This is a genomic window from Bartonella sp. AP1QHHD (assembly GCF_042196265.1).
GTDB lineage: Bacteria > Pseudomonadota > Alphaproteobacteria > Rhizobiales > Rhizobiaceae > Bartonella.
Genome location: NZ_JBHIPW010000054.1, coordinates 1 through 57,671, shown reverse-complemented (window position 1 = coordinate 57,671; position 57,671 = coordinate 1). Strand labels below are relative to the sequence as shown.

Genomic DNA, 57,671 nt, shown 5'->3' with positions numbered 1-57,671 from the left:
GAATAAAATGAATGTATTACACATAGAAAAAAGAATTATGGTACGCCCAAGGGGAATCGAACCCCTGTTTCCGCCGTGAAAGGGCGATGTCCTAACCGCTAGACGATGGGCGCAAACCATTGATGAGGCTTATAGAGAGGATCTTTTTACTTCGCAAGCCCTCTATGTCATTTTTTTTGAAAAAAGTGTGTTTTATTGAATAATTTTTGAGCAATTCCTGTTTGGATTATTTCTTTTCAGTTTGACTAGTAGGCAAAAATGATCAAAACATTATTTTAAGTGTGTTTATTTTTTGCATATTTTATCGTTTGTTATCTTTGCTTGTACATGAGAATATTATTTAACTTGCTAGAAAGAGCCTTTATACAGAAGATTTCTCATTTGAGCTTATCATAAAGCAAAAAACTGTATAATTTATGAAGTATAAAACAAATATTTATTACCAAATTAGCAAATAATACCAATCATACAAAAGTTTTTTTAGGCATAAACCATAGATTAATTTTAGTTTAAAAAATATAAATAGATTCTGTATGATGAAAATAAAAATATTAAAGCAATTTTTACAGAATATATTAAAAATATTTTTCTTATCTTTACTTTTACATGTTTATAAGGAATTTAAAATTAAAACCCCTTCATTTGTTCCCTCACATGTTGAGAAGGTTATTTATTTGAAAATGAATTAGCATGGGTAAAGGGTAGATTGAGGTTTTTGTCATTTCAATTCGCTAGTTTTTCAAAGGGGTGGCAGTAAGTTTAGGTAAAATATTTGAGTTTTGCAAATTTATTCTCCATATTTATAATATTTCAGAATTATGGTGTGCACATATTAAGTCTTGTTTTTTACTTTAATGTAAGGTTCTATTTTGATATATAAGTGCATTAAGATTTTTGCATTAAAGATTTATATTTCAAACTATGGAATGGTAGGAAGAAATGTGTTATTATTTACTGATCTACTTTGTTTTATCCATTCTCTTAATTTTTCATATGAAAGAATGTTTTTTGTTCCGTATTTGTTAATTTAGAAGAGATGTTTTTATTCTTTCTTACTAAGTCCTTAATATTCTTTAACTTGTTATTGATTATTTTTTAGAACTTTTCTTTATGGCAATTTGCATTTATCAGTTTTACAGATTTTCATTCTGAATTAGATATTTTATAAAGATTCTGAAATCTTTGAAGACAATAAATATTATATTTTTAGGAATGTTGATTGAACAAGCGGGAATAATTCTATTGGAGAACATGAAGTGAATAGAGCGGGGTATTTCTTTTGTTCTTATGGATGTAAGTATTCTTTGTGTTGATTGGCACATCATTTAAACGATTTTTCAGTGAAGATAGGGATCAGTGGTTAATAATGGCAGAAGCTTTAAAAGTTGGTGTTGCGGGACTTGGTACGGTTGGTACTTCAGTTGTTCGAGCTCTATGTGAAAAAGCGAATAGTTTAGCTTGTCAATGTGGGCGATTCATCAAAGTCGTTGCTGTTAGTGCGCGCGATAAAAGCCGTAATCGTGGAATTGATCTCAGTGATATAAAATGGTTTGATTCACCCGTGGAGTTGGCTGCTTCTGATGAGATTGATGTTTTTGTAGAGTTAATTGGTGGTGAATTGGATGTGGTGTACACCGCTGTTAAGAGAGCGCTTGAGGCGGGACATCATGTTGTAACAGCCAATAAAGCCCTTCTTGCTCGACATGGAGTAGAGCTGGCTATAATTGCAGAAAAAAAAGGAGTTTTTCTTCATTTTGAAGCAGCTGTTGCAGGGGGAATTCCTGTCATCAAAGCGATGAGAGAATCACTTGTCAGTAATCAGATATCGCGAATTTATGGTATTCTCAATGGAACCTGTAATTATATATTAACACGTATGTTTACGGAAGGTCTTTCATTTAAAGATTGTTTAGCAGATGCACAGAGACTTGGGTATGCTGAAGCAGATCCAAGTTTTGATATTGAGGGAAATGATACTGCTCATAAATTAGCTTTGTTGACAAGCTTGGCATTTGGAACAGCTGTTTCGTTAGATGATGTTTATGTTGAAGGAATTCATAATATTTCGCAAATTGATATTCGAGCAGCTGATGAATTAGGGTATCGGATTAAGCTTTTAGGAGTTGCATTAAAAACGGATTCTGGAATAGAGCAACGCGTTCATCCAACAATGGTACCAACATCTTCAATGATTGCACAGATAAATGGCGTAACCAATGCTCTTTCTATTCAAAGTGATTTATTAGGTGAATTACTGTTTTCTGGTCCTGGCGCCGGAGGAATGGCAACAGCATCAGCCGTTATTGGTGATTTGGCTGATATAGCAAAAGCGCGTTCTGGTTTTCAGTATGCACCTGTTTTAAGACGTCCAGCATTAGAACTTACTCCTCATAAAAAAGCACGTATTTCGCATCATGCAGGGGGTTATTTTATTCGTTTAAATGTTCATGATCGTACTGGTGTTTTTGCCGCGGTTGCAAGGCATATGGCTGATAATCACATCTCATTGGAGTCGATTGTTCAAAGATCTTTTGTAGAAGATCAAATTGAAAAAACAATTATTTTAATTACGCATGAAACAACAGAGGTGAATGTACGACAGGCACTTGCAGAAATTGAAAAAGATGGACATCTTGTTGCAAAATCTCAATTTATTCGTATTGAGCCTATGGCAGAGAATTGATAACTTTCTTGATAATGACAAAAAGGCAAGCTTGAGTTCTTTTGTTTCTTGTGGAAAATTTTCATCTTTGCCAAAAACTTTATTCTTAGTATTTAAAAGGACTCATATTTTTTCTGGTATTCATTCGGTAGGATTTTTTCATATGCCCACAACTCAGAAGATTTTAAATGGACTTGATCGTATTTTGACGCTTGAATTGGTACGTGTTACTGAACGTGCTGCTGTTGCTGCTGCACGCTGGCGCGGGCGTGGCGATGAAAAAGCTGCGGATCAGGCTGCTGTAGATGCAATGCGGCAGGAACTTAATCGATTGCCTATTGATGGTACAGTGGTGATTGGTGAAGGTGAGCGGGATGAAGCGCCTATGCTTTATATTGGAGAAAAAGTAGGTCTTCAAAGTGGGTTGGCGATCGATATTGCACTTGATCCACTAGAGGGAACAACACTTTGTGCTAAAAATATTGCCAATTCTTTGGCAGTAATTGCAATTGCTGAAAAAGGTAATCTCCTTTACGCTCCTGATGTTTATATGAAAAAAATTGCTATTGGTCCTGGTTATCCAAAGGGAGTAGTAGATATAGATGCTTGTCCTACCGATAATATCCATGCTCTTGCGAAGGCTAAAGGAGTGGCTGTTAATCAGATTGTTGTTTGTATTATGGATAGACCTCGTCATGAAAAATTGGTTAATGAAGTACGTGCAACAGGGGCATCGATTCGCTTGATTGGGGATGGAGATGTTGCTGCTGTTATTGATACAACTGATCCAGAAGAAACAGGTATTGATATCTATATGGGGATTGGGGGAGCACCTGAAGGTGTTTTAGCTTCTGCTGCTTTGCGCTGTATTGGAGGACAGATGCAAGGTCGTTTGCTGCTAGATACAGAAGAGAAAATTGCTCGTGCAGCTAAAATGGGGATTAGTGATCCCAATAAAGCTTATACAATGGAAGAAATGGCAAAGGGTGATGTTTTGTTTGCAGCAACAGGGGTGACAGATGGCAATATGCTTTCTGGTGTTAAATTTACATCTCGTTACATTCAAACAGAAACTCTCGTAATGCGCTCCCATACGGGTACAGTCCGTAATATTAAAGCAAAGCATAGAAATCATTCGAAATTTGATTAATGCTTTCTTTTTTTGTCACTAAAAATAGAGGGAGTTTTTTTAGGAAATACGCTTCCATGAATCTACTTTCATGGAAGCGTTTATAGATATGAGAATACCTTATTATTATGAGAGCTGGACAGAATGTACCCAGCCATTTTTATCTTCTATGTTCCCTTTTTGAATGCCAACCAATTGTGTACGAAGCTGCTTTGTAACTTCTCCAACTGTTTCATTTCCAATAATAAATTCTCCCCCTTTATACCTAAAACGACCAATTGATGTGACAACGGCAGCTGTACCACAAGCAAAGACTTCTTTAAGATGTCCACTCTTTGCATCTTCTTGAAGCGCTGCAAAAGAATAAGGACGCTCTTCTATTTTTAATCCCATTTGTTGAGCTAACCTTAAGATTGAATCACGGGTTATCCCTGGAAGGATCGTTCCATTAAGTGGGGGGGTTACAAGTGTATTATTGTCCATAATAAAGCAGACATTCATACCACCAAGTTCTTCAATCCATTTATGTTCAATCATATCAAGGAAGAGTACTTGGCTACAATTATTTTCAGTTGCAGTTTTTTGTGCAAGTAAGCTTGCTGCATAGTTTCCACCACATTTGGCAGCCCCTGTTCCTCTTGGACCGGCACGACTATAATCTGTTTCAATCCAGACGCTGACAGATTTTTCTTCTCCTTTGAAATAGGATTCAACTGGAGAGGCTATGACACAAAAAAGATATTCTTGAGAAGGGCGGACTCCCAAAAAGTTTTCATTGCCAAACATAAATGGACGGATATAGAGGCTAGCGTTGGGCTGGTCAGAAACCCATTTTTGATCAATCTTTACTAATTGATGAACGGCATCCAGAAAAATATCTTTTGGCAATTCTGGCATAGCTAAACGCCTCGCTGATTCTATAAAGCGTTGTGCATTGGCATCAGGACGGAAGAGCAAGATGCGTCCATCTTTTGCACGATATGCTTTTAAACCCTCAAAAATTTCCTGTCCGTAATGTAAAACGGTACTTGCAGGGTTAATTTTTAAAGCTTTGTATTGAGAAATGATGGCATTATGCCAGCCTTTGTCTTCAGTCCATTGAATAGTACACATGTGGTCTGTAAAAAATTGACCAAAACCGGGACTTTTTAAAATTTCTTCACATTTTTCTTCTGACAGAGGAGATGGGTGTTTTTCTATTTTAAAGGGAAGCGACGATATAGGAGATTTCATAAAAAAACCTTTTGAGTATGTTTCATTTTTATTAATAAAAATAATGAGATATTTTGATCACAACTCTATTATTAACAAAACCTTTGTGTCAATGTTTTATTATAGAACACAAAGGAGTTTATTATAGAATTCAAAGGCTATGATAGATATTTTAATTCTACTCTCGCCTCTTTTTCTCAACTTTATGAAGTAAGCTGGAACTTTTTTCTATAATTATCGTTTTCTCACAATAAGTATCTGAATAATTTCATATATGCATATTTTCTAGAAATTAAAAGGTAAGGGAATTGAGAAAAGGAATCTACTATGATTGATAAAAATTATCACACATATGAAGAACGTATGGCAGCAGAAAGAAGAGATAGTGAACAACGTGTTTCAATTGCTAAGGGTATTTTTGCTATTCTTCTTGCGGTCGTTATTCTCTGGTTTGTTTTTGGTTTTTTAGGATCTTTTTTTGCAAAATCTCCTGAACATAGTTCGCGTTATAATACTCCAGAAACAAGCCAAAGTGTAACAACGCCCAAAAAAGATTTAAATTCGCTTCCTCCTGTACCTTATACCTATAAGGGTACGGAGTGATTTTTTCATAAATATAATCTTTTAGATAGAGCGAAAATCGACGTAGACTAAAGAATAAAGTCAGCACAAAGACATAAAAAAGAGAGGAACGATTTTAATTTCTGAAGTTTTTTATAAGTAATTAAATGGTATGGAAATAAATAATGCAACGGTTGTTAAAACCGTTGCATTATTGGTTTAGCGTGTGATGAAGCAGCTTCCACCAGAACTTTTAATGGATTCACAAAGGATTATGGCTTCATTACGGTCTTGTGCTTGAATCCGAACACGATAATAAGTGCCTTTTCCTGGTATAAAAGCGGATTGAATATTTAAAGAACGGGCACCGATAAGGAATCCAAATTTAGATTTCATATTTTTTAAAGAACTTCTAGCGAGCTCATGCGTTGGCTGAGATGCAAGTTGTACGTAATAACTTTCTGAATTTTGTGCTGCGACTCTGTTTGGTGATATGGGGCGAGACGCGGCTGGTGTTTCAACTTGTGTATTTCTTTCTGCATGAGAAGGAATAGGGATAAATTTTTCTTCAATATTTGAGCTAGAATTATTTTCTGCGATTATTTTATCAATATTATTTTTAAGATCATGATCTCTTTCTTGGTCGTTTATATCAGAATTATGCGACGAAACAAGGGACGAATCTTGAAGTTCATTAGAAGCTTGATCAATGCTTTCTTCAGATTGAGCAGCAGTTTTGCTGTTTGTTTGATGCGCGGGGGCTAGTGTAACTGTACCATCTTGATTGACAATAACAGTTTGTACTTCTCGCATTGGAATAGTATGATTTATAGCTTCTGTGACTGCATCTTCAACATCAGATTCATTTAAAGACGATGAGGAAACGTTTGAAGATTCTTCAGGGTTTAATTCTTTTAAATTTTCAGGTTGTTCAGAGTTATCAATAAGAAATTGTTGTGTATTTTCTTGTTTCTCATTTTGTTCAGTTGTTTGTTTATAGATATCTAAATTATGTGCAACATCATTTTTCGTTTCAGTTGTTTCTGGTTTGAATTTAAAAGGCGTATTATCAGCGTGGATAATGACCGTTTCTTCATTTTTTTGTGATGGCATAAAAAAATGCGAATAACCAGAAAACCCAATTCCTATTAAAATAAGTATAAAAATACCTTTAACGAAAGTTTTACTAAAAATAAAACTTTTTAAGGGAGGAGGAGCTGGTGGATGCGTGGGAATCTCATCTGAGCTTGTATATGATGAATTCTCGCTAAAAGGGGGAAAATTATATTCCATATTGGCAGAAGAAAAATAGTCGGAATTTTGTTCTTTAGAGTTTATATAAACACCTTCTTTTGAATTTTGCATAGACTGATGAAAAACTTCACTAAAAACCTCATTTTTCTGTTGTTTTTGAGAAAAATTATCCGTTGGGACATTTCCTACATTAAGTACATCAGCAAATTCTTCTTCTAAACCACCACTAGTTGGCACATCATATTCTGGCGCTTCATACGGGACTTCTGGAACCATAATAGGACCAGTTTTTTCTACGATTTCCTCTGAAAATTTATAAGTATCAACATTGGGAGGGGGAGTATCTCTGTGCGTATAGTTATGGGCAAAAAAGCCATCCGTTTGTTTTGTATTTAAAGAGGGGGATGAGGAAAGAAACTCATCTAAATTATTTTCATTATATGAAATTTCTCTATTTGGGTTAGAGGCACCTTCGGCGTTATTGATGTATTGGGCTCGAGCCTCATCATATATCGGAACTTTTTCGCCATAAGTTTTTTGTTGTGAGGGGTTTTCTGCAAAAAAATGGGGATAATTGGTTGTATGATCTTCTTGTGAAGCCCCCTTTAAATAAGATTGTCTATCAACGGGTGGAGAATCTAAAGGTGAGGAGAAGGTACTTCTTGTTTGATTTCTTGCAGTGTTTTGTCTTTCTGACATAAGATTAGAAGATGAGAAAAACTCATTTGCCTCTGTAGAAGAGGAGACATCAGGATAATCTTTTTTGATCCAATTTTCTTGATCAGCTGAAATTTTATAGGGATGGTTTACAGGAGTGTCATAGAGGTTTTGATTGTCATCATAAGTTTGTTGTATATCCGTAGTTTTAGGCTGTTGTGAATTTGTTTGTGAAAAACGATTGGTTTGTTCAACAGATTCTGGAATCTCTTTCTTATTTTCGCGCCTTTCAGATTTATCAAAAAAGAAATTTTCTGATTCTGATTGTGAAATAAGGTTACTTTTTTTAAGAAACGGATCAGCACTGGTTGCTGTTGTTTTCTCTTGAGGGGATTGATTCTTTGGGATTGGTAATGGAGAAAGCTCATCTAAAATTTGTTCTTCATCATGACTGCTAGGTGAAGAATATTTCTCTTCAGATAAATTATTTTGTTTTGAATGGTTGAAAGAAACAGTTTGTGCAATATCTGAGGCTGTTGCGTTGCTGGTTGCACGCAAGTCCCATTGTTTTTTTTGATCATCAAACGGTAAGTCATGTGCTAAATTATTTTCAAGTTCCTCTTCTAGAAAGGACAAATCAAAATCATCATCATGGGATGATGTTTCGGGGTGAGATGTTGATCGATCTGTCTGTAAAGAAGATTGCTCATTTTGGTTTCCGCTTTGTTTGTGCGGATTAAAAATGCGCGTAAGCCTTTCCAAAGGATCATGGTGTTCATGATCGTGTTTTGTTTCGTGTAGATTTTTGCGATCGTTATCGCTCATAGCTTTTCTCACATGGTGATTTGCATCTGCGTGCAATCAATGGTTGATTTTGATTTGTTATATTAAAATTATAAATTTTCCCCCTCTCATGCAAGGATACATGAAAAAGTTTATCAATAGAGTACCTATTGTATGTATTTATAGAACTTTTTCAACGCATTTCTATTGGTGCTTCGACTCCTATGATGGTAAGTCCTGATGATAAAATATTGATAACAGCTTGTATCAACCCCAATCTTGCAAAGGATAACTCTTTATCATCAGGTTGAATAAAGCGTAAATTGAGATTTTCACTCCCTTTATTCCAATGGGTGTGAAAGCTGGAAGCAAGGTCATAAAGATAAAACGCTAATCGATGCGGTTCCTTATGAACGACGGCCTGTTCAATGATACGTGGATATTCAGAAAGTTTGCGTATTAACAATATTTCATGGTCATCTGTTAATCGATGAAGATGGGCGATTAATGTATCATTTGAAAAGCTTTTAATATGAAGCGCTTCTTGTGCTTGACGAAAGACTGAGTGACAACGTGCACTTGCATATTGTACGTAAAAGATGGGGTTATCTTTTGATTGTTCTGTTACTTTTGCAAAATCAAAATCAAGAGGTGCTTCACACTTACGGTATAACATCATAAAACGCACAGGATCACGCCCAACCTCTTCGACAACATCCCGTAGAGTGACAAAAGATCCCGCTCTTTTTGACATGCGTACAGGATGACCGTTGCGAAAAAGTTTTACCAATTGACATAAGAAGACGCTTAATTTAGCTTTATCCCCAGAAATTGCTTTTGCCATTGCCTCTAGCCGCTTTACATAGCCAGCATGGTCTGTGCCTAGAATATAAATCATTTCATCAAAATGACGATTAAATTTATCCCGAAAATAAGCAACATCAGCAGCAAAATAAGTGTAAGAACCATCAGATTTGACTAAAACACGGTCTTGGTCATCACCAACATTTGTTGAACGGAACAAAGTTTGTTCACTTGGTTCCCAATCTTCTGTATTTTGTCCCTTGGGAGGGGGGAGTTTTCCTTTGTAGATATAACCATTTAAAGTGAGGTCGTTAATGGTGTTACGAATGGCGCGTGCATTATCTGCATAAAGCATTCGCTCAGAGAAAAAGATATCATGATAAATATTAAGAGCAGCCAAATCTTCGCGAATCATGGACATCATTGCATGAATTGCACGTTCTTTCACAAGAGATAAGGCTTCATCTTTATCCATCGTGAGGAGTTGGTCACCAAACTCTTGAGCAAGTGATTGTCCCAATGGTATCAAGTATTCTCCAGGATAGAGCCCTTCTGGAATTTCATTAATTTCTTGCCCAAGAGCCTCACGATAGCGCAATAGTACAGAGTGGGCGAGGACTTCGATTTGTTGACCAGCATCATTGATATAATATTCTTTCGTAATGTTATAGCCCGTAAATTGTAGCAAATTGGAGAGAACATCCCCAACAACCGCTCCGCGGCAGTGTCCTACATGCATTGGTCCTGTCGGATTTGCTGAGACATATTCAACATTGACGCGTTTTCCTTGTCCCATTGGGATACGACCATAAGAAGTGCCTGATTCAAGCATGGATTTTATAGCATCTTGCCAAAATAATTTTGTAAGCTTTATGTTTATAAAACCAGGACCGGCAACATCTATATTTTCGATAGAGGAATCATTTTTAAGAAGTTCTATGATTTTATCTGCAAGTGCACGTGGATTGATTCCAATAGATTTTGCAAGCACCATAGCAGCATTGGTTGATAAATGACCATGGGATGAATCACGCGGAGGATCAACAGTGATTTTTGATAAATCTAGATCTTCTCCATTTTTTCCTTTTATATCAGATAATTCAATTGATCTCTTAATTTTTTTTTCGAAGTTTTTAAAGATATTCATATTTAGCTTCCATGATGATGCCAAAAGCCATTAGACGAAATTATCTGTATGGTCAAATAAACGCTGATATTCACGTAGAGCGTAGTGATCCGTCATGCCTGAAAGAAAGTCAGCAATCAAACGTGCTAACTCTTGATTTTTTAAGTGCACTGTTTTGCTCTGCCAACTTTCAGGCATTGTATTTGGATTTTCATAATAACAATTGAATAATTTTTGTACAATGCATTTTGCTGCATTGCGACGACTAAGAACTTGTTCATGGTAGTAAAGATTTTTAAATAAAAAGTTTTTTAGTTCTTTTTCATAAACGATCATTGTCGGTGAAAAGGTGACAATAGTTTGTTTTGCTTGGTGAATATCGTTTATGCTTGTTGGTTTGATGCGTGCTAAATTTTCTTGTGATTGTTTGATAACATCTTCAACCATGGTTGTTATTTGTCTTCGTACAAGTGTGTAACCGCGACGCGCTTGGTCGAGGTGGGGATGCTCATCTGTTATATCTTTTAATATTGCTGCTGTTAGTGAAACATGTTCAAATTGATCGAGTGTTAAAAATTGCGAACGTAGACCATCATCAATATCATGCGCATTGTATGCGATATCATCTGCAATAGCAGCACATTGCGCTTCTAGTCCTGCAAAACAATCGAGTGCAAGGTCTTGCTCTGCATTGTATTGTAAAATATCGATAGGAACTTCCTTATTCTTCGCGTGAGGACCTAAAAGGGGACCATTATGCTTTACAAGTCCTTCGAGGGTTTCCCATGTAAGGTTAAGTCCATCAAAATTTGCATAGCGCTGTTCTAGTTTTGTGACAATGCGTAATGCTTGTGCATTATGATCAAAGCCGCCATAATGTACCATGGCTTCATTAAGTGCATCTTCTCCAGCATGGCCAAAGGGCGTGTGTCCAAAGTCGTGAACAAGGGCAATGGCTTCGGCAAGGTCTTCATCAAGACAAAGGGCACGGGCTAATGTTCTTGCAATTTGAGAGACCTCTATGGAATGGGTTAGGCGAGTACGATAATGATCGCTTTCGTCAGCAATAAATACTTGCGTTTTATGTTTAAGACGTCGAAATGCATTAGAATGGATAATACGATCTCTATCTCGTTGAAAAGGTGAGCGTGTGGTACTCATCGTTTCATGGAATAATCTACCACGGCTTGTTTGCGGATGAGCACTGTACACTGCTCGAGATTGGTAATTAAAGTTGATATTGCCTATATCCATTGCAAGTTGCCCATTATCATCTTAAAATTGAGAGTGGTTTATGACAAATAAACTGCTCTTTGAGTATGGGATACTCTTTCTTGATGGTTTAATGCAAGGATATATAAAATGAATGTGAAAATTTCAGATGTTGCTGCCAAAAAAATTGCACAGATACTTTTGCGTGAACCCGATAAAATAGCATTGCGTATTTCTGTTGAAGGTGGTGGGTGTTCTGGTTTTTCTTATAAATATGACTTGGTTTCTGAAATGTGTAAAGATGACCTCGTTCTCAAAAAAGATGGGGCTGTTGTGTTTATTGATTTACTATCACTTCCTTTCATGGAAGGAGCTGAGATTGATTTTGTTGATGATCTTATGGGTCAGTCTTTTCAAATCCACAATCCCAATGCTGTTTCATCATGTGGTTGTGGTGTGAGTTTTTCAATTTAAAATGATGGCTTTGTGATATTGTTTCTTGAAAAAAATATCATGTTGGTCAACAATGTGAGAATGGGTATTCTTATAAAAATAGTGCACCTAAAAATAGTGCACCGATGTGTATGGTTGTGCGTGGTGCTTACTTTATTGATCTGGAGCCACTGTGCTTTTTCTGAAGAAGGAGAAGGGAAAGATCAGCAGCAGGGACAATCAAGGAGTTTTATTGTAAAGTCTCAAGAGCAGGAAAAAGAAAATGTAGCATCTCAAACACAACTCATTTTGAATGCTCGATTAACAAATAGTCATCCGGATATTGAAAAAGGGCTTGTCTGGCGGGTTTATGCCCCTATTCTAGGGATTGATAATAAATTACCATTAGTGGCAACCTATAAGGGGGGAAGTGCGCGTTTTGATCTCGAACCAGGAAATTATCTTGTTCATGTCTCATTTGGTCATATGAGTGCTGTGCGCCATATTCGTTTAAAAAATGGACAGAGTCTTGTAAAAAACTTTAATCTTGAGGCTGGTGGAGTCATTTTAAATGCAACACTGCTCAATGGTGTAATGAATGAAAAGGAATTACGTTTTACCATTTATGAGGATGAAAAAGAAAATGATGATACGGGGGTGATTTTATCAAATGTTAAACCCCAATCAGTTGTGCGTTTAAAAGCTGGCCGCTACCATGTTGCTTCCCATTATGGTTCTATTAATGCGACGGCTCGTTCGGATATTCAAGTGGATGCTGGTAAAATGACAGAAGTTACCCTTGAACATCAGGCTGCTCAGATTGTCTTAAAGCTGGTACGACAAGAAGGAGGGGAAGCGCTTGCAGATACAAGTTGGTCTCTTGCCAATGATTCTGGTGATATCGTTTATGAAACAGTTGGTGCTTATGTTTCACTCGTGTTAGCGGAGGGAGAGTATATTGCAATTGCTAAAAATAAAGATAAAATCTATCAAAAAGTTTTTTCAGTCGTTTCTGGTCATGATGAAGATATAAGTGTGGTGGCGAATGAGCAAAATATGCAACGAATTGATGAAGATGTGGATTGATTGTTGTTCATGGGGGTAAACTATGATGAGAGACGGGGTATGAGTTTTGATTGAAATTTCAACAGTTGGTGTGTTTTTTGCTGGGGCACTCTCTTTTTTGTCGCCCTGCGTTTTGCCATTAGTTCCTCCTTATTTGTGCTATATGGCAGGTGTTGGTATTGATGATTTTCGTTCAAAAAATCGTGATGAGAAAGTCTTTGTACGGTGGGCTTTATTGTCTTCTGTTATTGCTTTTGTTCTCGGGTTTACGACTGTTTTTGTTGCTTTAGGTGCCAGTGCTAGCACAATTGGGAAATTCATCGGTTATTATCGTGATTGGTTCGCCCTTGCTGCTGGAATTGTCATTATTATTTTTGGTTTAAATTTTTTGGGGATTTTCAAGATCGCTTTTTTATTCCGTGAAGCGCGTTTTCAGACCAAAAAAACACCTTCTGGTCCTTTAGGCGCGTATATTATTGGGTTAGCTTTCGCTTTTGGTTGGACACCGTGTATTGGCCCCATTTTAGGCCCTATTATAACGCTTGCTGGAACAAAAGAAACTGTGGGAGAGGGAGCTGTTCTATTAGCGGTTTATGCATTAGGTCTTGCTATTCCTTTTATGTTGGCAGCTTTATTTTCGAGCAGTTTTATGCGATTTTTAGGAGCTTTTCGTATTCATTTAGGAAAAGTTGAAAAAATTATTGGTGTTTTTCTTATTCTTACAGGGATTTTGTTTTTAACAGGCTCTATGCAGGATCTTTCATTTTGGCTTTTAGAACATTATCCTTCGTTGAGTTATATTGAAGATATTCGTTGGCACGATATTATGAATTTTTTTGGATTTTCTCGTTAGTCTTATGTGTTTCTATGGTTAGAAGTTGTCTTTCTATTGTTCTTGCTGCAGGTGAGGGGACGCGCATGAAATCGTCTCTGCCTAAGGTACTTCATAAAATTGCTGGATTGCCTCTTATATGCCATGTTCTAAAACAAATAGAATTGGCAGGCTCTTCACAATTAGCAGTCGTTGTGGGATTTGGTGCTAAGGAGGTTACGCACGTTGTTCAGTCATTTGTAAAAGATGCGATGATTTTTGAACAAAAAGAGCGTTTAGGAACAGCTCATGCTGTTTTATCTGCTCGTTTAGCTTTGCAAAAGGAAGTGGATGATGTTCTCATTGTTTTTGGGGATACGCCTCTCATTCAGCAAGATTCATTGAACCAAATGCGTGCACAGCTTGCTGATGGAGCAGATGTTGTTTTTGCAGGTTTTCATACCCAAAATCCAACAGGTTATGGGCGTCTTCTCGAGAAAAATGGTCAATTGATCGCAATTGTAGAAGAAAAAGACGCTAGCGATGAAGAAAAAAAGATTTCTTTTTGTAACGGTGGAATACTCACTATGCGTGGAAAACTTGCACTTTCTCTTTTAGAGAAGGTTGGTAATAACAATGTGAAAAAAGAATATTATTTAACAGATATTGCTGCTCTTGCAATAGGCGAAGGATTAGATGTGCGTGTTGTTGAAGTTCCTTTTGAAGATATTGTAGGAATTAACAACAGTCTTGAGCTTTCTGAGGCTGATTCTTTGTGGCAAAAACGTAAAGCGCGCGATTTAATGTTATCGGGTGTTACACTCTTAAAACCAGAAACACTCTATTTTTCTTATGATACAGAAATTGAACCAGGGGTGGTGATAGAACCAAATGTTTATTTTGGATTAAGCGTGAAAGTACAATCTGGTGCTGTTATTCATGCATTTAGTTATCTCGAGGGTGCTGTGGTTGGTAAGGATGCACAGATTGGTCCCTATGCACGTTTGCGTCGAGGAACAGAGTTGGCGAAGTCCGTAAAGATTGGAAATTTTTGTGAAGTCAAACAAGCTAAGGTAGGAGAATCTTCTAAAATCAATCATTTAAGTTATATTGGTGATGCCGAAATTGGTGCACATACCAATATTGGAGCTGGTACGATTACTTGTAATTATGATGGATTTAACAAATATAAAACCATAATTGGTGATCATGCTTTTGTTGGGTCTAATACGGCACTTGTTTCCCCATTGGTAATAGGGGATGGCTCTTATGTTGCTTCAGGAAGTGTTATTACTGAAAATATTCCTATGAACAGTATGGCTTTTGGGCGTGCACGACAGGTTATAAAAGAGGGCTATGCGACAAAATTTCGAGAGCGCTTGTTAGAAAACAAACAGAAAAAATGATTATTTTCAGTCTATTCCTTTGTTTCGTGTTAATCTAACGATGGATAGGATGTTTATTCTTAAAGATTGCCGTACTCCATGTTTGAATTATTTTATTATTTATAGTTTTAAATAAAGGCTGTTGGATTGTTTTATAAGATTTAAATCTTAAGATGAGGGTTGGAGCTTTTTAATGTGTGGAATTATTGGAATTCTTGGAAAGAGGTGTGTTACGTCCTTTTTGGTTGAGGGGTTAAAACGTCTTGAATATAGAGGGTATGATTCATCTGGGGTGGCAACAGTCCATAATGGGCATCTTTATCGTGTACGTGCTGAGGGGAAGCTTGTTCATTTAGAAGAAAAATTAAAAAAAACACCTCTGGAGGGAAGTTTAGGGATTGGTCATACCCGTTGGGCTACGCATGGAATTGCTGTTGAACACAATGCGCATCCCCATGTGACTGAAAAGCTTGCGATTGTTCATAATGGTATTATTGAAAATTTTGTAGAATTGCAAAAGGAACTCATAGAGGATGGTTGTATCTTTGAAACAGAGACGGATACGGAAGTTATTGCACATTTAATAACGCGTGCATTAAAAGATGGTCTTTCTCCGCAAGAAGCTATGCGTACTAGTTGGAAAAGGCTGCAGGGGGCTTTTGCTATTGCTCTTATTTTCGAAGGTGAAGATAACCTTATGATTGCTGCTTGTTCTGGTCCACCTCTGGCAATTGGTTATGGAAAAGATGAATTTTTTGTGGGTTCAGATGCGATTGCTTTGGCACCATTCGTTGATTATATTAGCTATATGGAAGATGGGGATTGGGCTGTTCTCACACGGGAGGGTGTTACAATTTATGATGCTAACAACCAACCGGTAAAACGTCCTGTGACGACATTATTCGAAGGGGCTTTATTGATTTCTAAGGGTAATCATCGTCATTTTATGCACAAGGAAATGTTTGAACAACCTGAAGTGATTTCTCATAATTTGGCGCATTATCTTGACCTTGGAAATTATGTCGTTCGACCGCTTGAGAATTTGATTGATTGGAAAAATATTCATCGGCTTCTTTTTGCGAGTTGTGGAACGGCTTATTATTCAACCTTAGTTGCGCGCTATTGGTTTGAGAAATTTGCCGCTTTAAGTGTTGATAATGATGTTGCTTCGGAGTTTCGTTATCGTGAACCTCCTATAACGTCTGATGTGTTATCGCTGTTTGTTTCTCAATCTGGTGAGACAGCTGATACATTGGCTTCTTTGCGTTATTGTCGTGAGCGGGGTGTAAAAACAGCAACAATTGTGAATGTAGAGCAATCAACAATGGCAAGGGAGGCTGATTTTATTCTCCCAACACTTGCCGGACCGGAAATAGGTGTTGCTTCAACAAAAGCTTTTACCTGTCAATTGGCAACGCTTGCTTCACTCGCTCTTAGTGCTGCTAAACAACGTGGCTATCTCTCGGCTCAAATGGAAAAGAAACTGGTTCAACAGTTGGCAGAAGTTCCACGTATTTTAAATGAGGTCTTAAAATTAGAGAGAAAAATTGAATGTATTTGTCGTGATTTGGTGAATGCAAAAAGTGTTCTTTATCTGGGACGTGGAACTTCTTATCCGATTGCTTTGGAGGGAGCTCTTAAACTGAAAGAGCTTTCTTATATTCATGCTGAAGGTTATGCGGCAGGTGAATTAAAGCATGGACCAATTGCTCTGGTGGATGAGACAATACCCGTTATTGTTGTTGCACCTTATGATCGGTGGTTTGAAAAAACTTTTTCTAATATGCAAGAAGTGGTAGCGCGTAATGGTCGTATTATTTTAATAACCGATAAAAAAGGAGCAGAGGTGGCTTTTCTTAAGACTTTATCAACGATCACTTTGCCAGATGTTCCAGAATTTATTTCTCCTATTATTTATGCACTCCCTGTTCAGTTAATCGCTTATCATACGGCTGTTTTATTAGGAACAGATGTTGATCAACCCCGTAATTTAGCAAAATCAGTCACGGTTGAATAAAAGTATATTTTTGAATCTTTTGAAGAATAATCAAGTGTAAGAAATTGATTTATAATAAAGCTTATTTTTCCATTTTTCTCTGTTGAACGAGAATGCTGTAGACAGTTTTTTTCTTTCTCAATCCTTTACGATAAAACAAAAAATATCTTCTTACCTATCAAAAAATGGATCAGCTATGTGAACATAATGGTAAAAAAAGACGCAATATTGCTTCTACTGTTTTAATGCAAGAATAATTCAGATTGAGAGAGAAGATAGTGCTGTTGATTTATTATTCGTTCATGAAGCATAAAGATGGTAGAGACTGCGTAGATCATTTATGGGTAATTCTAAGAGAGAAAACCATATTTAAACAGAAAAGTATTTAAGTTTTTTATTAGAGGGTCTTTATTATCCTGCTCGTAAGAGGCGTGCAGCATCGTTGTGTCCGAAAAGATAAAGGAGCAACCGTAAAGCTTGTCCTTGCTCAGAAGAAAGATGAGGATCGCGTTGTAAAAATAAACAAGCATCTTTTCTTGCCATTGACAAAAGATCGCTATGAACAGCAAGGTTTGCTATATGAAATTCTGGGACTCCGGATTGTTTTGTACCTAAAAGCTCTCCTTCGCCTCGTAGGCGCCAATCTTCTTCAGCGATTTCAAAACCATCTTCTGTATTGCGGATAATATTAAGGCGTGTTGCTGCTGTTTTAGTCAGTGGATCTTTATAGAGCAAAATGCAGGAAGATTTTTTATCGCCTCGTCCTACACGTCCACGTAATTGGTGCAATTGTGAAAGGCCAAAATGTTCCGCGTGTTCGATGATAATGATCGAAGCATCTGGAATATCTACTCCCACTTCAATGACTGTGGTTGCAACTAAAATACGTGTATTTCCACATTTAAAAGATGCCATAGCGGCTTCTTTTTCTGCTGTAGACATTTTTCCATGGATCATACCAACGTGTGCTCCAAAGCACTCATGGAGAAATGCAAAGCGGTTTTCAATTGAAGTGAGATCAAGAGCTGTCGATTCCTCCACTAAAGGACAAATCCAATAGAGCTTCTCTCCTTTTTCTAATGCAATTGCGATTCTCTCTATAAGCTCATGAAGACGTTTCAAAGAAAGCGTTGCTGTTGTAATGGGTTGTCGTCCCATTGGTTTTTCGGTAATTTTAGATACATCCATATCACCAAAAGCTGTTAAGACAAGTGTGCGCGGAATGGGCGTGGCGGTCATAACCAGCATATCAGCTTTATTACCTTTTTCTGTAAGAGCGATACGTTGATGGACACCAAAACGGTGTTGTTCATCGATAATGGTTAAAGCGAGATTATTATAAGTAACACTGTTTTGTATGAGAGCATGGGTTCCGATGACAATAGAAACTTGACCTGACAAAATATCATTCACGATATTTGTCCGCAATTTCCCTTTTTCTCGTCCTGTTAAAAGCGTTGTTTGTAATCCGACCTTTTCGGCAAGAGGAGCGATGGTGGCAAAATGTTGCCTAGCAAGCACTTCAGTTGGTGCCATTAAAGCTGATTGTCCTGAATTTTCAGCAATTTGTGCCATTGCCATCAATGCAACAACAGTTTTTCCTGCGCCTACATCACCTTGAAGTAGTCTTAGCATCGGTTCTGGTGAAGCAAGATCATTTGCGATATCTTCTACTGCTTTTTTTTGTCCGGTTGTGAGTTGAAAGGGGAGGATATTGAGCAATTTTTTAGTATAAATTCCTGTTGATGGTCGAGAAGTGCCAACAAGAGATTTAGTTTTCAAACGCACGAGTCCTAGTGCCAATTGACAAGCGAGCAATTCATCATAGGCAAGACGTTTGCGTGCTGTACTTTCTAAGGATAGATCATTGGGGTTAATGGGCGCATGGATACGGCGTAAAGCAACAGAAAAAGAAGGAAAATTTTGCTGCTTTTTTACATTTTCATCTATCCATTCTGGTAGAAGAGGAATAAAATCAAGAGCGTTTTGTATGGCGCGTCTTAGTGTCTTTACAGTTAGTCCTGCAGTAGAGGGATAGACAGGTTCGATGAGAGGTATCTGATTTGATTGTTCGCTTGGGGCAATATAGTCTGGATGCGCCATTGAAAGCTGTCCATTAAACCATTCAACTTTTCCTGATATAATGACTTTTTTTCCTTCGGGGAGTTGTTTTTTTAGCCAAAGAGGTTGAGCATGAAAAAAGACTAAATTTATTTTTCCTGTGTGATCATGGGCAATAACACGATAGGGAATTCGGTTGTGACCACGGGGTGGTGGTTGATGCTGATCGATGATAATTTCGAGCGTAACAGTATTTCCTTCTTTTGCACAAGTAATGTTGGGACGCATTCTGCGGTCTATAACGGAATGGGGCATTAATTGAAGAAGGTCAATAAGGGTTGCTTCGCGTTGTGTGGGATTAACATCTAAGAGTTTGGTCAATAAACCATAGACTTTAGGTGTAATACCAGAAAGAGTTCGGATAGAATTAAAAAGTGGGGTAAGAAGACTTGGAGGCATGAGCAAATTTAACCTGCCCTTTTTGTTTTTTCTAGACCTTTAGAAGAGCTTTTTGGGGATAAAGTCATAAAGAGGAGGTTGCTTTATTTACACATTGAACTTTAGGAAGAGAAATTAATATTTAAAGAAAAATACAATTAAATGGTCAAAAATTAAAGTGCTTAGATGAGGTATATTGTTTTTCTTTTTATTTTAGGTGTTTATTTGCTGTGAATAGAAGCATTTTCTTGATAGAACTCTCTTATAAATATTAATAAAATTAGGATATTGCTCCTATGTAGGATGATGAATTTATAGCTTTAAAGTTTGATGATAAACAGAAGTTTTTTCTTTTATAAGGGGTGCTGTTTAGCATTTATTTTGTAGTGGGAAATTGTGAGAGTGGTAAAAAATAAAATGCAAATGCAAGAGAACAAAAATTCTCTTCCTCGCTTTATTCATTTGAGAGTGCATTCAGCTTATTCCTTGCTCGAAGGGGCTTTAAAAATCCCCCAAATTATTCAACAGACGATTTCAGATCATGCACCAGCGATTGCTATTACCGATACCAATAATTTATTTGGTGCTTTGGAATTTTCACAGCATTGTCTTTCTCATGGGGTCCAACCTATTATTGGTTGTCAGCTTACTGTTGATTTTTGTGATGAAAATGATCATTCACGTTTGGCTAAATGGCGTAATCCTTCTGATTTTTGCTCTATTGTTCTTTTGGCAGCTAGCGAAACCGGTTATGCTCATTTGGTTCATCTTGTGAGCCGTGCTTATCTTGATAAGTGTGATACTGATCCTCCTCATATTAAAGCTGATTGGTTGTCAGAACACAGTGAAGGAATAATCGCTTTAACGGGTGGAAAGGGAGGACCTATTAATCTTTCTTTGGCGGAAGAGAAAAAAGAACACGCTGTTGAGCGCTTAATTTATTTGAAAAAATCTTTTGCGGATCGTCTTTATGTGGAGTTACAACGGCATAGTTCTTATGACCGGAGTGTAGAAGCTGATCTTATTGAATTGGCTTATGCGCATGAAATTCCTCTTGTTGCAACGAATGAAGCCTTTTTTCTGAAAAGAGAAGGGTATGAAGCGCATGATGCGCTGATGGCTGTTTCTGAAGGACAAATTGTCTCTAATCCAGATCGCAAACGTGTGACGCCAGATCATTATTTGAAGTCACAAGATGAAATGGTTACACTGTTTTCTGATCTTCCAGAAGCTTTGGAAAATAGTGTTGAAATTGCATTGCGTTGTCATATTGCCTCGCCTCTTCGAAAACCGATATTGCCTCGTTTTATAGAACAATCTGTTAATTCAGAAACTACTTTAGAAATAGAAGATAGTGAGTTGTTAAATCAGGCTAAAGCTGGTTTGAAGATGCGGCTTGAAACAATAGGGTTGGCTGAAGGGTATACGATTGCAGATTATGAACAGCGGCTTGATTATGAAATTTCAGTTATTACGCGTATGCAATTTTCTGGATATTTTCTTATCGTTTCAGATTTCATAAAATGGGCAAAGGTTCATGACATTCCCGTTGGACCAGGACGGGGTTCTGGTGCTGGTTCACTTGTTGCTTATGCATTGACAATTACTGATGTGGATCCCTTGCGGTTTTCTCTTCTCTTTGAACGTTTTCTCAACCCAGATCGTGTTTCGATGCCAGATTTTGATATCGACTTTTGTCAAGAGCGGCGCGAAGAAGTTATTCAATATGTTCAAAAAAAATATGGACGTGATCAAGTTGCTCAAATTATTACCTTTGGTAAGTTACAGGCACGTGCAGTTTTGCGTGATGTGGGGCGTGTTTTAGAAGTTCCTTATCGTCAGGTGGATTATCTTACAAAATTAATTCCTGCCACGCCAGGAAGTCAGGTAGAATTAGCTGATGCTATTAAGGATGAACCTAAATTTGAAGAGGAAAAGAAAAAAGATCCCGTTGTTGGCCGCACATTAGATATAGCACTTCAGTTGGAGGGACTTTATCGTCATGCTTCAACTCATGCTGCTGGGATTGTTATCGGAGATCGTCCACTTTGGGAGCTTGTCCCGATGTATCGTGATCCTCGTTCTGATATGCCTGTTACACAATTTAACATGAAATATGTGGAACAGGCGGGGCTGGTAAAATTTGATTTTCTTGGATTAAAAACGCTTACTGTTTTGAAAATGGCAGTCGATTTTGTTGCCAGAAAGGGGATTAAAATAGATTTATCAAATATTCCTCTGAATGATGAAGCAACCTACGCTATGATGGCACGTGGTGAAACGGTTGGTGTGTTTCAGGTGGAAAGTTCTGGTATGCGCAAGGCGTTGATTGGAATGAAGCCAGACCGTATTGAAGATATTATTGCGCTGGTCGCACTTTATCGTCCAGGTCCAATGGAGAATATTCCAACCTATAATGCACGCAAACATGGGGAAGAGAAAATTGCTTCTATTCATCCTAAAATAGATCATCTGATCAAAGAAACACAAGGTGTTATTGTTTATCAAGAACAGGTGATGCAGATTGCTCAGGTTCTTGCTGGCTATTCGCTTGGAGAAGCTGATTTACTACGTCGTGCTATGGGGAAAAAAATTCATGCTGAAATGCAAAAACAGCGTACGCGTTTTATCAATGGAGCTGTTGCAGGTGGTGTGGATAAAGATCAAGCTGATATTATCTTTGATCTTTTAGCAAAATTTGCCGATTATGGTTTTAATAAATCGCATGCTGCTGCTTATGCAATTGTTTCTTACCAAACAGCTTATATGAAAGCAAATTATCCCGTTGAGTTTTTAGCTGCTTCAATGACATATGATATGACGAATACAGATAAGCTCAATGATTTTCGACGCGAAGCATTAAGGTTGGGTATTGAAGTTATTGCACCTTCTATACAAACATCTCATCGTGTTTTTGAGGTTGGTGATAACAGTATTTATTATTCTCTTGCTGCCATTAAAGGTGTGGGAGAAACTGTTGTAGATCATATTGTTTCTTGTCGTGGGAATAAGATTTTTAAGGATTTGGAAGATTTTTGTGCGCGCGTTGATCCTCGTATTGTTAATAAGCGTGCGATGGAAAGTTTAGTTTGTGCTGGTGCTTTTGATTGTTTTAACATTGCACGTGAGGTTTTATTAGCCAATCTTGGAACCCTTCATGCGCGTGCACTTCGTATTCTCGATGACAATTCTAGCGGGCAGGTTGATATATTTGGAATGGCAGGCGGATTAAAAGAACCATTGATTTTATCGCAAACAACCCCTTGGTTGCCGGCTGAGAAACTTTATCGAGAATTTCAAGCTATAGGTTTTTACTTTTCTGCGCATCCTTTGGAGGAGTATCAAGCTATTCTGGACAAAAAACGCATTCAGACTTGGGGTAATTTTGCCAATGCCGTTAAAGGGGGAGCAACAGCTGCACGGCTTGCTGGAACTGTTGTGGCAAAAAGCGTGCGCAAAACAAAATCTGGTAAAAAAATGGGAATTATTCATTTTTCTGATACAAGTGGACAATATGAAGCAGTTCTCTTTTCTGAGGCACTCTCGGATTATGAAGAGATGCTAGAACCCGGAAAATCTTTTATTATTACGGTGAGCGCAGAAAATCGTTCTGAAGGAGTTAGTTTGCGAATTGAAACAATTCAGTCTTTGGAAAATGAATCATTACAACAGCATAAAATGATGCGTCTCTTTATAAAAACAGTTGATATGCTTCCACAAATTGAACAAAATTTAAATCTTGGGGGGAATGGAGAGGTTGGGCTTATTTTAATTCAAGAGGATGGATTGCGAGAAGTCGAAATTGCGCTTCCTAAGCGATATAAGGTAAATTCACATGTCGCAAATGCTATGAAATTAATTCAGGGTGTTGTTGATGTAGAATTGAGTTAAAGAAAGATTAAAGATGGGAGCTGATTTTGAGTGGTGTTTTTGCTTTTAGGAGAGCTAAAAATTGAGCTTTTAAAATCGGATTGTAGATTTCGAAAAATATTGCTTTTATTTGAGTAAATTATGATATTTTTTTAGTGTCATAAAATTAAAAAATCTCGTTCTTTCGTAATATTCAAAGTGCCGGAAGAATTTTATAAGTTTTTATCATTATTTTTTATAGAATTCATCGCATCATATATGTAAAGCCAATTGAGATCTGACATAATGCTCTCTGGTGTACGAATTTTCATCATGAGATTGCGTGCAATTGCTATGGGACCGGTTGCGTGATAGGCTAATCTATTGAAATCTGCGCGTTTTTTTACTGCTGCAATACGGGGAGTGCGTATTGTTTCGTAAAGCGAAAGTGCTTTCGTTAATGAAAAATCTTTCAATGAAAGTGCTTTTGCTAATGTGGCGGCATCTTCGATTGCCATAGCGGCACCTTGTGCTGCAAAAGGTAAGGCAGCATGTGCGCAATCGCCAACAAATACTTGTCTCTCTAAACCGATAAAACGATTTTGTTTCATTTGAAAGAGTGGCCAATAGCTCCATTCATCAATATGATCAAAGATTTCTAAGATTTTTGAATTCCAATCTTTAAAAAGAGATTTGAGTTTTTCTTTATCTCCTTTATGGGCCCATCCTTCTTTTGAATTTTCTCCATGCGTAATGGCGACAAAATTAAAAATTTTTTCTGACGATTGAATGGGGTAGACAACAAGATGATTTTTTGATCCCATCCAAGCCGTAATTGTCTTCATATTTTGCAATGAAGAACGAAAGTTTTGAGGAAGATTATCAGATGTTGTTGTTGCACGCCAAGCAATAAAGCCACTAAAATTTGCTTTTTCATGAAAAGGAGATTGTTGCCGTAATGTTGACCAAACGCCATCACATCCGATCAGGAGGGGCGTTGAATAAAGCTGTTCTGTTGCCGTATCTGTTTTTATTGTCGTGATTTTAATGTTGCTTGCAGATTGGGTAGAAGATACAATCGTTTCGCCTGCTTTGTATTTGATCAAAGGATTTTCAATCACTGCATTATATAAAATTTTTTGTAAAGCCGCGCGGTGAATCGTCAGATAAGGGGCTTTCCAATATTTTTCTGTTAGATTAATAAGATGAGCCCGTAGATGTATTTTTAAAGATAATCCATCTTTTAACTCAAAAAAATGTGGGATTGTCGCGACTTCAGAGAGTTTGTTAAGAAGTTTCCAGCGAGCAAGAATAGATGTTGCATTTGGTGTCAGTTGAATACCAGCGCCTATCGTTTCAAGTTGCTTACACTTTTCGATAATGGTGCTTGCAATTCCTTTATGAGCGAGTGCTAAAGCGGTGCTTAAACCAGCAATTCCTCCCCCAACGATGATGGGTGATTGTTCTACAAATGATTTCATATTAAACAAGCAGAATTAAAAGAGTAGTTATTAAGAAAGCCAAAAAACGCAATTATAATAGCTTTTCTGGATTATATAAGCATCCTGTTGGGTTTGTTTGATTGTATGATAGTGAGGGAACATAACGATAAAGGGTTGAGCAGTAAGGGCAAATTTTCTCATCTGCTGTTCCCATGTCGATAAAGATATGAGGATGATCGAATGGTTGTGTAGCGCCTACACACATAAATTCTTTCACACCAATTTCGATTGTTTTATATCCAATGTCATTTTGAAAATGAGGAATGTTGTGATCAGACATGGCGTACAAACTCCAGAATAAATTTTCTCATCAGCTATGATTGGGCTCTTCTATTTTATAGGCGTGAGTTTGTAATAAAGCGTAGAATAATGCAAGCTGCTTTTTAAGACAAATTTCTCTTCTTTTATGCTATATTAGAATAGTTGTTTTACTTTTAGTGCTTTGCGCATAGCAATAATTCCAAGTATTTTAAAATATTAAATGGAAAAATGATGAGGGAAGTTAGGCATTGATATATTATTATGATGATAACATATTATCAAATATTATGTGAGATATTTCGTCAGGGATTTTAGAAAATGTAAAAGAAAATTATTTAGGATATATGGAACAGAGGGTGGTAGATAAAATTTCTATATCGAATATAACAATGAAAAATCCGGTACGGTTTATTAATCGAGAGTTTTCATGGCTACAATTTAATAATCGTGTTTTGATGGAAGCGGCTAATTCGAAACATCCTTTATTAGAACGTCTACAATTTCTTTCTATTTCAGCCGCAAATCTTGATGAGTTTTTTATGGTTCGTGTTGCAGGACTAGCAGCTCAAATTCGTGCTCGCGTTACAGCGTGCAGTGCAGATGGGCACACTCCACAGGAACAACTTGATATTGTATTAGCTGAGATTTCAAAGCTGCAGGCTCACCAACTACGAGAATTGAATGTTTTACGTGATGAATTAAAAAAGAATGATATTGAAATTATTTGTTCTGATGATCTTTCAGAAATTGAAAAGTCATGGCTTGAAAAATATTTTCTTGAGACAATTTTTCCTGTTTTAAAACCTTTGCCTGTTGATTCTACTCATCCTTTTCCATTTATTCCTAATTTAGGGCTTTCTATTGCGCTTCAATTGTCTGGAGAAACTGATCAGAACTCACACACAGTGTTGTTGTCTATTTCAATGCTTTTAAGGCGTTTTATTCTTCTTCCTCAAGAAGGCAATCATTTTCGTTTTATTGCATCTGAAGATGTTATTTGCCTTTTTATTAAATATGTATTTCCTAACTATGAGGTTAAAGAAATTGGTACATTTAGAGTAATCCGAGATAGTGATATTGAAGTAGAAGAAGAAGCTGAGGATCTTGTTCATTTTTTTGAAACTGCTCTTAAAAGGCGGCGCCGTGGGCAGGTTATTCGAGTTGAGTTTGACGCAAAAATGCCAGAGAGTTTACGCCAATTTATAGCGAATAGTCTCGCTGTTCCTGATAATTGTATTAATGTTCTTGATGGATTTTTAGCGCTTAATACGGTATCAGAAATTGTTTCTATTCCCCGTGATGATCTCAAATTTATTCCTTATATTTCTCGTGTTCCAGAATGTATTCGTGAACATAAAGGAGATTGTTTTGCGGCTATTCGTGAAAATGATATTGTGATTCATCACCCCTATGAGACATTTGATGTTGTTGTCCAATTTTTACGTCAAGCTGCTTGCGATCCTGATGTTGTGGAAATCAAACAAACACTTTATCGTACATCAAATGATAGTCCAATTGTTGGCGCTTTGATTGAAGCAGCTGAACAGGGAAAGTCTGTGACTGCTTTGGTAGAACTTAAAGCACGTTTTGATGAGGAAGCAAATATTCGTTGGGCCCGGGATCTTGAATGTGCTGGGGTTCAAGTTATTTTTGGTTTTATTGCATTAAAAACGCATGCTAAGATGTCATTAGCTGTGAGACGTGAGGGAAAACGTCTTCGCTCTTATGTTCATCTTGGGACAGGAAATTATCATCCCATTAACGCTAAAACTTATACCGATCTTTCTTTTTTTTCCACGGATGATGATATCGCTCATGATGTTGCGTTATTGTTCAATTATATTGCGCAATATGAGCGTCCAAATGAAACAATGAAGATTGCTTTTTCACCCTTAACATTGCGTGGTCGTATCTTAGAGCATATTGAGGGAGAAATTGTTCATGCACAACAGGGAAGGTTTGCTGCTATTTGGATGAAAGTTAATGCATTGGTTGATCCTGAAATTATTGATGCTTTATATCGTGCCAGTCAAGCAGGGGTGCAAATTGATTTGGTTGTGCGGGGGATATGTTGTTTACGTCCTGGTATTCTAGGAATTTCGGATAATATTCGTGTAAAATCAATTGTCGGGCGTTTTCTTGAACATAGTCGCATTTTTTGTTTTGGGAATGGTCAAGATTTGCCTAATGAAAATGCACTCGTTTACTTAGGCTCTGCTGATATGATGCCTCGTAATTTGGACTATCGTATTGAAATATTGGTTCCGGTTTTTAATAAAATAGTGCGTCAAAAAATTCTTTTACAGATTATGTTAGCTAATATCATTGATAATCAACAAAGCTTTGATATACTTAAGGATGGAACATCAAAACGTATTACACCGCAGATAGGTGAAAGTCTATTTAATGCGCAGGAGTATTTTATGGCCAATACAAGTTTTGCGGGGGAAAATGAGTCTTTTGAGTCTTCTGTTTCGCGCTTGGTTGCGTTGCATCGGCAACAAGCCGAAATACATAAAGACTAAAATCCAATGACATATAGAGATGCTCAAGGTCGGTTAAAAGGGCGTAAGCCTGTTGCTGTTATTGACATTGGCTCAAATTCTGTTCGGTTGGTTATTTATGAGGGGCTTGTTCGATCACCAACAGTTTTATTTAATGAAAAGATTCTTTGTGGTCTCGGTCATGGTGTGGCGAAAACAGGATTTTTAGAAGAAAAATCGATGAAAATGGCGTTGCAAACACTGAAACGGTTTCGTACGCTTTGTCGACAGATTGGGGCAGATGAGGTCTATACTTTAGCAACAGCAGCAGCACGAGATGCACAGAATGGCGTAGCATTTATTCAGCATGCTGAAGATATTTTGCAAAATAAAATATATCTTCTTTCAGGAAGTGAAGAAGCTATGTATTCAGCATATGGAGTTGTGTCTACTTTTTATCAACCAAAAGGTATTTCTGGGGATCTTGGTGGTGGAAGTCTTGAGCTGATTGATATTGATCATTCTGATGTTGGTGAAGGGATAACGCTCCCATTGGGTGGTTTAAGGCTACAGTATATGTCAAATAATGATAGTGCTGTAGCTACAAAAATTGTACATGAGCAATTTTATAAATCGTCTGTTGTTCGTACTCGTAAAGGTATAGCACGTTATTTTTATGCAGTAGGGGGGACATGGCGTAATTTGGCAAAACTCCATATGGCAATGAAACACTATCGGCTTCCTGTTATGCATGGCTATGAAGTTGATGCTGTTGAAATGGAGAACTTTTTACGTCTTGTAGCACGTGGCAATATTGATAATATGAGAGGGATTGCAGCGGTTTCTCAGAACCGTCGAAAACTTTTATCTTATGGGGCAATAGTTCTTATTGAACTCATTCAGTGTATGGAGTTTGAAAAGATAATCTTTTCTGGTGCTGGCGTTCGTGAAGGTTTTCTTTATTCACGATTGCCGCAGGCGATTCGACTTTCAGATCCTCTCATTGCAGCATGCACAGAAATGGCTATTTTACGGGCACGTTCACCAAAACAAGCAGAAGAACTCATTGATTTTACGACGAATGCTTTTGAAGTTTTTGGAATTTCAGAAACGGAAAATGAATGCCGTTATCGTCAAGCCGCTTGTCTTCTTGCGGATATTGGTTGGCGTATACATCCAGATTATCGAGGCAATGAAGCAGCAAATCAAATAGCTTTAGGATCTTATCCAGGAATTTCTCATGAAGGGCGCCTTTACGCGGCGCTTGCTGTTTTTTTTCGCAATACGAGTTTATTGGTTGATAAAGAATCTCTTCCCATTTTTCAATTAGCAACTCAAAATATAATTGAAAAAGCACGTATTCTTGGCGAAACTATGCGTATTGCTCATCTTTTCAGTGCTTCTGTTGCAGGAATTTTACCTCATTTATTGTGGCATAGAAAAGCAGATCATATTATCCTGCAGATCCCAAAGAATTACGCTGGATTATTAGGAGAACGTCCTTTTGGACGATTACAGAAGTTATCAAAAATAATAAAACAACCTCTCGCTTTTGAAATTTTTTGATTTTTTTCCTAATTTATTCGTGTTTTATGTCTTATAATATAGGGCTATTGACGAGGGATAAACTAGGTAGCCTATCATCATGAGCTGGACAATAGGACTTGTTCCATAACGCGCCCATGCTCTAGACACCACGCAAAGCATTTGTTAATGCCTGAGCATTCATAAAAGAAAACATAATTTTTTATTCTGTTATTTGCGTCACAGGATGGATTTTTCACTTCATAAGCTTCATGTGAAAATGAAAAGTTTTGTCCATTTTTACGTGAAAAGGTTTTCTTTTTATGCTGCGTCGTTATAATGTTTCTGTTTAGCTTGCTCGATTATCTTGATAAGATTCGATTGTAACCAACGCGATAAAAAACAAGTTTTAAAGATTTTGGGAGAGATCCACTGGTTACATGACGCTGGAATGTTGAAATACTCATATGAAACAGTTTTGCACTTTTACGGTCTGTCAAAAGAATATCATTTCAGTCATTATAAAATCCTTTCAATATAAAAAATAGAAATAAATCATAACTATTTATTAACCATGATTTTTGAATCCTTTGAAAGGTGTTTAATTTATAAAAAACAGCGCTTTATCATATAATTTCTTATGTGAAACTTTATGAGTCTTATTGAGATGAAATGAGAGAATCTTACGATATTCGGAGGTCTAATTCAATATAAATAACGCTAGATTATCGTTATAAATCAATATATTGCTTTTGTTAGGTATTTTAGTTGTTATGCTGGCTTGTTTTTGATTGTTAGATTGCAATCTCGGTAGTTTTTTAATACGATATGGTGACGTGAGGCATTATATCTTTGTTTGTTCCTATTTCTAGGCTGCTATTTTTGTAATGAATGCGCTTTTATATCAGAACTTTTTCTTTTCAAAACTTTTAAATAAGGAGCTGTTTGTTTTTTTAGATTATTTTTAATGGGATTGCTATTTGATTGACCTGATAAAGATTTAGCTATCATTTTAATAAGAGTTTACTATTTAATTTTTTAACTTTGTCAGAAGTAGGCTTTATTTATCCTATTTCCGTTGGCCTATAGGGTATACCAATTGATGTAGATAATGAGTAGCATATAATGGATTTTTCAAAATGAAAATGTAAATTAAAGCTGTTTTGTGTTTATTTTTCCATCGTTACAGTAAAACCCTATCTGGCCCTTTAGCAGTTGTTCGGCTTTTTGTCCAAATATTTCATAGCGCCAGCCATTCATAGCGGGAATATTTTTCTTTATTCCTCCATTGGCAATTTTTTCTAAATCATTAGATGTTGCAATAATTTTAGGGGCAATGCTGTTTTCATTTGCAACAATTTTTAATAACACTTTGAGCAGATCGATAACAGCGGCTGTCGTATCATTGAGTGGATTATGTTTAGGAATGGGGGGTAAAGTAGAAAGATCCACCTCTAAGCCTTCGTGGACAGCTTTGATTAATGATTGAGCAATTGAGAGTTTATCCCAATTCTTATTAAGACTGCGCAACCGTTTTAATGCAGATTCATCTTTTGGTTGTTGGGTTGCTATTTCTATAAGACATTCATCTTTTATGATATGACGACGTGGCATATTGTATTTTCGTGCTTCACGTTCCCGCCAAGCTGCTATCTTTTGTAATACAGCAAGTTCACGTGGCTTTTTAATTTTTCCTTTCACTTTTTTCCATGCTTCATCTTCTGGCATATCATAGGTTTTAGGATTTAAAAGGATTGTTATTTCATCGTTCATCCAGTGAGCACGTTGATTTTTTTCTAACCTTTTTTTCAATAACAGGTAAACATCTCTTAAGTAAGTTACATCGGCAAGTGCATAGAGCAGTTGTTTTTCAGACAAAGGGCGGTAACTCCAGTCTGTAAAGCGGGAGGATTTATCAAGATGATGCCCCGTGCAGCGTTGTACAATTTGATCATAGGAGATAGAATCACCAAATCCACAAATTGATCCTGCTATTTGCGTATCAAAGAGAGGGGAAGGAATAACACCTCCAAGATGATAAATTGTTTCAATATCTTGGCGCGCAGCATGAAAAACTTTTACAACTTTTTTATCGATCATAAGGTCAAAAAAAGGTTGTAAATCAATATTTGGTGCTATGGGATCAATTAAAACTGTGACATCTGGTGATGCGAGCTGGATTAAACACAGTTGAGGCCAAAAAGTTGTTTCGCGAATAAACTCAGTATCGACTGTTACAAAATCAGAGGTACGTAGAGCGTTAAGTGCAATTTCAAGATCTGTTGTTTGTGTAATAAGATTCATCATTTTATTATAATTCGATAAATTAAATTTGTGCTTTATTGACTTTATTTCTGAGTTTTTATTCTCATATCTTGACAAATGGTTATTAAAAAGCGTTTGTAGCGCATGTGAATATTATAATCAAAGGCAAAAAACATGCACCGTTATCGCAGTCATCATTGTGCGGCTCTTCGTAGATGTGATGTAGGAACACAAGTTCGTCTTTCGGGGTGGGTTCATCGTGTTCGTGATCATGGAGGAATTCTTTTTGTAGATTTACGTGATCATTTTGGAATCACACAAATTGTTGCTGACCCTGCTTCACCAGCTTTTAAATTTATTGAAAAAGTGCGTTCTGAATGGGTTATTCGTGTGGATGGGGAGGTATGTGCTCGTTCTGATGAGGTTATTAATGCAACGCTTCCAACAGGTGAGATTGAAATTTTTGCACAAGAGGTAGAAATTCTTTCAAAATCTGATGAGCTTCCTTTACCGGTTTTTGGTGAGCCTGATTATCCAGAAGATATTCGATTAAAATATCGTTTTCTTGATTTGCGTCGGGAGACTATGCACAAAAATATCATGCGTCGGACTGAAATTATTGCGGCTATGAGACGGGCTATGCAAAATAATGGTTTTACGGAATTTACGACGCCACTTTTGACAGCTTCATCGCCGGAAGGAGCGCGTGATTTTTTGGTTCCAAGTCGTGTTCATCAGGGGAAATTTTATGCGCTACCGCAAGCACCACAGCAATATAAACAGTTGTTGATGATGTCAGGTTTTGATCGTTATTTTCAGATTGCTCCATGTTTTAGAGATGAAGATCCAAGGGCCGACCGTCTTCCTGGTGAATTTTATCAATTAGATGTTGAAATGAGTTTTGTTGAGCAAGAAGATGTTTTAGCAACTATGGAACCTATTATGCGTTCTATTTTTGAAGAATTTGCAGATGGAAAAACTGTGACACAAAGCTTTCCTCGCATTTCCTATGATGAAGCAATGCGAAAATATGGTTCTGATAAGCCTGATCTACGTAATCCGATCATTATGGAAGATGTTTCTCAGCATTTTTATAATTCTGGTTTCAAAGTTTTTGCTCAAATTTTAGCGAATGATGAGAATGCACAAGTGTGGGCTATCCCAGCTAAAACGGGTGGAAGTCGTGCTTTTTGTGATCGTATGAATGTATGGGCACAAGGCGAGGGGCAACCAGGACTCGGCTATATTTTCTGGCGTGAAGAAGAAGGAAAATTTGAAGGAGCAGGGCCTATCGCCAAAAATATTGGTGAACAGAGGACTGAAGCAATCCGTATACAGCTTGGACTTGAAAGTGGGGACGCCTGTTTTTTTGTAGCTGGCGATCCAAAAAAGTTTTCATCTTTTGCCGGAGCAGCACGCACAAGGGTAGGGGAAGAATTAGATCTTCTTGATAGAGATAGTTTCTCTTTGGCGTGGATTGTTGATTTTCCATTTTTTGAATGGAATGAAGATGAAAAAAAGATTGATTTTGGACATAATCCTTTTTCCATGCCTCAAGGGGGAGAAAATGCTCTTGCCTGTCAAGATCCTCTTACTATTAAAGCCTTTCAATATGATCTTGTTTGCAATGGTTATGAAATTGCATCAGGTGGAATTCGTAATCACTTACCAGAAATGATGCTTAAAGTTTTTGAACTTGTAGGACTTTCTAAGGAAGTTGTGAAAGATCGTTTCGGTGGTCTTTATCGTGCATTCCATTATGGGGCTCCGCCACATGGTGGTATGGCTGCGGGAATTGACCGCATCATTATGCTGTTGCAAGGTGTTAAAAATTTGCGTGAAGTTGCTTTATTTCCTATGAATCAACAGGCACTTGATCTTTTGATGAGTGCTCCGTCTGATGTGTCTCCTACACAATTACGTGATTTAGGAATCCGTATGGCTCCTACTCACAAAAATAGCTCATAAAATTGATTATGGATTGTTTTCATCTTTCTTATGCAGAGTGAAGTTTTGATGCCTCTCAAGAGCATCATGTGTGTGTGTGCGCTGTTTGTGAAATTTAGATAGACAAAAACGCCATTGTGTTGATTCTTTACGAGGCATTTTTATTCCTTGTTTCTATAGTGGCTCTTCCCCTTGTGGATAGGTGAGAAAATAATTATGATTGCTTGATCATGAATAAATTAGAAATGAAAGAATTCTATAATATTCGGGAGTCTCATTTTATTGAAGTTTTTACAACGTTGTAGCAGAGAATTGTGTCTCTTCGTTTTTATGAGAATAATGTGATTTTCCATTCTATCGACTTACTCTGAAAAGCTTAAATTTCATAAGCTTTGAACATTTTTTTAGTTTTTCATAGAAAAACTGAAGGGGATTGTTATACAATTTATCTGTATAATAAAAGATGATGTTTGAAAGCTGCTTTTGTCATTCCAGAAAAGATGAAATAACTCTTTGTGAGCAGTTAAATTATTATCGGATTTGACAAAGCTTTCAATAAATTACTTAGGGCAAGGGGGAAGGACATGTATAAATTTTTCAAATTGATATAATTTTCTGTTCATGTTCTAATTGCAGCGTTTGTTTTTATGTAATTGACTTTTAGTAAAAAAGCCGACTCATAGAAGATTTCATTAAATAAATCCTATAAAATAATTTCTTATTATTGTGGGAATTGTTGTTTTAATACTATGTCTGATAAAATGAATTTACCTTTTGATAAAGAACATATTGAACCAATAGAATTACGTTCTGCTTTACAGGAACGTTATTTGGCTTATGCACTTTCTACGATTACACACCGTGCATTGCCTGATGTGCGTGATGGATTGAAGCCTGTCCACCGGCGGATTGTTCATGCGATGCGTCTTCTCAAACTAAATCCTGGACAGTCTTATGCGAAATGTGCGCGGATTGTTGGTGACGTCATGGGAAAATTTCATCCTCATGGGGATTCGTCTATTTATGATGCCTTGGTGCGCTTGGCTCAAAGTTTTGCTGTTCGTTATCCGTTGGTTGATGGGCAAGGCAATTTTGGTAATATTGATGGTGATAATGCTGCTGCCATGCGTTATACGGAAGCACGTATGACTGAAGTGGCTGCATTGTTACTTGAAGGAATTAATGAGAATGCTATTGATTTTCGTTTAACCTATAATGAGGAAGATGAAGAGCCTGTTGTTTTACCAGGAGCTTTCCCTAATCTTTTAGCAAATGGTTCTTCTGGTATTGCTGTTGGTATGGCAACATCTATTCCACCCCATAATGTTGCTGAGCTTTGTGATGCAGCGCTCCATTTGATTGCGCATCCCGATGTAAATGATGAGGAATTAAATCAATTCGTTCTTGGTCCTGATTTTCCGACGGGGGGAATTTTAGTTGAACCTAAAAAAAGTATTGAGGAATCCTATCGTGTTGGGCGTGGATTTTTTCGCTTGCGTTCACGTTGGCATCAGGAGCCTGGTAGCCGTGGTTCTTATGTGATTGTTGTGACTGAAATTCCCTATCAGATTCAAAAGTCACGTCTTATTGAAAAAACAGCAGAGTTATTGCTTGCACGCCGATTGCCAATGCTTGAGGATATCCAAGATGAATCAGCAGAAGATATCCGCATCGTGCTTGTTCCTAAAAATCGGTCGGTTGATCCGGAACTTCTTATGGAATCCCTTTTTAAATTGACTGACTTTGAAGTAAGATTTCCCCTTAATCTGAATGTTTTGTCTTTGGGAAAAATACCTAATGTCCTTTCTTTGCGAGAAAGTTTGCAGCAATGGCTTGAACATCGTCAAGAAGTACTTATTCGTCGCTCTCATTATCGGCTTGATCAAATTGATAGCCGATTGGAAATTCTTCATGGATATCTGATTGCCTATTTAAATCTCGATGAGGTCATTCAGATTATTCGTGAAGATGATGAACCGAAAAAGAAGCTGATTAATCGGTTTGAATTAACAGAAAATCAAGCTGAAGCTATTCTTAATATGCGCTTGCGTTCTTTGCGTAAGCTTGAGGAATTTGAAATTCGTAAAGAATTTGAAAGTTTGAAAGCTGAAAAAGAAAAGCTAAAGAATTTGTTAGCTTCTCCTATAAAACAGTGGAAAATAATTTCAGAAGAAATCAAAAAAGTTCGAAACACTTTTGGTCCTGAAACACTCTTGGGGAAAAGACGTACGACGTTTGAAGAGGCACCAAGACATGATCTTGATGATATTCAACAAGCAATGATCGAAAAAGAACCGATTACTATTGTTATTTCTGAAAAGGGGTGGATGCGCACTTTGAAGGGACATTTGACCGATTATAAAGCACTTTCTTTTAAAGAAGGAGACAGTTTAAAGTTAGCCTTTCCAGCATTTACGACCGACAAGATTGTGCTGATCAGTACGGGGGGGAAGTTTTTTGCTATTGGTGCAAATAATTTACCTGGAGGGCGGGGACATGGTGAACCTATTCGTCTCTTAGTTGATATGGATGATGAGCACGATGTTCTCACAGCTTTTGTGCATCACGCCGAGGAAAAATTGCTTTTGGTTTCATCTCACGGTAATGGTTTTATTGTTTCTTCTGCAGAAGTGCTCGCCAATACACGAAAAGGAAAGCAAGTGATGAATGTGAAAGCTCCTGATAAGGTAAAGCTTTGTGTTCCGGTAAATGGTGATCATGTTGCTGTAGTCGGTGAAAACCGTAAAATGCTTATTTTTTCTATTGAACAAATACCAGAAATGAATCGCGGTAAGGGTGTTCGTTTACAGCGTTATAAAGAAGGTGTTGTTGTTGATGCCAAGACTTTTAATTTATCAGAAGGCTTAAGTTGGCAAGATACGGCTGAACGAATCTTTAACCGTCAAGCTGATGATCTCATTGAATGGATGGGAATGCGTGCGGGCGTCGGGCGTTTGGTTCCAAGAGGATTTCCAAAATCAGGAAAATTTATCAATTAAATGTATTTTATACACGGGAAAGTTCCCTATGGTTTTATGATTGTGTAAGATATTAATTTATAAAGATAATTTATTATTTTTATATTGAACGAAAAACCTAAAGCGTAAGTTTTTTCTATTTCGATCTTGTTCAGGTTAAATCAATCAAAACTGTTTTTTAACATTACAGCATTTATAGGTGCTGTCGTGAAATGATTTGATATTTCGAGAGCTGTACCTTTAAACAAACAATGTGAATGTTTAACACAAGAGTGTTCTATTTGGAGATGTTTTATTTTGTCTGATAGGTTTATCTTCTTATTGTTCAAGAGAGATGTTATTAATCTTTCGTAGTAATATTTATTCGTTAGGATTACTATGATATTGCCTAAAAAGATGACCACGTTCAGCCCATAAGACGAGAAGTATGGCAGTGAGACTCAGAAAGAAAAATCCTGCTGAGTTTGGGATGGTTGTTTCATCAAATTGTTGGGCAATAAAAAAGCTGAGTCCTGCACCGATAGATGTTTGAAGAAAGCCGGATACAGAAGAAGCTGTTCCAGCAATTTCCCCCACAGATTCGAGAGCGAGTGTATTGAAATTGGCCATAATGCCACCGCAGGCAAACATCAATATACAGAATAACAGCATGTAAAAAGCAAAAGGAAGGATACCATCTGTTAAGATAGAGCCAATAAACCATACACATGAAGTGATACAAAAGAGCAAAAGCATAGTATGAGCAATACGCCGCATTCCAAGGCGTCCAACGAGTTGAGAGTTCATGAATGATGAGAAAGCCTGAAATGCAGCACCAACTGCAAAGGCAATAGGGAACCAAAGTCCTAGATTATAGATCCCTTCATACGTTTGTTGTGATGTATTAACGGCGGTAAAGATACAGCCTAAAATAATCGAAGTTGCTAGTGTATAGCAAAGTGTTGTGCGATTGGTTATTACAATCCATAAATTATGTTTGACTGAAGAAAAGGAAAGAGAGCGTTGCGCATAAAGAGTTTCCGGCAAGCGGAATTGAATCCAAATCATCAACCCGAAACCAATCATTGCCATGAAAATAAAAATATATTGCCAATGTCCGAGCAGTAAAATGATCTGTCCTGTTGCGGGACCAACCATTGGTGCAACAAGAAAAACCATCATAACAATAGACATAACTTCTGCCATTTTTCGACCACTGTAAAGATCACGTACGACGGAAACTGTAAGAACCCGCATAGCAGCTCCTCCAATACCTTGTAAGATACGCAAAATAAGTAAGAGAGAAAAATCAGTTACAAAGGCACAACCAATCGCCGTAAATGAATAAAAAGCAAGACCAATAAGAATAAGTTTACGTCGCCCATACCTATCGCTTATTGGACCGAAAAATATTTGAGCAATACCATAGCTAATAAGATAACTCGAAATGATATAATGTTGATCATTTTCATTGAGAACATTTAAGCCATCTAAAATATTAGGCATAGCTGGCAGCATAATATCAACAGCTATAGCGTTAATAGCCATGAGCGAAGCAATAAGAATAACAAATTCTTTATAGCCAATTTTTTTTCTAATCGCATCACTATGCGTTTGTTCATCGACTGAATATGACATATGGCATCCTTGAAATAGAAATTTCGTCTGAAAACAGCTCTTTTTAAGAGTCTGAATAAAATGAAAGATACCTATGATTGATTACAGGGAATATTTTTTTCTTTCAAAAGTTCCTGTAACTCATTGTTTTGAAACATCTCTTTAACAATATCACTGCCTCCGACAAATTCACCCTTGATATACAGCTGTGGAATTGTTGGCCAATTTGAGTAATCTTTAATTCCTTGACGCAATTCGTTAGAAGTTAAGATATTAATTCCTTTATAATTCAATCCTAAATAGTCAAGGATTTGAACAACTTGTCCTGAAAACCCGCATTGCGGAGCGTCAGGTGTTCCTTTCATGAATAAAATGACGTCGTTTGTTTTAATCTCGTTGTCAATAAAATCATGAACAGTGGTCATTTTTATCCCTCGATATTTCAGATTTTTATAAGTGTGTAATTTATATTCATACTGTTTTTAATCGTATTAAATGAGTGAATGCAAGAAGAAATTTTAGATTATTTTGGGATATTTGTTTGCAACATTAAGGCATGAAGGTCATTTCCCATATTGCCTTTAAGGGCATCATAGACCATTTTATGTTGTTGAACACGGGTTTTACCACGAAAACTTTCAGAAATAACTTCTGCAGCATAATGTTCCCCATCTCCAGCAAGATCACGAATTGTTACAGTAGCATCAGGAATGCCTTCACGAATAAGCGTTTCAATTGCATGGGCACTCATTGCCATCATTATTCTCCTATGTTGTTCATTTTTTTATAAAGGCTGTTTAAGAGAAAAACAATTTTTACTCTTCACCCATAAATTGTGGAAACCAGTTTTCATAGGCTTTTGTGAGTTTGTCTATAGAAAGTTTTAGTATTCCATCTATATCAAGTGCATCACCTGCAACTTGACCTAGCTCTGTTAAAGAAACTGCACTTATTTGTGCGAGCTCTTTAAGACTATTAAGAGAGTGAGGTTTGACGGCTAAAAGATAACGTCCTTGGTCTTCTCCAAAAAGTTCTGCATGATGGGGTGATTTATTGCTTAATTTTACTTTGATTCCTTTACCTGCTTTAATCACCATTTCAGCAAGTGCTATCGCTAATCCTCCGTCAGAAATGTCATGAGCAGCATGAACAAAACCACGATGTATGACATCTCGAATAAATTGACCATGCTTTTTTTCAAGTTGTAAATCTACAGGGGGGGGGGGCACCTGCATCAATATTTAAAATGTTACGTGCATAGATTGATTGTCCTAAATGGGAGCCGCAATTTCCTACTAAAACAAGAATATCTCCATTTTGCATACCACTTATTGTTACCATTTTAGACCAATCATTAAGAAGACCTACACCAGCAATTGTGGGGGTTGGAAGAATGGCTTCCCCATTTGTTTCGTTGTAAAGAGAAACATTGCCTGAAACGATAGGAAAATCGAGGATTCTACAAGCTTCTCCTATACCTTTAATAGCAAAAACCAGCTGTCCCATAATTTCAGGTTTTTCAGGGTTACCAAAATTGAGATTATCTGTAGCAGCCAGTGGTGTTGCACCTGTCGTACTAATGTTTCGCCAGCATTCTGCGACAGCTTGTTTTCCTCCTTCATAAGGGTCTGCTTCACAATAGCGAGGTGTTACATCAGAAGAAAAAGCAAGAGCACGTTTGCTGTTGTTTCCTAAACGGATAACGCCTGCATCACCTCCTGGACAAACAAGGCTATTTCCTTGGATAAGAGTATCATATTGTTCATAAACCCATCGCCGAGAACTTTGATCAGCAGAATTCAATAAGCTCAGAAGCGCATCACCAAGATTTTCAACTTTTTTGACGTCTTCTGCTTTCAAGGATGTTTTTTTTGCCGGCTCACTCCAAGGACGATCATAAACAGGCGCTTCATCACCAAGTTCTTTGATGGGAAGATTGACAACTTCTTCCCCTTGATGAGATACACGAAAACGTAAATCATCGGTTGTTTTCCCAATGATAGAAAAATGCAACCCCCACTTATGAAAAATTGCTTCTGCTTGCTTTTCTAGTTCTGGTTTAAGAACCATGAGCATGCGCTCTTGACTTTCAGAAAGCATCATTTCATAGGCTGTCATGTTTTCTTCTCGAACAGGAACTGTATCGAGATTAAGCTGTATCCCTAGATTTCCTTTTGCACCCATTTCAACAGCAGAAGAGGTAAGTCCTGCTGCCCCCATATCTTGAATAGCAACTACGGCTCCAAGTTCCATGAGCTCTAAACATGCTTCAAGAAGACATTTTTCTGTAAAAGGATCACCTACTTGAACAGTTGGGCGTTTTTCACTGATTGAATCATCAAATTCAGCAGAGGCCATTGTTGCTCCACCGACACCATCACGTCCTGTTTTTGCACCAAGGTAAACAACAGGGAGTCCGATGCCTTGTGCTTTAGAATAAAAAAGGGCGTCTGTCTTTGCAATACCGGCGACAAAAGCGTTAACAAGGATATTGCCATTATAACGCTCATCAAAATTTACTTCTCCACCAACCGTTGGAACACCAAAAGAATTGCTGTAACCACCTATTCCAGAAACAACACCAGAAACAAGATGGCGTGTTCGTGGGTGATCAGGAGCACCAAATCGCAATGCATTTATAGCAGCAACAGGACGGGCTCCCATTGTAAAGACATCACGTAAAATACCACCAACACCTGTCGCTGCACCTTGATAAGGTTCAATATAAGAAGGGTGGTTATGGCTTTCCATTTTGAAAACAACACATTGTCCTTCGCCAATATCAACAACACCAGCATTTTCACCAGGTCCTTGGATGACACATTTTCCTTCTGTCGGAAGAGTTTTTAGCCATTTTTTAGATGATTTATAGGAACAATGCTCGTTCCACATTGCAGAAAAAATTCCTAGTTCAGTAAATGTGGGTTCTCTACCGATTAACGTCAGGATACGTTGATATTCATCTTCTTTTAGCCCGTGTTGTGCAATGAGTTCTGGTGTAATAGTGATGTTATTGCAAGGCTTCATGAGTATTTATCCGTCAAATTAATCGAAATTTAGTATTTTTATTTTTTTACCTAGCAGCTTATATTATAAACAATAATGTTGTTTAATAATAAAAATATTTATAGACAGTAAGCTGAAGATTTTGTCCGTTTGTTTGGTGGGATTTAAGACTAAAAATGGTCTTAAATAATTATGTGTTTAGAAAATAATATCCATTGTTGTTTGTGAAGAGCTTTGTTTATAGATTTATGATGCGAGAAATGGTATAAATCCTTGTTTTTTTAAATTATGGAGCGCGAGTACTTTTGCAGCATTATCCATTTACTAACTCTAAAGCACTTTGAAAAAGTAAACGACCGTCAGTACCTCCGTGGGCGGGTTCAATAAAGTTTTCAGGATGGGGCATCATACCAAGAATATTACCAACTTTATTAACAATACCAGCAATATCTTTCATTGAGCCGTTCGGGTTTGTATTTTCTGCATAGCGAAAAACAATTTGTTCATTGTCTTCCATTTGTTTCAATGTTTCACTATCAACAAAATAATTTCCGTCATGATGGGCAACAGGACAACGAATAATTTGTCCTTTAGAATAATATCGAGAAAATTTTGTCTTGGCGTTAACGACTTCAAGTTTGATTTCACGACAAACAAATTTTAAAGAAGCGTTACGCATTAAAGTACCGGGTAATAATCCTGCTTCCAACAAAATTTGAAATCCATTACAGATACCTATTATTGTCGTACCTTCTTGTGCTTTTTCACGAATGGCTTTTAAGACGGGAGTTCGCGCTCCAATTGCACCACATCTTAAGTAGTCGCCATAGGAAAAACCACCAGGAATAATAATAACATCTACATCTGGAATTGTTGTTTCTGTTTGCCAAATTTTTAGTGGCTCAACTCCCGTTATATGATGTAATGCTGCAACCATATCTCGATCACGATTTAATCCAGGAAGTTGAATGATGGCAGTTTTCATGAGCGTTTCACTTACAGAAGTTTGATTGTATAATTTTCAATGACAGTATTTGCGAGTAACTCTTCACACATTTGTTCAAGTTTTTTCTTTGCAGTTTCAGAAGGTAGATCATCAAGAACAATATCAAAAACCTTTCCTTGACGAATAGATTGAATGCCTTCGAAAGCCAAACTTTTTAAAGCACCGACAATCGCTTCTCCTTGTGGATCAAGAACGCTTTCTCTTAAAGTAACTGTAATGCGTGCTTTCATTTTTTGCTTCCTGCTTTTTAAAAGAACCTCTCCTTTGAAGAGGGGTGTTTGTATAAGGTGATGTTTTTTATCTTGTTTTTACTTTACGAGAACGGGACCACTTGGTCGTGTTGGTTCGTTTTCATTCATAATACCAAGACGTTTGGCAACTTCTTGATAGGCATTAATAAGCCCTCCCATATCACGACGAAAACGGTCTTTATCCATTTTTTCTTGTGTGTGCATATCCCATAGTCGTGCAGAATCAGGAGAGATTTCATCAGCAAGAACAATGCGCATTGTTTCATCTTCCCACAGGCGACCAAATTCCATTTTAAAATCAATTAATTGGATGTTAACACCGGCAAAAAGCCCAGAAAGAAAATCATTAATACGAATTGAAAGTTGCATGATATCTTCTATCTCTTGTGGGACAGCCCACCCAAAAGCTGTGATATGTTCTTCCGTTACCATAGGATCATCGAGAGAATCATTTTTATAGTAGAATTCAATGATGGATTGCGGAAGCGGGGTTCCTTCTTCCAGTCCTAAACGCTTAGCAAGAGAGCCGGCAGCAACATTGCGAACAACAACTTCCAATGGAATGATTTCCACCGCTTTAATAAGCTGTTCGCGCATGTTTATACGTTTGATAAAATGTGTTGGGATGCCCAAACGTCCAAGATGGCTAAAAATATGTTCCGAAATTCGGTTGTTTAAAACTCCCTTTCCGTCGATAATTTCATGTTTTTTTGCATTAAAGGCAGTTGCATCATCTTTAAAAAATTGAATATAAGTCCCTGGTTCAGGTCCTTCATATAAAATTTTAGCCTTGCCTTCATAAATACGGTGGCGACGATTCATCATGATTCTCTATTTATCTTGAGAGGTTTTTAATAACATTAATAAATGATACTATCCTAATTGATAGAATTTCTCAATGATATTGCTATGATACTTTTATAATTTTTATCATTACACGTTTACCCAAAGGTGAAGATACATAAGTGATGAGAAAGAAGATCACCTCTTTTGGATCAAATTTTTGCAAGAAAGTGAGAGAGGACCATAAGCCCTTCAGGCCAAGGTCCGTGTCCGGATTCTGCGTTAATATGGCCAGAATACCCAGCATCAACAAAGAGTGATCCCCAATCATTGGCAATTTTTTCTGCTACTGAAAATTGACAAAACTCATCGTTGCGACTAGCTATGACAATAGAAGGAAAAGGAAGCTTTTGGCGATGATAGGGGCCAAATGTCATTAAATGTTTGGGACGTATTTTTTCATTGGCGACATCTGGAGGTGCAACAAAGAAAGCGCCACAAATTTTTTCTGTATTTTGTACAGTTGCATGAATAACACTGGGAACTCCTAATGAATGAGCAATAAGCATAACAGGCCTTTGAGCTTTTGCGATGGCGGTTTTAACTTTGTTAACCCACTCTTCACAAACAGGCTTTGACCAATGGAGTTGTTCAATGCGGCTGGCTGTCGACAATTTTTTTTCCCAGCGTGTTTGCCAATGATCTGGACCAGATCCTTTGTAGCCAGGAACAATAAGAATATCGAGTTGATTTGCTTTCATGAATTGTTTTCTTTGTTACAACAGATTTTTGATCATAGGTGGAATGGATTTTGGTTTTCTATGTCGCTTTATTGTTCTTCAAAAACACGTTTAAAAATCGTATTGATATGTTTGGTGTGGTAAGAAAGATCAAATTTTTCGCGAAGTTCTTCTTCACTTAAAGCTTTGGTAACATCTTTGTCGTTGAGGAGTTCTTCTAAAAAATCTTTTCCTTGTTCCCAAACTTTCATCGCATTTCGTTGTACAATCCGATAAGAATCTTCACGACTAATCCCTGCTTGTGTGAGGGCTAAAAGAACCCGTTGCGAGTGAACAAGACCGCGGAATTTATTGAGATTTTTTTGCATATTTTCTGGATAGACAATGAGATTTTCAATGACAGATGTGAGGCGAGAAAGAGCAAAATCAAGTGTAATCGTCGCATCTGGAGCAATATAACGCTCAACAGATGAATGAGAAATATCACGTTCATGCCAAAGAGCTACATTTTCCATGGCTGGGAGTGCAAATGCACGTACCATGCGGGCTAATCCAGTTAAATTTTCTGTTAAAACTGGATTACGTTTATGAGGCATTGCCGATGAACCTTTTTGCCCAGGTGAGAAATGTTCCTCTGCTTCAAGAACTTCTGTTCGTTGTAAATGGCGTATTTCTATTGCTAGCCTTTCAATAGAGGAAGCAATAACACCAAGTGTTGCAAAAAACATAGCATGACGATCTCTTGGTATTACTTGGGTGGAAACCGGTTCAGCACGCATCTTCAAGGCTTTTGCTACATGTGCTTCAACGCGTGGATCGATATTTGCAAAAGTTCCTACAGCTCCTGAAATCGCGCAAGTAGAAATTTCTTCTCGTGCGGCAAGAAGACGTTTGCGACAACGGGAAAATTCAGCGTATGCAAGAGCAAACTTGATTCCAAATGTTGTCGGTTCGGCATGAATGCCATGACTCCGCCCAATGGTGATTGTCTCTTTATGCTCAAAAGCACGTCTTTTTAATGCTTCAAGAAGTTGATCTATATCCTCTAGCAAAATATCACTCGCACGCATCAATTGAATGTTCAGCGTTGTATCGAGAACATCAGATGATGTCATGCCTTGGTGGATAAAACGTGCTTCTGGTCCAATGAATTCAGCTAGGTGGGTTAGAAATGCGATAACATCATGTTTGGTAATTGCTTCAATTTCATCAATGCGATTGATATCAAATTTAGCTGCTGCCCCTTTTTCCCAAATGACTTTGGCGGCTTCTTTCGGAATAATCCCTAAGTGAGCAAGGGCATCACAGGCATGGGCTTCAATTTCAAACCAAATACGATATTTTGTTTCGGGAGACCAAATTGTTACCATTGCAGGGCGGGAATAACGTGCGATCATCATTTTTTTCCTTGTTGTGAGAGGATTGCGGCTTGGCGCAATGCATTAATACGTGTTCTGTAAAGCTCTTTATTTCCATCTTTATAAATTGCAGAGCCTGCGACAAATACATTTGCACCAGCTTTTGCAACTATCCCAATTGTATCAACGGTGATACCACCATCAACTTCAAGATCAATAGGGCGGTTTGCAATCATGCTTTTAACGCGCTTAATTTTATCTTTTATTTCTGGAATAAAACTTTGTCCACCAAAACCGGGATTGACCGTCATGATGAGAATGAGATCTAATTGATCAAGCAAATATTCAAGTACATGTTCAGGGGTGCTTGGATTGAGTGCGATTCCTGCTTTTTTCCCCATTTTTTTGATTGTTTGTAATGAACGATGAAGATGTGGACCTGCTTCAGCATGAATAGTTATAATATCTGAACCTGCTTTTGCAAAAGCTTCTAAATAAGGGTCTACTGGTGCGATCATCAGGTGGACATCAAATATTGCTTTTGTTAATGGGCGCAGAGCTTTGACGATTTCAGGACCAAAGGTGATGTTAGGAACAAAGTGCCCATCCATAATATCAAGATGAAGCCAATCTGCACCAGCATCAACAACATCTAACATTTCTTGTCCAAGTTTAGAAAAATCAGAAGCCAAGAGAGAAGGCGAAATGAGATGAGAATGGGGCATTAAAATCTCCTTAGATTGGCAGTTTTTATCATATCGCTGTGTATACACAAATATTTTTTGTGTTATGACGGAAAAGAAAAAATATGTATTATAGGTCTTTTTATGGAAAGATTGCTTAAAATTTTAAAGCTTTATAAGTGAAAGATATGTCGAATCATAAAACATATTTGATGCCTGAACTTCAACATAAACATACTATTGCGGTTTCTTCCCAAGAATATCGAGATGCCATGAGTCTTTTTGCAGGAGCTGTGCATATTGTGACAACAAATGGTATTAAGGGAAGACGTGGGGTGACTGTTTCGGCGTGTTGTTCTTTATCTGATAATCCTCCAACCCTTCTTGTTTGTCTCATGCGTCATAATTTAAAGAATCAGGTGTTTATGGAGAATGGAAATTTTTGTGTTAATAGCTTGGCAGGAAAACATCGCTCATTAGCGGATGTTTTTTCGAGGCGTTGCAATTCTACACAAAATGAGCGTTTTGATGTTGCTCAATGGGGAGCTTTGCAAACGGGGGCGCCCAGTCTTTCAGACGCTCTAGCGTCGTTTGATTGTCGTTTGATTTGTTGGCACGAACACGCAACTCATTGTGTTTTGATTGGTGAGGTTGTTGCAATTAACTGTAATCAAGAAAAAGATGCTTTGATGTATTTGAAACGTGAATATCACACTTTGCCTTTATAAAGATTTTATTTTTTTGCATTGATGAAATGATTTATTGTTGCTTCATTTAGATTTTAAACAATGTAGAGAGTAGGGGAGGGATGGCTCTGATATCTGATTTCCTTCTTTTTAAGGTTTTTCAATAAGCGAGAAAAATGATTCTGGATGAGATTTGATCAAGAATCCAATCTACATAAAAAAGCGATCAAACCTAAACAGTGCATTTAGATATATTCGTCGATTGTTATGAAAAAACATTTTACTCTTGTGTTGATGGGTATTGCACAATATATAGACCACACATAGCATATGTGGAGGTTTTTTATTGCATGAGCGAAGAGATTGATGGTCAATATCGCCCTAGTGAAGATGAGCCTTTTATGAATGAGCGGCAAAAGGCGTATTTTCGTGCTAAATTGGTTTCTTGGAAGAATGATATATTAAAAGAAGCTCGTGAGACTTTGGAAAATTTGCAGGAAGAGAATGTTGGTCAGCCCGATTTGACTGATCGGGCTTCTTGTGAAACTGATCGTACAATCGAATTACGTGCTCGTGATCGTCAGAGGAAACTTATTTCAAAAATAGATGCTGCTTTAGAGCGCATTGATAATGGGACATACGGTTTTTGTGAAGAAACCGGCGAACCCATTAGTATAAAGCGTCTTGAGGCTCGGCCGATAGCCGTTTTGTCATTGGAAGCGCAAGAACGTCATGAACGACGTGAAAGAGTTTATCGCGATGATTAAGGTTATTGAGATGATAAACAAACGAAATTCGTGGTGATAAAATTGTATATTTTATTTTTGAGGGGTAGGAATGAATAAAGATGGTTCTTGCCGCCCCTCAATTTCGGCGGTGATGGCTGAATCTTTTACTGCTTGATTCGTAAAAGGAGAGGGACTTTTATCCGATATATCGTTTCTTTCTGGAAGGGCGGAATTTAGATGTGTGTGTGTTTCTCTTTTTTGTATTTTTGATGTACCAGTAATATCAGATTCTACAACCACATCTGTTAATCCGCCAATAAGGAGCAAATGTTCTTTATTATCGCAACGGACTAAAACAAGGCGGCGTGCTCGATCTATAGAAATTACTTCACATAATGCTAATCGTGATAGACTTTTTTTTCTATTAATGCTGTATCTTCCCGTACCTAAGCGACGTAAAAACACGATAATTACGGTAATAGCTGCGATTGTTATTATAAAAAGCAAAAAGCTTATCGTTATGTTTGCAGCAGATACACCTATTTGCTCTGATAACCAGATATACATAGATTTTCTCCCATTTTGGATGGAAATATTATTTTTTATTGAGATAAATTTATAAACATACCCTCAAAAGGTTCACTTATAATGGTAAGAAATAAACTTTTGAATATTAAGCGAGCTTATCTTAGATAATATCATAGTATATACTTTATAACAACATAACAACGAATATAAAGGAAGTTTTGTGACATAAGAAATAGCTATAAGCTAAGGCAAAGAGAGATGGATAAAGATTTTGAGAATAATGAAAGATCAGCGTCTTCGTTTCATCGGAGAGTTGTGATTTTTGGTGTTGTTTTTGTATTAGGTTTTCTTTTCATTGTGGGTATTTTAGGTTTTTTTTATACACAAAACTATTTGCAACAGGCGATATCAATATCTTTTTTGATTCTAGCTATGATCGGTGTTGCAACACTCGTTTTGTGTGGAATGGGAATTTTAAGATATCATGTGTGGTCGCATGAAGATTTTGATTTTAGCATCTTTAATAGGAGCGATGATACAATTGTAATCTCTGATCTTTCTGGTTTTGTTTATTATTCTAATCAAAACTATCGAAAAATTCTGACCTATAAGCCTGAAGTGTCTTGTTATAGGGTTATTGCGGATCTTCCAGGAGCTGGTGCACTCTCGTACCGCTTAAAGGTTGCAGCCTGTAATAATCTTGCAGCGCAAGAGGAATTAAGAGTAGAACAGCCAATTTTTACTGATTCTACACCAAAAAAATCTGTTTGGTATAATATTTCCGTTCAACCTATCACAAAACAGAAAAAAAAGCTTTTATTTTGGCGTATTACTGATATTTCGCACTTACAACAAACGCGAGAAGTTTTTTTCTCGAACCTTCAAGAGGCTATCAATCACTTGGATCAAGCTTCTATTGGTTTTGTATCCGTTAATAGACAAGGAACTATTCTTTATGCCAATGCGCCTTTTGCAGAATGGTTCTCAATTGATTTAGCGAATTTCTCAATTGGTCAACATAATTTTGATTCGTTATTTGATAGCGTTGGCGCTAAGAGCTCATGGAGTGATATCTGTTTGCAAACCAACAGATATCAAAGTTCAGGTTACTCTTTACCTTATAGGTTTTCGTTATGTTTAAATTCACACACGACTTGTGAGAAAATATTCCATTGTCTTATATCTGTTTCTTCTCTCTTAGAAGAGGAGGCCATTTATCGTATTGTGATCATTCCACAACAAATACAAAAAGAAGAGGATGATCAATTAAAATTACCCAGTATATTAGGAGAATATTTTGATGCGAGTCCTTTTGCAATAGCTGTGGTGGATCATGCAGGGCAATTGGTTCATATGAATAAAGCTTTTTCATCACTTACGGGATGTATGGACAAAGCTGTCAATTTTTATGATGTTATTTCTCGTCGTGATTGTGTGCAGTTAGAGCGTTCTTTTCAGAGAATTGCGACAAATAAAAATTATTTTGTTTCTCTAGAAACTGTTTTAGAAAAAAATGAAGAATGCCATTTACGGCTCCATATTATGTCTGTACCGCCCTATCACAGTGATGCATTGCAAGATTTGCTTATTATCTCTGTGATTGAAACAACCGAACAAAAAACTCTTGAAGATAAAATGATGCAAAGTCAGAAGATGCAAGCTGTAGGACAGTTGGCTGGCGGCATTGCTCATGATTTTAATAATGTTTTAACAGCAATTTTAATGTCGTGTGATCTTCTTTTAAATACGCATCGTAGTTCTGATCCTGCTCATGCTGATCTGATCAATATTAAAAACAATGCTAATCGTGCAGCTGCTCTTGTCCAGCAATTATTAGCTTTTTCTAGAAAGCAAACACTTCGACCTGAAGAAGTTGATTTTACTGAATTTTTATCAGATATCCGCAATCTTATTTTACCACTTTTGGGGAATAATATTCAGTTAAAAATTATCCATGGAAGAGATTTGTGGAGCGTTGAAGTTGATCAAGCATCTTTTCAGCGTGTTATTATGAATTTGGTTATTAATGCGCGTGATGCCATGTTAGATGGAGGTATTGTTACGATTGCGACAAATAATATTACAAAGCAACAAAGTGCTGAATTTAATCATCTTGGATTAGCAATTGGCGAGTATGTGCAATTGACTATTTCAGATACAGGGGCTGGTATATCTGCTGCTATACAAGAAAAAATGTTTGAGCCATTTTTTACAACAAAAGAAGTTGGAAAAGGAACAGGACTTGGTTTATCAATGGTTTATGGAATTATCAAGCAGAGCGGTGGGTATATTTATTGTGAAAGTAAAGAAGGTGAAGGAGCAATATTTCATATTTTTCTTCCCCGTTATATCCCCAATATAAAAGGAGAAATTTCTCAAAAGATTGAAAAAGATGAAGAGAAAGATAAAAATATAGACTTAACAGGATCTGCGACTGTTTTATTGGTTGAAGATGAAGATGCGGTCAGAATGGGGGGGGTAAGAGCTCTTCAAATGAGAGGATATACGGTTTTAGAGGCAGCAAGTGGGGTGGAAGCACTCTCTATTCTTGAGGAACAAAAAGGAGATGTTGATATTATTGTTTCCGATGTGGTGATGCCAGAAATGGATGGACCCACTTTATTGAAGGAAGTCCGTAAAAACTATCCTGGTATCAAATTTCTTTTCGTTTCTGGATATGCAAAAGATGCTTTTGCTAAAAATCTTCCACAAGATGCTGTTTTTGGTTTTTTATCTAAACCTTTTACACTCAAACAGTTAGCTCTAACAGTTAAAGAAACACTTTCGTCATGAGCAAAAAATTATGCAATAGAAAATTGCGTATTTTAAGATTTTTTAGGCGAAATACGAGAGTATTTTGATAAATAGTGTTTATGATAATGCCATAGAACTGAATAAAGAAGAATTTTGAAAATGAACTAAAATTCAAAAACACCACATATTTTGTGCAAAAATTTATGAAGAGATGGACTCTATTATGTCAACATTTCATAGAGATTTTCAATTGTAGAAACTGAGCAAAAACTATGTGTAAAGCATTGAAATATGCTGATTAATAGATTGTTGATACACTCAAAAAGATAAAAGCTGTTGTTGCGTATCTATCATTTTGCTCTTTCCTTCAATAAATGCTTTTAAAGCTTCGGGGTAGAGTTTATGCTCTACTTTAAGAACTCTTTGTGCTAAGCACTCAGCAGTATCATGGGGATAGACTGGAACGGCTGCTTGGGCAAGGATTTTTCCTGCATCCATGTCTTCTGTAACAAGATGAACAGTGCAACCCGTGATTTTTACACCTGCTTGTAAAGCTTTTTCATGTGTGTTTAAGCCTTTAAATGAAGGCAAAAGAGAAGGATGAATGTTTAAAATTCGTCCTTCATAAAGTTTTACAAAACGTGGTGAGATAAGACGCATATACCCTGCAAAGCAGAGAAAATCCGGTTTATATTGATCTAAAATCGTAAAAATATTTTCTTCATGCTCTTCTTTTGTTTTGTAAATTTTACGATCAACAATATGAATAGGTAAGTTATGGTTTTGCGCCTTTTCAATACCGTTTGCGCGCGGATTATCGCAAATAACCGCGACGATTTCAGCAGGATATTCTTTTTGTTGACTAGCTTGAGCAAGGGCGACCATATTGGACCCATTACCAGAAATAAAAACGACAATTTTTTTTTCATAAATGCAGTACCCCTTTATAAAGTATTCCTTTATTTTGATCTTGGCATTTTGTTAAAATGCCAAGGGGAGTCACCGTTTCTCCTTTTCTTTCAAGAGCTTGTGTAATTGTTTCAGCTGCATGCTGTGCTACGATAATGATCATGCCAATACCACAATTAAATGTTCTTAACATTTCTGTTTCTTCTATTTTACCTTGTTTGGCAATCCATGAAAATACTGCTGGAACATTGATGCTAGAAAGATTAATTTCAGCGCAGAGAGAGGATGGAAGGACACGTGGAATATTTTCAGGAAAACCTCCACCCGTAATATGAGCAAGAGCTTTAATCCCTTCATATTTTTGCATGATGGGAAGAAGCGATTTTACATAAATGCGTGTTGGTGTAAGAAGTGCTATACCAAGGCTGCTTTCGGGGGAAAAAGGGGCAGGGTCATTCCATTTGAGATAATTTTGCTGGATGATTCGTCGAACAAGCGAAAAGCCATTGGAATGAATTCCAGAGGCGCTTAGACCTAATATAATATCACCTTCTGTCAAATCTTTTGAAGGGAGTAGCTTGCTACGTTCGCATGCTCCAACAGCAAAACCAGCTAGATCATAATCTCCCTCTGCATACATTCCTGGCATTTCTGCAGTTTCTCCTCCAATAAGGGCAGCACCGGCTTGTTTACATCCTTCTGCAATACCGGAAACAATCGCAGCTCCTTGTTCAGGGTCAAGCTTTCCAGTTGCAAAATAATCCAGAAAAAAGAGAGGTTCAGCCCCTTGTACGAGTAAATCATTGACACACATAGCTACAAGATCAATACCTACAGTGTTATGGTGACCTACTTCAATGGCAATTTTTAATTTTGTTCCCACACCATCATTGGCTGCTACTAGGATAGGATCCGTAAAGCCTGCTGCTTTTAAATCAAAAAGTCCACCAAAACCGCCAATTTCTGCATCTGTTCCGGCTCGTTTTGTTGCGCGTATAAAGGGTTTAATTTTTTCTACCATGGCATTACCCATATCGATGTTTACACCGGCTTTTGCGTAGGTAAGACCAGCTTTGGATTTATCCCCAGCCTTGGATTTATTATTTGTAAGATCTTGATTGCTCATTGGAGCCTTCCTTTAATGGAAAATCAGGTTTTGATATTATGCAATGCCATGATAGAGTTCTCTCTGCAAGAGATATTGATAAGAAAATAAGCAACTTTTCTTGTACCTTATTTTGAAGTTGTTTATAATTTTTTGTGAAGAATTTTTTAGGATATTTTATGAGCAAGATATCAGATAATCACGGACAGTCCTCTTGGCAGCTTATGAGAAAGAAAGTGAGTGAGAATACATCTCGTGATCGTTATAAGACTTATGTGCCAGCGTATACTCAATTACCTTTGCCGAATAATATGAAAAGACAAATCTTTTTTTGGCTTGGTACGCTGATTTTTTTCATTCTTTTTATGTTTGTTTTTGGATCCATTTTGCTTCCTTTTGTGGCAGGGATTGTGTTGGCTTATTTTCTCAATCCCATTGTTCAATTACTTGAAAAATTTGGTATTCGTCGTGTGTTTGGGACTGTCCTTATCACCCTATTTATTGTTATTACCTTTGTTGCTGCTTTAATTATTTTGATTCCTGTTATTAGTTGGCAAATACAGCAATTTATGAGTGATGGTTTACCTGTTTACATTAATCGTATTCAAACCTTTTTTGTTGAGCATGATTTTGATTGGTTAAGGCGCTATTTTGGAAGTGATCCAAATGAATTACGGAATAATATTAAAGGATTTTTGGGAGAAGGTTCGGATTTTATTACGTCTCTTTTGAATTCACTTTTAAAGTCAGGAAAATCAATCGTTAATATCGTTAGCCTATTTGTTGTGGCACCTGTGGTGGCATTTTATATGTTATTAGATTGGCCACGTATGGTAACAGCAATCGATTCGTTAATACCGCGTGATCATCTTGAAACTGTTCGTAGTATTTTTCATGAAATGGATAGAGCTATTGCAGGCTTTGTTCGTGGACAAGGAACAGTTTGTCTCATATTGGGAGGCTATTATGCTATTGGTTTAACGATTGCAGGACTCAATTTTAGTCTTTTGATTGGTATGTTTATTGGTCTTATTAGCTTTGTTCCTTATATCGGCACAATGAGTGGCTTGGTCCTTTCTGTTGGTATTGCATGGGTCCAGTTTTATCCCAATAATTGGGGGGGAATCATCGTTGTGATGGCACTTTTTTTAATTGGTCAGTTTATTGAAGGTTATATCCTTCAACCCAAGCTTGTAGGTTCATCAGTGGGATTACATCCCGTATGGTTGATGTTTTCACTTTTTGCTTTTTCTTCACTCTTTGGTTTTACTGGTATGCTTGTTGCTATTCCTGCGGCAGCGGCTGTTGGCGTTTTAGTTCGTTTTGCTCTTCATACTTATCTGAGTTCTCAGATGTATTCGAGAAGCGGAAATTCGGAGCCGCTAAAATGAATGGGCGTGAAACGCAATTATCTTTAAATTTTCCTTATGATCCGATTTTTCAATTTGAGGATTTAGTGGTAACGGAAAGCAATCGTATGGCTTTTCAGCTTATTGATCACTGGCCCAATTGGAGCTTACCTATTGCAGTTTTGGTTGGTAAAGAAGGCTCTGGAAAAACGCACTTTTCTAATATATGGCTCCAAAAAGCAGATGCTTTCAGGATTCAGCACAATGAAATTGATCAGGCTATTACTATGGCTTCTTTAGGCAGATCATTTTTAATAGAGGATATTGATGCAGGTGAAATCAATGAGACAGAACTTTTTCATTTAATTAACAGTATTAAGCAAGCAAATCTTGATGCACGACAAGCTACTTTATTGATGACGGCACGAACACTTCCTTCCGCTTGGAATTTAATGTTAAATGATCTAAAAAGTCGTCTTAATTCGGTAATGTTCGTTGAAATTAATCAGCCTGATGATGCATTGTTAACAGCTGTTGCATTTAAGCTTTTTTCAGATAGGCAACTTATTGTACATCCAGATACGGTTTATTATCTTGTAAGTCGTTGTGAACGTTCTTTATTTTCATTGAAGCGTGTTATTGATTCTGTTGATCAGTTGGCATTACAAAGAAAAAGAAAAATAACACGTTCTGTTATTGCTGAAGTTTTGAATAGAAGAAATTCGTAAATACTCCTTATCATGGCTTACTTATTCTGTCCTTCTACTATCGTTTCAATACGTGGAAAGACAAGTCATTTAAATTTTCTCCTTTTTGGATATCTATATAAGAGTAAAAAATAATATTTTTTACTTTTGTCATGTGTTTATTTTAAATAGCTTTGAGATTTTATTGTATGATGTTGAATTCTTTCCATCTTCGCATTTGAAAATTTTTCTAAAAAGAGCGCTTTATTTTATTTATAATGAAATCTTTGTGCTTTGAAAAAATGTTTGTTGTTTATGGATTTGGATTGTAGAAGATTCTAGAATTTTTAATAAAAGAGTCCTTGGGAAGATAGAAAAAGAGAGGAAAAAGCTTAATACAGCTGAATTTTTTGGCTTATGTGCTCTTTGGAAAAGTTTTTCTATGATATTTAAGTCGTTTTTTTCTAAAATTGTATCTGTGGAATGCATTTTGATACAGTGAGAGCTTGCTTAAAAAAGGACAAAAATTATGAAGTCCTTATAGAGAAATTCATTCTTTTTTAATATAGATTGGATTTTCTTACGGAAGTTATTTTCTACTATTTGTCAATAAATTTGTTATTGAGTAGAGGGAAAAATTAAAAAATGTGCTTTTTTGTAAAGAAATGCAACAAAATTAAAAAAAAGTGTGTTTTTCTCTTGCACTTCTGTTGTGAAAATTTTAGGAAATGTGCATCAAGTAAATGTAAATGGCGGAGCGTAGCGCAGCCTGGTAGCGCACCTGATTTGGGATCAGGGGGTCGTAGGTTCGAATCCTATCGCTCCGACCATATTTGATTGAGTGTGTGAGAATGACCCAATTGGGTACGTGTGGTGAGAAACTATCATTCAAGCGTTGTGTAATCTGAAGGAAAAAGGCATGATCGCACGTATTTATAGTCCTGCTAAGACAGCTATGCAGTCAGGTAAGGGGAATACAGGTTTTTGGATTCTAGAGTATGAGCCGGTGAAAGCGAAAATGCTTGAACCTCTTATGGGCTACACGGCAACGTCTGATATGAATAATCAGGTAAGAATCCGATTTAATAGGAAGGAAGAAGCGATTGCTTTTGCGCGTAAGAATGCTATCTCTTACCGTGTAGAAAAGAAACATACGTCGATTCGACGTGCTATTTCTTATTCTGATAATTTTCGCAGTGATCGGCAGCATTCTTGGACACATTGAATTAAAGATGCTATTTTGAATTGAGAAAATAATCAGTTGGGTCCCGTAGCTCAGCTGGATAGAGCAACGGCCTTCTAAGCCGTGGGTCACAGGTTCGAATCCTGTCGGGATCACCATGTTTAAATGATATTAATAGGCTATAAAAAGTTAGAGAGTTTTCCTTTTATTCTATTAGCTTATTTTTCTGTAAACTCCCGAACCTTTTTGATGTTTTTTGGTTGATTTTGTTGCTAAACGTTTTCTGTTGACTGTTTTAGTATAAAATGATGCTGTTTTCTCTTTTTTCAGTAAAAATTGCTTTTGATTGCTGAAACTTTAGCATTGCATATTCTTGCCGCGTGTTGCTACTATATCACATGCTTTAGGAAACAGATTACAAAAACTCTTTTTTATGAGCTTCTTTTCATCTTTCTGAAAATGAATATTTTATTTCTTAGATTAGATTTAAGCATTGCGGCTAGTGCTGGTGAAATTGCCAAAAAACATCTATTGTGATTTTTTTATTTTTTATGAATAATATTATTACGTTTTTTAGCATGATCTTTGGTAAGATCGATTTTGATTAGATACAAGGCATGATGGATTCGATTTAGAACAGTTTATGAAACATTGAAGAATAAAAACGATATCTGTTTATGATGAGAATTTACAGATGGCACAAGAGGTGGAAAATATCTTCTTGTCTTGGAAGCTGTGATTCATAACGAATTACTTCTTTATAGTTTTTTCGTATAAAAAGATGTTATATGTGCCGTCCAGATAAGATATTGTTTTTTCAATGAGAGACACTTGCGGACAATTTGATTTAACATGATTGTCACTGTTTCTCAGGTAGGGTTATAGGTTTCATCAATGTTTAGGTTTTCTTAGTCTTATAGGTTTAAGAATGTATACTGTATATTTATATGAATGAAGATAGATTGTATCTTAGAGTTAAATTTTTAGATTTCATATTTACATTTTCAAATGTTTTTTCTTATTTCTTTATAGTTTGTACATCATGTGAAAAGTATTTTAATATTGGATAACAATCACATTAAAATGTTATGCAGATGAGCTCTGAAGATCTAAACTCATACGGTTCAAGGTGATCATTATTTCAATAAGAATACAGTGTGAGGAGAATGCCATTTTACAGGCTTTGTTTTAAGAGATATCTCTTAAAGCTCACTTCACGCTGGCGCTCATAAATGGTATATAAAAAGCAAGTAAAATAAAATAGTTATGTCTAATATGGGGGAATAGGTGAATCTTGATTCTATTGAGTTTTTTTGCCTCTATCCCTCATCTTTTTGAAGCTTTTTTATCGCCTCTATAGCTAACCTTTTGCGATCTGCGCTCTTTGTGTAAAGAGATGCCATAGCATCATTTGTCCAGCCAAAAATTGCTTTGAGTTGTGATACTGTTGCACCAGAGTTAGCTGCGCGTGTTGCGGCTAATTTCCTTAATCCATGCGCCGATTTTTTAATTCCAGCCNCTGTTGCACCAGAGTTAGCTGCGCGTGTTGCGGCTAATTTCCTTAATCCATGCGCCGATTTTTTAATTCCAGCCGCATTACAAGCGTCTCTAAATGTATCGCCAAAGCTTTCTTTGGAGAGTTTTTGATTAGTTTTACTACAGATGAATGTTTCTACTCCAATAGGACCAGCTTCAAGCGTTTTGGCTAATTCCGGTAAAATAGGTAGAAAGACATCTGTTTGGAATTTACTTTTCTCTGTTTTGAGATGAATAATATTGTCTTTGACATCTTTCCAGCCAATGCGAACCGCATCACCACGACGTAAGCCCGTATACAAAAGGACATCAATCCAGACACGTTCATGGGTACCATGGGACCATCTTTGATAATATTTCTCAACATCTTCTTCTGTCCAAACAGGA

At 37.0% G+C, this 57,671-nt stretch carries 41 protein-coding genes, 3 tRNA genes and 2 pseudogenes; 21 read left to right on the top strand and 25 right to left on the bottom strand.

From position 1 onward, the window contains the following. Window positions 1-38 precede the first annotated feature (38 nt). Window positions 39-113 (bottom strand) — tRNA-Glu (locus ACFIME_RS05410). A 1,253-nt stretch (window positions 114-1,366) separates the two neighbouring features. Between ACFIME_RS05410 and ACFIME_RS05405 the strand changes: the two genes are divergently transcribed. After that, window positions 1,367-2,683: a homoserine dehydrogenase gene (locus ACFIME_RS05405; RefSeq protein WP_375633188.1), complete on the top strand. Its 1,317-nt coding sequence runs from the start codon at window positions 1,367-1,369 to the stop codon at window positions 2,681-2,683. Window positions 2,684-2,825: 142 nt separating this feature from the next. Then, the gene (gene glpX, locus ACFIME_RS05400; protein ID WP_375684617.1) at window positions 2,826-3,812 is read left to right on the top strand and encodes a class II fructose-bisphosphatase; all 987 of its coding nucleotides are present in this window, start codon (window positions 2,826-2,828) and stop codon (window positions 3,810-3,812) included. Window positions 3,813-3,917: 105 nt separating this feature from the next. On the opposite strand, the gene ACFIME_RS05395 is transcribed toward glpX, so the two are convergent. Beyond that, window positions 3,918-5,024, bottom strand: a complete 1,107-nt coding sequence (locus ACFIME_RS05395) for a branched-chain amino acid aminotransferase (protein ID WP_375684616.1) — start codon at window positions 5,022-5,024, stop codon at window positions 3,918-3,920. 306 nt (window positions 5,025-5,330) lie between these two features. Here ACFIME_RS05395 and ACFIME_RS05390 point away from each other — a divergent pair, with 306 nt between their 5' ends. Then, the gene (locus ACFIME_RS05390) at window positions 5,331-5,606 is read left to right on the top strand and encodes a hypothetical protein (protein ID WP_375633185.1); all 276 of its coding nucleotides are present in this window, start codon (window positions 5,331-5,333) and stop codon (window positions 5,604-5,606) included. A 177-nt stretch (window positions 5,607-5,783) separates the two neighbouring features. Here the strand turns inward: ACFIME_RS05390 and ACFIME_RS05385 are convergent, their stop codons facing one another. From ACFIME_RS05385 to ACFIME_RS05375, 3 genes are all read right to left on the bottom strand, one after another. After that, the gene (locus tag ACFIME_RS05385) at window positions 5,784-8,300 is read right to left on the bottom strand and encodes an SPOR domain-containing protein (RefSeq protein ID WP_375684615.1); all 2,517 of its coding nucleotides are present in this window, start codon (window positions 8,298-8,300) and stop codon (window positions 5,784-5,786) included. Between the two features lie 151 nt (window positions 8,301-8,451). Beyond that, complete coding sequence (gene argS / locus ACFIME_RS05380; RefSeq protein ID WP_375636827.1) at window positions 8,452-10,209, bottom strand: arginine--tRNA ligase; 1,758 nt, start codon at window positions 10,207-10,209, stop codon at window positions 8,452-8,454. A gap of 30 nt (window positions 10,210-10,239) precedes the next feature. Further along, the gene (locus ACFIME_RS05375) at window positions 10,240-11,442 is read right to left on the bottom strand and encodes a deoxyguanosinetriphosphate triphosphohydrolase (RefSeq protein WP_375662158.1); all 1,203 of its coding nucleotides are present in this window, start codon (window positions 11,440-11,442) and stop codon (window positions 10,240-10,242) included. Between the two features lie 108 nt (window positions 11,443-11,550). Between ACFIME_RS05375 and ACFIME_RS05370 the strand changes: the two genes are divergently transcribed. The 5 genes from ACFIME_RS05370 to glmS all read left to right on the top strand — a co-directional run bounded on the left by ACFIME_RS05370 (window position 11,551) and on the right by glmS (window position 17,110). Further along, complete coding sequence (locus ACFIME_RS05370; RefSeq protein WP_015856510.1) at window positions 11,551-11,874, top strand: iron-sulfur cluster assembly accessory protein; 324 nt, start codon at window positions 11,551-11,553, stop codon at window positions 11,872-11,874. Window positions 11,875-11,913: 39 nt separating this feature from the next. Continuing rightward, window positions 11,914-12,918: a carboxypeptidase regulatory-like domain-containing protein gene (locus ACFIME_RS05365; protein ID WP_375684635.1), complete on the top strand. Its 1,005-nt coding sequence runs from the start codon at window positions 11,914-11,916 to the stop codon at window positions 12,916-12,918. A 46-nt stretch (window positions 12,919-12,964) separates the two neighbouring features. Continuing rightward, complete coding sequence (locus ACFIME_RS05360; RefSeq protein ID WP_375662157.1) at window positions 12,965-13,750, top strand: cytochrome c biogenesis CcdA family protein; 786 nt, start codon at window positions 12,965-12,967, stop codon at window positions 13,748-13,750. Between the two features lie 14 nt (window positions 13,751-13,764). Continuing rightward, the gene (gene glmU / locus ACFIME_RS05355) at window positions 13,765-15,114 is read left to right on the top strand and encodes a bifunctional UDP-N-acetylglucosamine diphosphorylase/glucosamine-1-phosphate N-acetyltransferase GlmU (RefSeq protein ID WP_375662156.1); all 1,350 of its coding nucleotides are present in this window, start codon (window positions 13,765-13,767) and stop codon (window positions 15,112-15,114) included. 172 nt (window positions 15,115-15,286) lie between these two features. Continuing rightward, a complete protein-coding gene (gene glmS, locus ACFIME_RS05350; RefSeq protein WP_375684614.1) occupies window positions 15,287-17,110 on the top strand; it encodes a glutamine--fructose-6-phosphate transaminase (isomerizing) in 1,824 nt (607 codons plus the stop codon). A gap of 390 nt (window positions 17,111-17,500) precedes the next feature. Here glmS and recG read toward each other — a convergent pair whose 3' ends face one another. Further along, window positions 17,501-19,609 carry an ATP-dependent DNA helicase RecG gene (recG, locus tag ACFIME_RS05345; protein ID WP_375662154.1) on the bottom strand — a complete coding sequence of 703 codons (2,109 nt, stop codon included), beginning with the start codon at window positions 19,607-19,609 and terminating at the stop codon, window positions 17,501-17,503. 402 nt (window positions 19,610-20,011) lie between these two features. Between recG and dnaE the strand changes: the two genes are divergently transcribed. Continuing rightward, on the top strand, window positions 20,012-23,479 hold the full coding sequence (gene dnaE / locus ACFIME_RS05340; RefSeq protein ID WP_375684634.1) for a DNA polymerase III subunit alpha: 3,468 nt from the start codon (window positions 20,012-20,014) through the stop codon (window positions 23,477-23,479). A gap of 191 nt (window positions 23,480-23,670) precedes the next feature. Here the strand turns inward: dnaE and ACFIME_RS05335 are convergent, their stop codons facing one another. Beyond that, a complete protein-coding gene (locus tag ACFIME_RS05335; protein WP_375684613.1) occupies window positions 23,671-24,918 on the bottom strand; it encodes an FAD-binding protein in 1,248 nt (415 codons plus the stop codon). A gap of 52 nt (window positions 24,919-24,970) precedes the next feature. Beyond that, window positions 24,971-25,219 (bottom strand): zinc-finger domain-containing protein, encoded by a 249-nt coding sequence (locus tag ACFIME_RS05330; RefSeq protein WP_375662152.1) that lies wholly within the window; start codon window positions 25,217-25,219, stop codon window positions 24,971-24,973. A 325-nt stretch (window positions 25,220-25,544) separates the two neighbouring features. Here ACFIME_RS05330 and ACFIME_RS05325 point away from each other — a divergent pair, with 325 nt between their 5' ends. Beyond that, entirely contained in the window at window positions 25,545-27,725 is a 2,181-nt protein-coding gene (locus tag ACFIME_RS05325; protein WP_375662151.1) for an RNA degradosome polyphosphate kinase, read from the top strand. A gap of 6 nt (window positions 27,726-27,731) precedes the next feature. After that, a complete protein-coding gene (gene ppx, locus ACFIME_RS05320; RefSeq protein WP_375655006.1) occupies window positions 27,732-29,249 on the top strand; it encodes an exopolyphosphatase in 1,518 nt (505 codons plus the stop codon). 279 nt (window positions 29,250-29,528) lie between these two features. On the opposite strand, the pseudogene ACFIME_RS05315 reads toward ppx, so the two are convergent. Then, a pseudogene (locus tag ACFIME_RS05315) lies at window positions 29,529-29,713 on the bottom strand (DNA-binding protein). A gap of 646 nt (window positions 29,714-30,359) precedes the next feature. Next, window positions 30,360-31,514, bottom strand: a complete 1,155-nt coding sequence (gene rnd / locus ACFIME_RS05310) for a ribonuclease D (RefSeq protein WP_375617784.1) — start codon at window positions 31,512-31,514, stop codon at window positions 30,360-30,362. Between the two features lie 132 nt (window positions 31,515-31,646). On the opposite strand from rnd, the gene aspS reads away from it, so the two are divergent. Then, on the top strand, window positions 31,647-33,440 hold the full coding sequence (aspS, locus tag ACFIME_RS05305; protein ID WP_375662150.1) for an aspartate--tRNA ligase: 1,794 nt from the start codon (window positions 31,647-31,649) through the stop codon (window positions 33,438-33,440). 6 nt (window positions 33,441-33,446) lie between these two features. Here aspS and ACFIME_RS05300 read toward each other — a convergent pair whose 3' ends face one another. Next, window positions 33,447-33,578, bottom strand: a complete 132-nt coding sequence (locus ACFIME_RS05300; protein WP_375684612.1) for a hypothetical protein — start codon at window positions 33,576-33,578, stop codon at window positions 33,447-33,449. A gap of 590 nt (window positions 33,579-34,168) precedes the next feature. Here ACFIME_RS05300 and parC point away from each other — a divergent pair. Then, complete coding sequence (parC, locus tag ACFIME_RS05295) at window positions 34,169-36,418, top strand: DNA topoisomerase IV subunit A (RefSeq protein WP_375684611.1); 2,250 nt, start codon at window positions 34,169-34,171, stop codon at window positions 36,416-36,418. 339 nt (window positions 36,419-36,757) lie between these two features. Here the strand turns inward: parC and ACFIME_RS05290 are convergent, their stop codons facing one another. The 10 genes and pseudogenes from ACFIME_RS05290 to rpe all read right to left on the bottom strand — a co-directional run bounded on the left by ACFIME_RS05290 (window position 36,758) and on the right by rpe (window position 45,862). Continuing rightward, the gene (locus ACFIME_RS05290) at window positions 36,758-38,014 is read right to left on the bottom strand and encodes a multidrug effflux MFS transporter (protein ID WP_375633170.1); all 1,257 of its coding nucleotides are present in this window, start codon (window positions 38,012-38,014) and stop codon (window positions 36,758-36,760) included. Between the two features lie 71 nt (window positions 38,015-38,085). After that, window positions 38,086-38,418 carry a Grx4 family monothiol glutaredoxin gene (gene grxD, locus ACFIME_RS05285; RefSeq protein ID WP_375662148.1) on the bottom strand — a complete coding sequence of 111 codons (333 nt, stop codon included), beginning with the start codon at window positions 38,416-38,418 and terminating at the stop codon, window positions 38,086-38,088. A 98-nt stretch (window positions 38,419-38,516) separates the two neighbouring features. Continuing rightward, window positions 38,517-38,750, bottom strand: a complete 234-nt coding sequence (locus tag ACFIME_RS05280) for a BolA/IbaG family iron-sulfur metabolism protein (RefSeq protein ID WP_005773427.1) — start codon at window positions 38,748-38,750, stop codon at window positions 38,517-38,519. A gap of 58 nt (window positions 38,751-38,808) precedes the next feature. Beyond that, window positions 38,809-41,020: pseudogene (gene purL / locus ACFIME_RS05275) on the bottom strand (phosphoribosylformylglycinamidine synthase subunit PurL). A gap of 292 nt (window positions 41,021-41,312) precedes the next feature. Next, window positions 41,313-41,984 carry a phosphoribosylformylglycinamidine synthase subunit PurQ gene (gene purQ, locus ACFIME_RS05270; RefSeq protein WP_375662146.1) on the bottom strand — a complete coding sequence of 224 codons (672 nt, stop codon included), beginning with the start codon at window positions 41,982-41,984 and terminating at the stop codon, window positions 41,313-41,315. A gap of 11 nt (window positions 41,985-41,995) precedes the next feature. After that, window positions 41,996-42,235, bottom strand: a complete 240-nt coding sequence (gene purS, locus ACFIME_RS05265; RefSeq protein ID WP_375662145.1) for a phosphoribosylformylglycinamidine synthase subunit PurS — start codon at window positions 42,233-42,235, stop codon at window positions 41,996-41,998. Between the two features lie 78 nt (window positions 42,236-42,313). Beyond that, window positions 42,314-43,078, bottom strand: a complete 765-nt coding sequence (gene purC, locus ACFIME_RS05260) for a phosphoribosylaminoimidazolesuccinocarboxamide synthase (RefSeq protein ID WP_273791179.1) — start codon at window positions 43,076-43,078, stop codon at window positions 42,314-42,316. A gap of 173 nt (window positions 43,079-43,251) precedes the next feature. Further along, window positions 43,252-43,800 carry an RBBP9/YdeN family alpha/beta hydrolase gene (locus tag ACFIME_RS05255; protein ID WP_375611547.1) on the bottom strand — a complete coding sequence of 183 codons (549 nt, stop codon included), beginning with the start codon at window positions 43,798-43,800 and terminating at the stop codon, window positions 43,252-43,254. Between the two features lie 68 nt (window positions 43,801-43,868). Next, entirely contained in the window at window positions 43,869-45,176 is a 1,308-nt protein-coding gene (purB, locus tag ACFIME_RS05250; protein WP_375662161.1) for an adenylosuccinate lyase, read from the bottom strand. After that, window positions 45,176-45,862 carry a ribulose-phosphate 3-epimerase gene (gene rpe / locus ACFIME_RS05245; RefSeq protein ID WP_375662144.1) on the bottom strand — a complete coding sequence of 229 codons (687 nt, stop codon included), beginning with the start codon at window positions 45,860-45,862 and terminating at the stop codon, window positions 45,176-45,178. Before rpe ends, purB begins: the two co-directional genes overlap by 1 nt. Window positions 45,863-46,008: 146 nt before the next feature. On the opposite strand from rpe, the gene ACFIME_RS05240 reads away from it, so the two are divergent. Beyond that, on the top strand, window positions 46,009-46,548 hold the full coding sequence (locus ACFIME_RS05240) for a flavin reductase (protein ID WP_375634477.1): 540 nt from the start codon (window positions 46,009-46,011) through the stop codon (window positions 46,546-46,548). 308 nt (window positions 46,549-46,856) lie between these two features. After that, complete coding sequence (dksA, locus tag ACFIME_RS05235) at window positions 46,857-47,273, top strand: RNA polymerase-binding protein DksA (protein ID WP_015856486.1); 417 nt, start codon at window positions 46,857-46,859, stop codon at window positions 47,271-47,273. A 51-nt stretch (window positions 47,274-47,324) separates the two neighbouring features. Here dksA and ACFIME_RS05230 read toward each other — a convergent pair whose 3' ends face one another. Next, on the bottom strand, window positions 47,325-47,801 hold the full coding sequence (locus tag ACFIME_RS05230; protein WP_375634478.1) for a hypothetical protein: 477 nt from the start codon (window positions 47,799-47,801) through the stop codon (window positions 47,325-47,327). Window positions 47,802-48,020: 219 nt separating this feature from the next. Between ACFIME_RS05230 and ACFIME_RS05225 the strand changes: the two genes are divergently transcribed. Continuing rightward, window positions 48,021-50,555: a response regulator gene (locus ACFIME_RS05225; RefSeq protein WP_375684610.1), complete on the top strand. Its 2,535-nt coding sequence runs from the start codon at window positions 48,021-48,023 to the stop codon at window positions 50,553-50,555. 279 nt (window positions 50,556-50,834) lie between these two features. On the opposite strand, the gene purN is transcribed toward ACFIME_RS05225, so the two are convergent. After that, complete coding sequence (gene purN, locus ACFIME_RS05220; RefSeq protein WP_375662160.1) at window positions 50,835-51,449, bottom strand: phosphoribosylglycinamide formyltransferase; 615 nt, start codon at window positions 51,447-51,449, stop codon at window positions 50,835-50,837. Further along, complete coding sequence (gene purM / locus ACFIME_RS05215; RefSeq protein WP_375643184.1) at window positions 51,442-52,551, bottom strand: phosphoribosylformylglycinamidine cyclo-ligase; 1,110 nt, start codon at window positions 52,549-52,551, stop codon at window positions 51,442-51,444. Before purM ends, purN begins: the two co-directional genes overlap by 8 nt. A 158-nt stretch (window positions 52,552-52,709) precedes the next feature. Here purM and ACFIME_RS05210 point away from each other — a divergent pair, with 158 nt between their 5' ends. The 5 genes from ACFIME_RS05210 to ACFIME_RS05190 all read left to right on the top strand — a co-directional run bounded on the left by ACFIME_RS05210 (window position 52,710) and on the right by ACFIME_RS05190 (window position 55,906). Then, the gene (locus ACFIME_RS05210) at window positions 52,710-53,921 is read left to right on the top strand and encodes an AI-2E family transporter (RefSeq protein WP_375613080.1); all 1,212 of its coding nucleotides are present in this window, start codon (window positions 52,710-52,712) and stop codon (window positions 53,919-53,921) included. Beyond that, window positions 53,918-54,607 (top strand): DnaA regulatory inactivator HdaA, encoded by a 690-nt coding sequence (gene hdaA / locus ACFIME_RS05205; protein WP_375651267.1) that lies wholly within the window; start codon window positions 53,918-53,920, stop codon window positions 54,605-54,607. Before ACFIME_RS05210 ends, hdaA begins: the two co-directional genes overlap by 4 nt. Before the next feature lie 711 nt (window positions 54,608-55,318). Beyond that, window positions 55,319-55,395: transfer RNA gene (locus tag ACFIME_RS05200), tRNA-Pro, on the top strand. An 89-nt stretch (window positions 55,396-55,484) separates the two neighbouring features. Next, the gene (locus ACFIME_RS05195) at window positions 55,485-55,790 is read left to right on the top strand and encodes an ETC complex I subunit (protein ID WP_273791168.1); all 306 of its coding nucleotides are present in this window, start codon (window positions 55,485-55,487) and stop codon (window positions 55,788-55,790) included. Between the two features lie 39 nt (window positions 55,791-55,829). Continuing rightward, window positions 55,830-55,906 (top strand) — tRNA-Arg (locus tag ACFIME_RS05190). 1,161 nt (window positions 55,907-57,067) lie between these two features. Here the strand turns inward: ACFIME_RS05190 and ACFIME_RS05185 are convergent. Beyond that, a partial coding sequence (locus ACFIME_RS05185; RefSeq protein ID WP_375684609.1) for a tyrosine-type recombinase/integrase occupies window positions 57,068-57,671 on the bottom strand: 604 nt, incomplete at its 5' end.

What these genes read in the sequence shown, in the direction of transcription:
- parC (WP_375684611.1), top strand. Translation starts at nt 34,169, where the DNA reads ATGTCTGATAAAATGAATTTACCTTTTGATAAAGAACATATTGAACCA.
- ACFIME_RS05390 (WP_375633185.1), top strand. Translation starts at nt 5,331, where the DNA reads ATGATTGATAAAAATTATCACACATATGAAGAACGTATGGCAGCAGAA.
- purB (WP_375662161.1), bottom strand. Translation starts at nt 45,176, where the DNA reads ATGATCGCACGTTATTCCCGCCCTGCAATGGTAACAATTTGGTCTCCC.
- purM (WP_375643184.1), bottom strand. Translation starts at nt 52,551, where the DNA reads ATGAGCAATCAAGATCTTACAAATAATAAATCCAAGGCTGGGGATAAA.
- ACFIME_RS05330 (WP_375662152.1), bottom strand. Translation starts at nt 25,219, where the DNA reads ATGTCTGATCACAACATTCCTCATTTTCAAAATGACATTGGATATAAA.
- ACFIME_RS05195 (WP_273791168.1), top strand. Translation starts at nt 55,485, where the DNA reads ATGATCGCACGTATTTATAGTCCTGCTAAGACAGCTATGCAGTCAGGT.
- glmU (WP_375662156.1), top strand. Translation starts at nt 13,765, where the DNA reads ATGGTTAGAAGTTGTCTTTCTATTGTTCTTGCTGCAGGTGAGGGGACG.
- grxD (WP_375662148.1), bottom strand. Translation starts at nt 38,418, where the DNA reads ATGACCACTGTTCATGATTTTATTGACAACGAGATTAAAACAAACGAC.
- ACFIME_RS05365 (WP_375684635.1), top strand. Translation starts at nt 11,914, where the DNA reads ATGTTGGTCAACAATGTGAGAATGGGTATTCTTATAAAAATAGTGCAC.
- ACFIME_RS05375 (WP_375662158.1), bottom strand. Translation starts at nt 11,442, where the DNA reads ATGGATATAGGCAATATCAACTTTAATTACCAATCTCGAGCAGTGTAC.
- dksA (WP_015856486.1), top strand. Translation starts at nt 46,857, where the DNA reads ATGAGCGAAGAGATTGATGGTCAATATCGCCCTAGTGAAGATGAGCCT.
- aspS (WP_375662150.1), top strand. Translation starts at nt 31,647, where the DNA reads ATGCACCGTTATCGCAGTCATCATTGTGCGGCTCTTCGTAGATGTGAT.
- ACFIME_RS05335 (WP_375684613.1), bottom strand. Translation starts at nt 24,918, where the DNA reads ATGAAATCATTTGTAGAACAATCACCCATCATCGTTGGGGGAGGAATT.
- glmS (WP_375684614.1), top strand. Translation starts at nt 15,287, where the DNA reads ATGTGTGGAATTATTGGAATTCTTGGAAAGAGGTGTGTTACGTCCTTT.
- purQ (WP_375662146.1), bottom strand. Translation starts at nt 41,984, where the DNA reads ATGAAAACTGCCATCATTCAACTTCCTGGATTAAATCGTGATCGAGAT.
- dnaE (WP_375684634.1), top strand. Translation starts at nt 20,012, where the DNA reads ATGCAAGAGAACAAAAATTCTCTTCCTCGCTTTATTCATTTGAGAGTG.
- ACFIME_RS05370 (WP_015856510.1), top strand. Translation starts at nt 11,551, where the DNA reads ATGAATGTGAAAATTTCAGATGTTGCTGCCAAAAAAATTGCACAGATA.
- argS (WP_375636827.1), bottom strand. Translation starts at nt 10,209, where the DNA reads ATGAATATCTTTAAAAACTTCGAAAAAAAAATTAAGAGATCAATTGAA.
- ACFIME_RS05325 (WP_375662151.1), top strand. Translation starts at nt 25,545, where the DNA reads ATGGAACAGAGGGTGGTAGATAAAATTTCTATATCGAATATAACAATG.
- purC (WP_273791179.1), bottom strand. Translation starts at nt 43,078, where the DNA reads ATGAATCGTCGCCACCGTATTTATGAAGGCAAGGCTAAAATTTTATAT.
- glpX (WP_375684617.1), top strand. Translation starts at nt 2,826, where the DNA reads ATGCCCACAACTCAGAAGATTTTAAATGGACTTGATCGTATTTTGACG.
- hdaA (WP_375651267.1), top strand. Translation starts at nt 53,918, where the DNA reads ATGAATGGGCGTGAAACGCAATTATCTTTAAATTTTCCTTATGATCCG.
- recG (WP_375662154.1), bottom strand. Translation starts at nt 19,609, where the DNA reads ATGCCTCCAAGTCTTCTTACCCCACTTTTTAATTCTATCCGAACTCTT.
- ACFIME_RS05225 (WP_375684610.1), top strand. Translation starts at nt 48,021, where the DNA reads ATGGATAAAGATTTTGAGAATAATGAAAGATCAGCGTCTTCGTTTCAT.
- ACFIME_RS05280 (WP_005773427.1), bottom strand. Translation starts at nt 38,750, where the DNA reads ATGGCAATGAGTGCCCATGCAATTGAAACGCTTATTCGTGAAGGCATT.
- ppx (WP_375655006.1), top strand. Translation starts at nt 27,732, where the DNA reads ATGACATATAGAGATGCTCAAGGTCGGTTAAAAGGGCGTAAGCCTGTT.
- ACFIME_RS05395 (WP_375684616.1), bottom strand. Translation starts at nt 5,024, where the DNA reads ATGAAATCTCCTATATCGTCGCTTCCCTTTAAAATAGAAAAACACCCA.
- ACFIME_RS05405 (WP_375633188.1), top strand. Translation starts at nt 1,367, where the DNA reads ATGGCAGAAGCTTTAAAAGTTGGTGTTGCGGGACTTGGTACGGTTGGT.
- ACFIME_RS05300 (WP_375684612.1), bottom strand. Translation starts at nt 33,578, where the DNA reads ATGCCTCGTAAAGAATCAACACAATGGCGTTTTTGTCTATCTAAATTT.
- ACFIME_RS05290 (WP_375633170.1), bottom strand. Translation starts at nt 38,014, where the DNA reads ATGTCATATTCAGTCGATGAACAAACGCATAGTGATGCGATTAGAAAA.
- rnd (WP_375617784.1), bottom strand. Translation starts at nt 31,514, where the DNA reads ATGATGAATCTTATTACACAAACAACAGATCTTGAAATTGCACTTAAC.
- ACFIME_RS05230 (WP_375634478.1), bottom strand. Translation starts at nt 47,801, where the DNA reads ATGTATATCTGGTTATCAGAGCAAATAGGTGTATCTGCTGCAAACATA.
- ACFIME_RS05240 (WP_375634477.1), top strand. Translation starts at nt 46,009, where the DNA reads ATGTCGAATCATAAAACATATTTGATGCCTGAACTTCAACATAAACAT.
- rpe (WP_375662144.1), bottom strand. Translation starts at nt 45,862, where the DNA reads ATGCCCCATTCTCATCTCATTTCGCCTTCTCTCTTGGCTTCTGATTTT.
- ACFIME_RS05385 (WP_375684615.1), bottom strand. Translation starts at nt 8,300, where the DNA reads ATGAGCGATAACGATCGCAAAAATCTACACGAAACAAAACACGATCAT.
- purS (WP_375662145.1), bottom strand. Translation starts at nt 42,235, where the DNA reads ATGAAAGCACGCATTACAGTTACTTTAAGAGAAAGCGTTCTTGATCCA.
- ACFIME_RS05255 (WP_375611547.1), bottom strand. Translation starts at nt 43,800, where the DNA reads ATGAAAGCAAATCAACTCGATATTCTTATTGTTCCTGGCTACAAAGGA.
- ACFIME_RS05210 (WP_375613080.1), top strand. Translation starts at nt 52,710, where the DNA reads ATGAGCAAGATATCAGATAATCACGGACAGTCCTCTTGGCAGCTTATG.